The sequence below is a fragment of the Novosphingobium sp. genome (assembly GCF_030696665.1).
Taxonomy (GTDB): domain Bacteria; phylum Pseudomonadota; class Alphaproteobacteria; order Sphingomonadales; family Sphingomonadaceae; genus Novosphingobium.
Genome location: NZ_JAUYRV010000046.1, coordinates 398282 through 455952 on the forward strand (window position 1 = coordinate 398282; position 57671 = coordinate 455952).

Sequence of the window (57671 nt, forward strand, 5' to 3'; positions counted from 1 at the left end):
ATCCTATAACTGACGCACCTGTCACCAAACTACCCTATTGCAACGCGCAAACCAGCGCCCTATCGCTTAACCAAACGATTAAGATACAGGAACCGCCGATGCGCTTTGAAGGCACCAGCAATTACGTCGCTACCGATGATCTGAAGGTTGCGGTCAACGCCGCCGTCCTGCTCCGCCGCCCACTGCTGGTAAAGGGTGAACCCGGCACCGGCAAGACCGTGCTGGCACACGAAATCGCCAAGGCTGTTGGCGCACCGCTGATCGAATGGAACGTGAAATCCACCACCAAAGCGCAGCAGGGCCTCTACGAATACGACGCCGTCGCCCGCCTGCGCGATGGCCAGCTGGGCGATGAACGCGTTCACGACATCAGCAACTACAGCAAGAAGGGCAAGCTCTGGGAAGCCTTTACCGCCCCTCAGCTGCCCGTCCTGCTGATCGACGAGATCGACAAGGCCGACATCGAATTCCCCAACGACTTGTTGCAGGAACTCGATCGCATGAGCTTCGACGTCTACGAAACGCAGCAGCGCATAACTGCAGTAGAACGCCCCATCGTCGTCATCACCTCGAACAACGAGAAAGAGTTGCCCGACGCGTTCCTGCGCCGCTGCTTCTTCCACTACATCAAGTTCCCCGACCGTCAGACGATGCAGGCCATCATCGACGTCCACTTCCCCGGCATCCAGAAGACACTGGTGAGCAAGGCGATGGAAGTGTTCTACGAAATCCGCGAAGTTCCCGGCCTCAAGAAAAAGCCCAGCACATCGGAACTGCTCGATTGGCTGAAACTGCTGCTGAACGAAGACATGCCTCTGGATGTCCTCCAGAACCGCGATCCCACCAAGGCTATCCCCCCGCTCCACGGCGCGCTGCTCAAGAACGAACAGGACATCATGCTGTTCGAAAAGCTCGCCTTCATGGCGCGTAGACCGGGTAACTGAACCTAACCGTTCGCATCACAATCCCCCAACCCGCTCATGCTGAGCTTGTCGAAGCATCTGGCCCTGCAGTGGCGCCAGCACCCTTCGACAGGCTCAGAGTGAGCGGGAATGGTGAAGGTCAGCTCCGCCGCCCGAGTTGCTCCAGTTCCACCTGCTCGAACATCGCCTTCACCGCAGGCCGCGCGTTGATCTGCTCGATCCAGCGCATCAGATGCGGCGTGGCTTCCTTGTTCACCAGTTCCGCAAAGCCGAACTGCATGCCATTGGCGATGGCGAAGTTGCAGATGTCGGCCAAGGTGTATTGCCCCGGCACCAGCCACTCATGGTCAGCCAGATGGTCGTCCAGCTTGCGCACGGAATAGGCGATCTTGCGCATTTCCTCGTCGAGCATGTCCTGCGGAAAACCCTCACGCGCGCGGCGCCACTTTACCTGTTGCTCGACCACCGGAATGGCTTTCACCTTTTCCTCGAACTCGGCGTCGCTGTAGCCCTTCACCATGTTGCCAATGTAGCGGTGCCAGCCGATGGTTGAGACGCACCAGCAGAAATACTCGTCCACCCACTTGGTCCAAACGCGCATCTGCGCGCGGCCAAAGCTGTCTGCCGGGCGCAGCGAAACATCGGTCGGATACTCGTCCTCAAGGTATTCGCAGATCACCGTCGATTCGGTGATGACCTTTCCGTCATCGACAAGCGCCGGAACCTGTCCACGCGGATTGATCGCCTTGAACCAGGCGGTATGATGTTCAAACTTCGACGGATCGAGCCGGTTTTTCTCAACATCCAGCCCCTTTTCGAACACCGTCAACAGCGGCTTCATCGAATTGGCGGCGGGACCAAAGGTGTAGAGTTTGAGCATGTTGGTGTTATCCTCTCCGTATGGTCACACCATGCCAATTGTAAGTAACACTAACAATACTCAATCGCACACACCACGAAAGGACGCAGCAGAAATGCCCTATACCGGACAATGCGCCTGTGGCTCCGTCGCGCTCTCCATCGCGGGTGAACCGATCGCCACGCGCCAGTGCTGGTGCCGCCAATGCCAGCAGATTACGGCAGGAAGTCCCACCAACAACGCGATCTTCAAAGCAGAGGACGTGGTGATCACTGGCCCGTTGGCGCACAACACCTGGAAAGCAGCCAGCGGCAACACGCTGACGTTCAATTTCTGTCCGGCCTGCGGTAGCCAGGTGTTCGGCCAAAGCTCGGCCCGCATGCATCTCAAGACCGTGCGCTTCGGCGTGCTGAATGCCGACCACGGCCTCGCCCCGCAGGCGATTATCTGGACTGACGATGCACCTGCATGGGCGCATATCGATCCCACGCTCGAATCATGGCCGCAACAACCGCCAGCACCACCGCCGACGGATTGAACTAGCTGACCCTGAAACAGTCCTGTCCGGCGCGCTTGAGCGTCGTGCAATAAGCATGTGCGCCCGGCGCGCTCGCGCGCAAGCGATAGAACTGGCGCGCACCAACCACGGCTGGCACCACCGATTTGCGGAATCCGGCAAGCTCGGGATGCTGCGCTACCAGCCCCGCCCAGTGGGCCTCGGCCTCACCGGGACTGGTCGCGGCGGCAAGCTGGATCGTCTGCCCCGGCCCGGAAATGCGCGGCGCTGCCACTTGTGGCGGCACCGGATTGGCCAGCACTGGCGCAACCGGAATCCCCGCCAAAGCCGGAGTTGGAGGCAAGCCAGGCGCAACCGGGCGCGGCGTCTGTGTATTCAGCGCCAGCGTGATTGCGCTCTCATCAGACCGCACCGCTTCGTTGGTCACCACCACCGTCGTCGCGTCAGCCTTCGTCAGCGAAAACAGGGACTTAGCAAAGCTATATGGCAACCGGATGCACCCGTGCGAGGCGGGATAGCCCGGCAAGCGCCCGGCATGGATCGCAATACCGCGCCATGTCAGTCGTTGCATATATGGCATAGGCGCGTTGCTGTAGATGTTGGAACGGTGGTGGACCCGCTTCTGCAGGATCGGGAACACCCCTGCTGGCGTGCTGTGCCCGCGCTTGCCAGTGGAAACCGGTGATGAAGCCCACGGCACCCCATCCTTGAACACGAACATCCGCTGCGTCGGCTTGCTAATCACGATCAGGACGCCAGACTGCAGCACGTCGGAAACCTGCGGCGGCAGCTTCGGCGCTGCAGGCGCAGGCTGCACCGGCACTGAGGGCTGTGTTATGGCGCTCGCCGGACCAGCCACTTGCGCCTGCGCCTGCTCGCTATTCCCGAACGGAAGCCAACCCGGCACCACCGCGATCGCCCCCAGAAGCAGAACTACAGATGCGCCAATCGCGCCGGCAAACCGCTTCATGGTAAACAGCCCCTTAACCACGTTTGGCAACGTTAGCCCGCAGCGGCCTGCACTCAACCGATTCTTTGTCCGATTCACCCACAAAGGGCGCATCTACGGCCTTCCGGCAGGTCTTGCCGTCTCCGCTTTCAGCGCTTAATCACACGGTTAAGTCAAAGGAGCGGCCTCACGTGTTTTTCAATTTCATCGATGAACTGCGCGCCGCCGGGATTCCCGCCAGCTTCAAAGAGCATCTTGTGCTGCTTGAAGCGCTGGAAAAAGACGTGATCGAACAGACGCCTGAGGCCTTCTACTACCTCAGCCGCGCCACGTTTGTGAAAGACGAAGGCCTGCTCGACCGCTTCGACCAGGTGTTCAACAAGGTCTTCAAGGGCCTGCTGACCGATTATGGCCAGCGCCCGGTCGACATCCCGGAAGACTGGCTCAAAGCCGTCGCCGAAAAATTCCTGTCCGATGAAGAGATGGAAAAGATCAAGGCCCTCGGCAACTGGGACGAGATCATGGAGACGCTCAAGAAGCGTCTGGAAGAGCAGGAAAAACGCCATCAGGGCGGCAACAAGTGGATCGGCACGGGCGGCACCAGCCCGTTCGGCAATTCCGGCTACAATCCCGAAGGCGTGCGCATCGGCGGTGAAAGCAAGCATGGCCGCGCTATCAAGGTCTGGGAAAAACGCGAATTCGCCAATCTCGACAACACCAAGGAATTGGGCACGCGCAACATCAAGATCGCGCTGCGCCGGTTGCGCCGCTTTGCACGTGAGGGTGCGGCCGACGAACTCGATCTCGATGGCACGATTGAAGGCACCGCACGGCAAGGCTGGCTCGACATCAAGATGCGCCCGGAAAAGCGCAACGCCGTCAAACTCCTGCTGTTCCTCGATGTCGGCGGATCGATGGACCCGTTCATCAGGCTGGTTGAGGAACTGTTCAGCGCAGCCACCGCCGAATTCAAGAACATGGAGTTCTACTACTTCCACAACTGCCTGTATGAAGGCGTGTGGAAGGACAACAAACGCCGCTGGTCTGATCGCACCAAGACGTGGGACATCCTGCACAAATTCGGCCATGATTACAAAGTGATCTTCGTCGGCGATGCGGCGATGAGTCCTTATGAAATCAGCCACCCGGGCGGCAGCGTTGAACATTTCAACGAAGAAGCAGGTGCGGTGTGGATGCACCGCGTGGCGCAGACTTACCCCGCCACCGTCTGGCTCAATCCTGTGCCGGAAAAACAATGGAGCTATTCACAATCCACCAAGATGCTCAAGGATCTGATCGGCGGCTCAATGTATCCGCTCACCCTTGAAGGCCTTGATGGCGCGATGCGAGAACTGACCCGCAAAAAGCACTGAGACGGAATTTCGGCGTAAAACCGGATCAAAATGACACCTCGCGGATTTACGCCACTTACTGCGCCTCTAAAAGGTGCGAAGGACGCCGGGCATCCGGCTTTGCGCCTATGGGGGAATAATGATCGACAGACAGCGGGTAGAGAACGGTGGCTTGATCCTGCTCCTCGCTCTTGTCACCATCGGCTTGGCCATGGTGGTATCGGAATTCGCCAGCGCGCTTTTGTGGGCGGCGTTGGCGGCAATTCTGTTCCAGCCATTGTTCCACCGCTTGCACGAACGCTGGCCCGGTCGGCGCAATCTTGCTGCCGCGATGACGCTGTTGACCATTACCGTTGCGGTCATCATCCCGGCTATGGTGATCGGCAGTCTGGTGGTCGATCAGGCCAGCGGCGTCTATCTGCAGATGCGCAGCGGCGAGATCAATTTTGCGTTGTACTTCCAGCAGGTTCACGATGCCCTGCCAGAACGGCTGCAGAGCCTGCTGGGCAAGGCGGGATTTGGCACTTTCGAAAGGGCACAAATCCGGATTTCGGAAGCGCTCGGCAACAGTGCGAGTATGTTGACACAGCGTGCGCTGGCAATCGGCGCGAATGCTGCGGCCTTTCTGCTCGCATTCGGCGTAGCGCTCTACGTCACGTTTTTCCTTGTTCGGGATGGCGAGGAACTCGGAGCCAAAATCGTCGCTGCTCTGCCTCTGGAACCATCGGTGGCCCAAAGACTCGCTACGGTGTTTGCAACCGTGGTCCGCGCCACCCTTAAGGGTTCAGGCCTTGTTGCCCTGGCGCAAGGTGCGCTGGGTGCCATCACCTTTTCCATCGTCGGCCTTCCCGCAGCGCTCCTGTGGGGTATGTTGATGGCGATTGCCGCGCTTTTGCCGGCAATCGGTCCCGCCATCATCTGGGGACCAGTCGCCGTCTATCTCTTCGCTACCGGTGCGATATGGCAAGGCGCAGTGGTGATCGCGTCAGGGGTCTTTGTCATCGGCCTGTCGGACAATATCCTGCGCCCGATGCTGGTCGGCCGCGATGCCGGAATTCCCGATTGGCTGGTGCTGGTCACCACGCTTGGCGGGATCGAACTGATGGGCCTTAGCGGCATCGTCGTCGGCCCCCTTGCCGGGGCGCTGTTCATCGCCAGTTGGCAGATCCTTACTGAACAGCGAAAAGCAGACAAAGCGCTGTCCTACCCACACCCCGAAGCGTAGCGTCCGACCCACTCGTTGAACCGTCAAACACTATGGAATGGCGCAAAAAACTGCCCTCAACCTAAACGAATTCAGTAGAGCAGGAACTGCCGCCGCTCTTCCGCCCAAGCCGATTCGTCCAACGCTGCAACCACTTCCAGATCGCCAGGCCGGGAGGCGCGATCATCTACCCACTCGCGCAATGCTGGCCCGCCGTTGATCACATCGATCGCCAGCTTGTCGAACACATATTCATACGGAAAATCCCGCCACAACGGATAATCGGGGTACAAACGCCGGATCGCCTTGAACGCAAGGGCCTGCAACCGCCACGGACGGAATGCATGGTGATTATAAAACGCACCCTCAGCGTGGATCATCAATCCGCTGCACAAAGTCTTGGCGTGTTTGTGGAATGTCGGCTCGAACCAGCATTCGCGGATCGCGCAGCCTTCCATCCACTGCGGCGCGAAGGCACGCATCTCTGCCAGCACCGCCTTTGCGTCCACGTCCGGCGCGCCGAACAGCACTTCCAGAGGCCGCGTGGTGCCGCGCCCTTCTGAAACCGTCGCGCCCTCGATCATCACTGTGCCCGCATAGGCCCGCGCCATGTTGAGGCTGGCCGCGTTGGGCGAAGGGTTGATCCAGACGCGGCTCTCCGGCCAGCCGAAACCCGGTCCCTGTTCCGGCGTCCAGCCCTCCATCGTGATCACGCGATAGTCCACGTCGAGCTTGAAATGCTCCACAAACCACGCGCCCATCTCACCCAGCGTCATCCCGTGCCGCATCGGCATCGGCCCAGCGCCCACAAAGCTTTCCCACCCCGGCAGCAGCGTGGTGCCTTCTACCGGACGGCCCGCCGGATTGGGCCGGTCCAGAACCCACACCGCCTTGCCGGTGCCATTCGCCGCCTCAAGCAGATAGAGCAGCGTGGTGACGAAGGTATAGATGCGGCAGCCCAGATCCTGCAGATCAAACAGGAACACATCGGCCGTGCTCATCATCTGCCCGCTCGGACGGCGCACCTCGCCATAGAGGCTGAACACCGGGATGCCATAGACGGGATCAAGCTCGTCCGCCGTCTCGACCATGTTGTCCTGCTTGTCGCCCTTCAGCCCATGCTGCGGGCCGAAAGCCGAGGTCACTCGCAAGCCGGACGCCATAAGCGCGTCGAGCGAATGCACCAGGCCCCCCGTCACCGAAGCGGGATGCGCAACGAGCGCGACGCGCTTGCCTTCGAGTGGCTTTCGCAGGGCGGGGTCGGCAAGCAGCCGGTCGATACCGAATTTCATGTCGCGCTCGGTGCCGCAAGCCGGGCGGAGAAGCAAGATGCATCATGGAAGTCGGGCCGATCCGCACGGTGCGCCATCGCCCAATAGGACTTCACGCCGCCCTCCTCCTCGATCACAGCGGTCAATCCGTAGGCAAACGGCAGCGCGGGTAACCCAGGGGCGGGCAGCGCCACGTCAAAGATCAGTACCGATTGCCCCCGGCGCGGCGTGCAGACCGGCGCACGCGGCGCAGTCCGCTCTGCCATGCCATCGCGGTAGCCAGAGAAATCATACGCAGCCCAGCTTTGCGAGGGTGAGAAGTTGAACTCTGCATAACCCTCGCCACCCTCAGGCTTCACAAACATCTCGAAACACGTCGTCTGCCACAGACCATCGGCCCGGCGCTTGCCCGCAAACGGCGGCAGCACCAGTACTTGCGCGCCTTCCACGCGCCAGCGCAGCGTCATCCAATGCTCGTCCAGCCCTATGATCCGCGCTTCGATCTTGCTCACGGCCTTGGGTGGATTGGCCGGATGGGGCAAAAGCTCAAACGTTCCCAATTGCGCAACTCCGTGCTAGGCGCGCCATCCCGATAGTGAGTGGCCGAGATGACCGAATATACTTCTTCCCTGCTGCGCCTGCTTTCCGAGCGAGGCTACATCCACCAGATGACCGACGCGAGCGCGCTCGATGCGTTGGCGGCAAAGCAGGTCGTGCCCGGCTATATCGGCTTCGATCCCACCGCGCCATCGCTGCACGTGGGTTCGATGGTGCAGATCATGCTGCTGCGCCGCCTGCAGCAGGCGGGGCACAAGCCGATCGTCGTCATGGGCGGCGGCACCGGCAAGATTGGCGATCCCAGCTTCAAGGACGAGGCGCGCAAGCTGCTGACCAACGATCTGATCGCGCAGAACGTGGCTTCGATCAAGACCGTGTTCGAACGCTTCCTGACCTTCGGCGATGGCCCGACCGACGCGATCATGGTCGACAATTCCGAATGGCTCGACAAGCTCGAATACATTCCGTTCCTGCGGGAGATCGGCCAGCACTTCTCGGTCAATCGCATGCTCAGCTTCGATTCGGTCAAGCAGCGGCTTGACCGCGAACAGTCGCTGTCATTCCTCGAATTCAACTACATGATCCTTCAGGCCTACGATTTCCGCGAACTTTCGCAGCGCTATGATTGCCGCCTGCAGATGGGTGGATCCGACCAGTGGGGCAATATCGTAAACGGCATCGAACTGACCCGCCGCATGGATGGCAAGGAAGTGTTCGGCGTGACCACCCCGCTGCTCACCACTGCCGATGGCGCGAAGATGGGCAAGACCATGAACGGCGCGGTCTGGCTTAATGAAGACGCCCTGCCCGCCTGGGATGTCTGGCAATACTGGCGCAACGCCGATGACCGCGACGTGGGCAAGTTCCTGCGCCTGTTCACCGATCTGCCGCTGGACGAAATCGCACGGCTGGAAGCGCTGGAAGGCAGCGAGATCAACTCGGCCAAGATTGTGCTGGCCAATGAAGTCACCCGGCTGGTGCGCGGTGACGACGCGGCCAAGGCGGCGGAAGCAACCGCAGCGGCGACGTTTGCGGGCGGCGGGCTGGGTCAAGACCTGCCTACCTTCGACGTGAGCGCGGACGATATCTCCATTGTCGATGCACTGGTCGGACTTGGTTTCGCGGCCAGCCGTGGCGAGGCCAAACGGCTGGTGACAGGGGGCGGCGCGCGCGTCGATGGCGTGGCAGTGACCGACGAATCGCACCGTATCAGTTTGGCAGACAAAGACATTCGTGTTTCGTCGGGAAAGAAGAAGCACGGCATAGTTCGCCGCGCCTGAATTGCGCGGAAAACAGGGTTTCCGCATCCCTAACGGCAAGAGCCTGCCGCCTCCGGCAAGCTTTTGCCGGAGGCTTTACGAATTGTTCGCCAATTCGGGCCTATATCCTTCGACATAGTCCCGGAAGGGTCACTCATGCGCGAAGGAGGAACGATGCGCGGCGGAGCACAGCTTTCAGTCACCGACCTGCGTCGTTCGACTCGCCACCCGGTAAACCTGCCGGTAATTGGCGAACATCGAACGCGCGGCGACATCATGCTGCATCTGGCAAACATCTCGACAACGGGATTTCTTGCCACCGAAGTCGAAGATCTAGGTCGTGGTGAAAGGCTGACCGTGCGTTTGCCCGTCGTCGGCCGAATTGAGGCATTCGTGGTTTGGGTCGAAGGCGGACGCGCTGGATTCCAGTTCGAACGGATCGTTCGAATGGACGATTTCACCAAGATGATCCGGGCGTTGCAGCCCAACGTCAAAGGACGCTGACCCCACTGCGGGGCGCGCAACTTTTGCTTTCTTGGCAAGCGCTGGCCCCGGTGGCATGGCGCATGTCGTGAGTACGACCCAACCCGCATCGCCAATACCGACCTCCCCGCTCGACATACCCGATTACCGCAAGTTCTGGATCGCGCGGTTTTTCTCGGTCGTGGCAACGTCGGGCATGGTCGTAATTCTGGGCTACCAGCTATACGACATAGCGCGCGGGCAATATGGCATGTCTATTGCGCAGGCCGCGTTTCAGTTGGGCCTGCTCGGTCTTGCACAGTTCCTGCCGCTGTTTCTGCTCACGCCGGTTGCTGGCGTGGTTGCGGACCGGTTTGACAGGCGCAACGTGGCGGCCCTTGCCATGTGCATCGACCTCGTCGTCGCGCTGACTCTGGCTGTGGCAACCGGCAGCGGCGCGCTTACTTTGCCACTGCTGTTTGGGCTTGCTGCGCTGCACGGCACCGCGCGCGTTTTCATCGGTCCCGCGCTGTCATCCATTGCGCCGAACGTCGTGCCTGCTGCACTGATGCCCAAAGCGGTAGCGATCAACTCGATGGCGTGGCAAATCGGGTCGGTAGCAGGCCCGGCCATCGCCGGCCTGCTGTTTGCCGGACACCCGACACTGCCTTACTGGACCTCAACGGTGCTGCTGGCGCTGGGAGCCGCCTGCACCTTCAGCATTCGTCGCATCCCGCCGCCCGATGGCAACCGCGATGTCCACCCCGTGCGCCAGATCCGCGATGGGCTTTCCTTCGTATGGAATGACCGCTTCCTGCTGGGCTGCGTCACACTTGATCTGTTTGCCGTGCTGCTTGGCGGAGCGACTGCGTTGCTGCCGGTGTTCGCGCGCGACATCCTGTTGATCGATGGTCAGCCGGTGGGCGCAAATGGCCTTGGGATCATGCGTGCCATGCCAGGGCTTGGCGCTGCCCTTGTCGCCTTCGTGCTTTCACGGCGTCCGATTACCAACAATGTCGGCAACAAGATGCTGCTGGGCGTTGTCGTGTTTGGCTTGTTTACCATCGGCTTCGGGATTTCGACCAACTTCTACCTGTCGCTGCTGATGCTTGTGGGCATTGGCGCGGGCGATATGGTTTCGGTGTTTATCCGCAGCACCCTTGTCCAACTGCACACGCCCGATGCAGTGCGCGGGCGTGTCTCGTCGATCTCGGGCCTTGCCATATCGGCATCGAACGAACTGGGCGAAATGCAATCGGGCGTCGCAGCGGCACTGCTCGGTGTCGTAGGCGCAGCGGTGTTCGGCGGCGTCGGCGCGATTGCGGTTACAGCCGCATGGTTTTTCCTGTTTCCGGAACTGAAGAACGCGCGAACCTTTGCAGCACGGTACAGATAGTCCTAAACATTCCCGTCTACCCAGCAGGAGCAAGCGACATGAGAGCGGATTCGATCCTCGCCACCATCGGCAACACCCCGCACATTCGCCTGTCCCGCCTGTTCCCCGATCACGAGGTATGGGTGAAGAGCGAGCGCGGCAATCCCGGCGGCTCGATCAAGGACAGAATCGGCCTCGCCATGATCGAGGCTGCCGAAGCCGACGGCAGCCTGCTGCCCGGCGGCACGATCATCGAGCCGACATCGGGCAACACCGGCATCGGGCTTGCGATGGTCGCGGCGGTAAAGGGCTACAAGCTTGTGCTCGTCATGCCTGAATCTATGTCGCTTGAACGGCGGCGGCTGATGCTGGCCTATGGCGCATCGTTCGATCTGACCCCGCGTGAAAAAGGCATGAAGGGCGCGATTGAGCGCGCAAAGGAACTCGTTGAACAGACCCCCGGCGCGTGGATGCCGCAGCAGTTTGACAACCCCGCCAACGTGGCCGTCCACGTGCGCACAACCGCGCAGGAAATCCTCGCGGACTTCGGAAGCGACCCGATTGACGTGCTGATCACCGGCGTCGGCACCGGCGGGCACCTGACGGGCTGCGCGGAAGAACTGAAAAAGCACTGGCCCTCGATGAAGGCCTATGCGGTGGAGCCTACGCTTTCGCCGGTGATCTCGGGCGGGCAGCCTGCCCCACACCCGATCCAGGGCATCGGCGCAGGCTTCATTCCCGGCAACCTCCACACCCAGTCCATCGATGGTGCGATCACGGTAGACCCGGCTGACGCAAAGGAAATGGCGCGCCAGTGTGCCGCAAAGGAAGGGATGCTCGTGGGCATTTCCTCCGGCGCGACGCTGGCTGCGATTGCGCAAAAACTGGAGACCCTGCCCGCTGGGAGCCGCGTGTTGGGCTTCAACTACGATACCGGCGAACGGTATCTGTCCGTGCCAGATTTCCTGCCGGAGTAAGCGCTGTGGAGATGGAACAGGTCGATTACGAAGATGGGGGCGTCGCCCTCACAGGATTTCTTGCAAAGCCCGAGGGCACGCCACGCGCCGCCGTGCTGGTCCTGCCGACCATTGCAAATTGCAACGCGCCGATGGTCCGCCGCGCGCAGATGCTGGCGCAAGCAGGCTATCTGGTGCTGGTGGCTGATTTCTATGGCGTGCAGGTGCGCGATTTTGACCATGCTCGTGAACTGGCAGGCCCTTTGCGCGCCAGTGCGCAGGGATACCGCCAGCGTTTGCACGCCGGGCTTGGGGCGCTGACCGGACTGCCGGAAGCGCAGGGACTGCCAGTGGCCGCGGTGGGCTATTGCATGGGCGGGCAGGCTGCGCTGGAATTGGCGCGTGACGGGGCCGACCTTGTTCTTGCCGCCAGCTTCCACGGGCTGCTCGATACACAAGCTCCCGCTGAACCGGGCGCAGTCAAAGCGCGCATTCTGGTCTGCCACGGCGATGCCGACCCGCTGGTGCCGCGCGAACAGGTCTTGGGCTTCTGGCAGGAGATGGACGCCGCCGGGGCCAATTGGCATTTCCACGCCTACAGCGGCGTGAAGCACGGCTTCACAGAACCCGGCAGCGATGCGCGCGGCATGGCGGCCATCGGCTATGACGCCAGTGCTGACCGGGAAAGCTGGGGTGCGCTGATAGACCTGCTGGACGAAATTCTGGCGTGACCCGGGGAGGCTCCACAGCCTCCCCACATCCATCAATCAGGCGATCGCAAGCTGCTCTGGCGTCAGCGCCATGATCGTCTCGCATCCCGCTTCCACTTCGCGACGCAGCGCGCCCACTTCGGTGGTGGAACGAGTGGCCCAATGGCGGGCGCAAGTCAGCTTGGCCTCGTAAAACGCCTTGTCGTCAGCGCCATTGGCGATGGCAGCAGAAGCAACCTTGGCCATGCGCAGCCACATCAGGCCGAGCGACACGATCCCGGTCAGCGTCATGTAGGCATAAGCGCCAGCGCCGAGATTGTTCGGGTTGGCCATCGCATTCTGCATGAACCACATCGTCGCAGCCTTCATTTCGCCGGTCGCCTTCGATAGGCGTTCGGCAACAAGCTTGACTGTCTCGTCTGGGCTTTCTTCGGCGCATTCGGCATCGATCAGTGCGAACAGCGCCTGCACCGCGCGACCGCCGTTGAGGGCAAGCTTGCGCCCGGCAAGGTCCATCGCCTGCACGCCATTGGTGCCTTCATAGATCATGGCGATGCGGGCATCGCGCACGAACTGCTCCATGCCGTTTTCCGCGATATAGCCGTGGCCACCCCAGATCTGCTGCATGTCGGTGGCGACCTTGTAGCCCATGTCAGTCCCGTAACCCTTGATCACTGGGGTCAGCAGGCTGATCAGGTCATCGGCCATCTGGCGTTCTTCGGCTGTTGCCGCCTTGTGCGACAGGTCCACCTGCAACGCCCCCCACAGGCACAGTGCGCGCATGCCTTCGATGAAGGTCTTGGCGTCCATCAACATGCGGCGCACATCAGGGTGGACGATGATTGGATCGGCCTTTTGCGAAGGATCGGCAGGCCCGGTCAGCGCGCGTCCCTGGCGGCGATCAAGCGCGTAGGCAAGGCCGTTCTGATAAGCGACTTCGGCCTGCGCCAGCCCTTGCATCCCCACGCCAAGGCGCGCCGCGTTCATCATGATGAACATTGCGGCAAGGCCCTTGTTTTCCTCGCCAACCAGCCAACCCTTCGCGCCGTCGTAGTTCATCACGCAAGTGGCATTGCCGTGAATGCCCATCTTCTCTTCGATCGAGCCGACGGTCACGCCGTTGCGCTCTCCAAGCGAGCCGTCGTCATTCACGATGAACTTGGGCACGATGAACAGGGAAATGCCTTTGCTCGATTCCGGCGCGCCCGGAGTCTTGGCAAGGACAAGATGGATGATGTTCTCGGTCAGGTCTTGATCGCCCGCAGAAATGAAGATCTTGGTGCCGGTGATGGCATAGGAGCCATCCAACTGCGGCTCTGCGCGCGTGCGGATCATGCCAAGGTCAGTGCCGCAATGCGGCTCGGTCAGGTTCATCGTGCCGAGCCACTCGCCGCTGACCATCTTGGGCAAATACATCGCCTGCTGCTCGGGCGATCCCTTCGCAATGATCGCCGAGATCGCGCCGTTGGCAAGGCCGGGGTACATCGCAAAGGCCTGATTGGCGGTGGCGAGATACTTCTCCATGATGAAGCCCATCACATGCGGAAGACCCTGCCCACCAAACGCTTCGGGCGCAGAAAGGGTGCCCCAACCGCCTTCGACATACTGCCGATAGGCGTCCTTGAAGCCGGTGGGCGTGGTCACACTGCCATCGGGATGGCGCGTGCAACCTTCCTTGTCGCCCGAAAGGTTGAGCGGCGCGATGACTTCGGACACGAAGCGCCCCGCTTCTTCAATGATGGCGTCGGTCATGTCCTGCGTTGCGCTTTCAAAGCCGGGCAGGTTGCCATAGCTTTCAAGGCGGATCAGTTCATTGACGACAAAACGGGTGTCGCGGGTGGGCGCATTGTAAATCGGCATGTGGTCCTGTCCCTTTAAGCGTCCGGATTGCGGCCTTCAGACCGCTCCTTGGCGATGACGAGATCGACGAAGCTGGTCAGCTCCTCGATCGTTGCAGCAAGGTCCGCCTGCTGGCGGCGCATGCTTTCAATGCGTTCGCGACATTTGGCGAGCGTGACGCGGCGCTGCTCGGCGCGGCCATCGCCCATGTCGTACAGGTCGATCATGTCGCGGATTTCGGCCAAGCTGAAACCCACGTTCTTGGCGCGCATGATCCACGCCAGCCGCGCCCGGTCCCGCCTTGAATAGATGCGCGAAAGGCCGATGCGTTCAGGCGCGATCAGCCCTTCGTCCTCATAGAAACGCAGCGCGCGGGCCGTTACGCCAAACTCGTTCGAGAGATCGGATATGGTGAACTGGTCCCGCTTCAGCGCGTCTGGCTGATCAAGGTGGCCAGTGTGGCCGGACTCGGGCGTTCCGGAATCCGGCTGCCGGGCTTGGGCATGAATCGCGGTGGCGGCTTGTTGTGACATGCCACCAAACCTAACTAACCTTTACGTAAGCGTCAATCCGCGATCCGCTCCAGCGCACCCTCGTCGGTAATGCGCCGGTAAAAGCACGAAGGCGCCAAGGTGTGGCACGCAGGCCCCGCTGCCTCGACACGCAGTTCCAGCGCATCCTGATCGCAGTCGACGCGAATTTCGACGATCTTGAGCACATGGCCCGAGCTTTCGCCCTTCATCCAGAGCCGTCCGCGCGAACGCGAATAGAAATACGCAAAGCCAGTTTCGAGCGTCTTGCCCAACGCCTCGGCATTCATGTGCGCCAGCATCAGCAAAGCGCCGGTGGCGTGTTCAACCGCCACGGCAGTGATCAGGCCGTGCGAATCAAATTTGGGCATGAACGCGGTGCCCTGCTCGCGGCGGGCGCTGTCTTCGGAAGCAGACAAGAGGGGCGGCCTTTCTGTCGGATATGCCGGGGCGACGCTATGTGGCGGATTTGTTGCACGATAACCACACAAAGTGGCGAAATCTACCGCCTGCACACAATATGCTTTCGCCGCAGGCCTTAATGGGGAATGAAGCCTTTGCGGTTTGAGGGAACCGTGAACTGAACGGCCACCCGCCAAAACCGGGCAGGCAGTGCAAGAAGCGCCAATGTTCAGGGACATATGATGAGGGACCGGTTGGTCGCCTTTGCAGCAGGCTCCATAGAGCCGCGCAGGGCGGTCACCGGACGATGAGGGAACAAGGCGGGACGGTCAGGGGGCCGTCGGTATCGCGGATTACGCGAACGCCCGCAGAAATTCGTCACGAGGACGCCCGGAATCGAAAGATTCCGGGCGTTTCCTGTTTCAGGCGGGCAACCCCACGCTTTCACGCAGGGAATCAAGCGCCTCGTCCAGCACACGCGCGAAACAGGCGATGCGGACTTGTGTCGCTCCGGCCTTGCGCAGCGCGGTGATGCAAGCGTTGGTCGTCGCGCCGCTGGTCATCACATCATCCACCAGCAGAACGTTCGCGCCTTTGAGCCGAGCCTGCCGCCCGGCATGCGCCGCGATTGCGCCCGACAGGATCCGCGCCCGCGCCTTTCGCCCCAGTCCACCCAGCGAGGGCGTGGGCCGATGGCGGACCAGTCCGTCGACCACCAGCGTCTGCCCGGTCGCCCGCGCAATCTCCCGGGCCAGCAGCGCCGACTGGTTGAACCCACGCCGCATCAAACGCCAGCGGTGCAGCGGCACCGGCACCACCAGCCACTCCCCTTCGAGCACCGGCAATCGCGTCAGCATCATCCGCGCCATCATCGGCGCAAGCCCGATCCGCCGCCCGTGCTTGAATGCAAGCACCAGCGCGCGCGACGGTTCGTTGTATAGCGTGGCGGCGGCGATCCCGGCATGCTTCGGCGGGTCGGCCATGCACGGCGCGCAGATCAGTTCGGCATCTGCACCGTATCGCTCCCCCATCGGCCGCTGACACAGCGTACAGCACGTGCCCGATGGCACCGCCAGCTTGTCCCAGCAGCCAAGGCATAGCCCGCCATGCGCCGCCACCGGATCACCGCAGAGCGGGCAACGCGGCGGGAACACGAAATCGATCACAGGCGTGAGGGCCGATGCCAGCTTCATGCGACAATCCTTGCACAACGCACCCCCTTGGCAATCCCCGCGAAGATGGGCACTGCCCTGAAATGGCCACTTCACCCCCCACTATTTTCGCGCCAAAACGGCGGGAAGCCCTGCGCCGCCGCATGGCGCGTCTGCAACAGCAGCCAGACGCCGCACGCTATATGATCGATGACATGGCCGACGACGTGCTCGACCGCCTCTCGTTCCTGCGCCACGAACCGAAAAGCGCACTCATCATCGGGGATTGGACCGGCACGCTCGCCACCGCACTCACCGCCAAAGGCTGCTCGGTCGAAACCCGCGATCCGGTCTTGGGTGAGGCGCTGCTGGACGAAGAAGCGCCCTACCCGTTCGCCGATGGCTTCGATTTCATCGCCACCCTCGGCACGCTCGACACGGTGAACGACCTGCCCGGTGCGCTGGTCCACTTGCGCCGCGCGCTGGCCGATGGCGGACTGATGATCGCGAGCTTCATGGCCGCCGGATCGCTACCCGCCCTGCGCGCGATCATGCTTGAGGCCGATGCCGACCGCCCCTCCCCGCGCATCCACCCGCAAGTGGACGTCCGCGCCGGCGGGCAATTGCTTCAGCGGTGCGGCTTTGCTGATCCGGTGATCGACAGCCATCATCTGGACGTGCGCTTCCGCTCGCTCGATGGGCTGGTGGCGGATTTGCGGCAGCAAGGCCTCGGCAATTGCCTGGCCCGGCCCGGAGCGCCGCTGAGCAAAACCGCGCTGTCTCGGGCGCGCGAAGCCTTCGCCGCCCGCGCCGAGGCGGATGGAAAGGTCACCGAACGCTTCGAAGTGCTGACCCTCAGCGGCTGGGCAAAACCCCTGCGCCCACCAAAGTTCTAAAGCGGAACGGTAGAGCACAAAACCCAATTGGAATGTTTCTCCGGGGAAACACACCAAATGGGTTATGGCTTGAACCCTGCTCCCCCGCGCAGGCGGGGGCCTCAGGCCTTTTACGCGAGTGTTCTGTAACACCACCGAGGCCCCCGCCTTCGCGGGGGCGCCAGACTGCGAAAGTTGCTTTGCTCCCCCGCGCAGGCGGGGGCCTCAGGCCGTTAACGCGAACGTTCCGTAACGCGCACGAGCCCCCCCCCCCCTTTGCGGGGGTGCAACAGTGCCTGGAAACGCGCCTTGAATGTCAGCCCAACGCCGCCTGCGCCGCCGCCAGCCTTGCAATCGGCACGCGATACGGACTGGCTGAGACATAATCCAACCCCGTCTTTTCGCAGAACGCGATGGATGCCGGATCGCCGCCATGCTCGCCACAGATGCCCAGCTTCAGGTCGGGCCGCGTCTTGCGTCCGCGCTCTGCGGCCAGTTCGACCAGCTGCCCCACGCCTTCGATATCTAGAGAAACGAACGGATCGCGCGGGTAGATGCCCTGATCGACATAGGGATTGAGGAAGCGCGCCGCATCGTCGCGGCTAACACCCAGCGTGGTCTGCGTCAGGTCGTTGGTGCCGAACGAGAAGAACTTGGCCTCCTCGGCAATCTCGCCCGCCATCAGCGCAGCGCGCGGCAGTTCGATCATCGTGCCGACCATGTATTCCAGCGTGCGGCCCTTTTCGGCAAAGACCTCCAGCGCCACGCGGTCCACCAGCGCGCGCAGGATTTCCAGTTCCTTGCGCGTGGCGACCAGCGGGATCATCACTTCGGGGATCGGCGCATCGCCGCTCTTTTCAGCCACGTCGCACGCAGCTTCAAAGATCGCACGTGCCTGCATTTCGTAGATCTCGGGGAACGTGATGCCCAAACGGCAGCCGCGATGGCCCAGCATCGGGTTGAATTCGTGCAGTTCCCCCGCGCGGCGCTTCAGATGCTCGACGCCCAGCCCGGTCACTTCGGCAAGGTCGGCAAATTCGGCATCGGCATGCGGCAGGAATTCGTGCAGCGGCGGATCGAGCAGGCGGATCGTGACCGGCAACCCCGCCATGACCTCGAAGATCGACTGGAAATCGCTGCGCTGTTCGGGCAGCAGCTTGGCGAGAGCCTTGCGGCGGCCCGCCTCGTCTTCGGCCAGGATCATCTGGCGCACGGCGCTGATGCGGCCGGCTTCAAAGAACATATGCTCGGTACGGCACAGGCCGATGCCTTCAGCCCCGAACTGACGCGCCACCTGACAATCGAGCGGCGTTTCAGCGTTGGCGCGCACTTTCATGCGGCGATGTTTGTCGGCCCAGACCATCAGCGTGCCGAAATCGCCGACCAGTTCCGGTTCCACCGTGGCGACCTTGCCCGCCATCACATCGCCGTTCGATCCATCGAGGGTGATCACATCGCCCTCTTTGATGTCTCGCCCACCGATCTTGGCGGTCCGGCTGACCATATCGATCGACACCGCCGAAGCGCCCGAAACGCACGGACGGCCCATGCCGCGCGCGACCACCGCCGCGTGTGACGTCATGCCGCCGCGCGCCGTCAGGATACCCTGCGCCGCGTGCATTCCGTGGATGTCCTCCGGCGAAGTTTCCACCCGCACAAGGATCACCGCTTCACCGCGCTCCGCGCGCGCCTGCGCCGTATCGGAATCGAACACGACGATGCCCGAAGCCGCACCGGGCGATGCCGGAAGCCCCTTGGTCAGCACGTCACGCACAGCCTTGGGATCGAGCGTGGGATGCAGCAACTGGTCGAGCGCCATCGGATCGATCCGGCGGATCGCGGTGGCTTCGTCGATCAGGCCTTCGCCCACCATGTCCACCGCCATCTTCAGCGCGGCCTTGGCGGTGCGCTTGCCCGAACGGGTCTGCAGCATCCACAGCTTGCCCTGCTCGACGGTGAATTCGATGTCCTGCATGTCCGCATAGTGCTTTTCGAGCAGGTCGAACACAGCGGCCAGCTCGGCATAGGCACCAGGCATCGCCTCTTCCATCGAAAGAGGTTTGGCATTCGCCCGCTCGCGCGCGGCCAGCGTCAGATACTGCGGCGTGCGGATACCGGCGACGACGTCCTCGCCCTGCGCATTGACCAACCATTCGCCGTAGTAGGCGCGCTCACCCGTCGCCGGATCGCGCGTGAAGGCAACGCCGGTGGCCGAAGTTTCGCCCATGTTGCCAAAGACCATCGCCTGCACGTTCACAGCGGTGCCCCAATCGGCGGGAATGTCGTTCAGTTTGCGATAGACCTTGGCGCGGTCCGATTCCCATGAATCGAACACGGCACCGATGGCGCCCCACAACTGTTCGTGCACGTCCTGCGGGAACGGACGGCCAAGCTGCTCTTCCACGATAGCCTTGTATTCGCCGACCAGCGCCTGCCAATGTTCGGCACCCAGCTCAACATCGTTGTAGAAGCCGTTGTCTTCCTTGACGATTTCCAGCGCGTCTTCGAACCGGTGATGGTCCAGCCCCAGCACCACGTCGGAATACATCTGCACAAAGCGGCGATAGCTGTCCCAGGCAAAGCGCGGATCGCCCGATCCGGCGGCAAGGCCTTCGACCGTCTGATCATTCAGGCCAAGGTTCAGCACCGTGTCCATCATGCCCGGCATCGAAACACGCGCGCCCGAACGCACCGAGACGAGCAGCGGGTTCGCCGGATCGCCAAACGCGCGGCCGGTGGCCTTTTCCACGTGCGCCACGCCATCCGCCACGCCTGCGCGCAGCGCATTGTCAAACGTCTTGCCGCTGGCATTGTAGGCCGTGCAGACTTCGGTGCTGATGGTGAAGCCCGGAGGCACCGGCAGGCCGATTCCGGCCATTTCGGCAAGGTTCGAACCCTTGCCACCGGCGATGGTCTTGTCCTTCGCGCGCGGATCAGTCGAAACGGCACCGCCGCCGAAGTGGAATACGTATGCGCTCATGCCGCCAACGATGCTCCCTGCGTAAATCTGTTCTTGCCGGTCCGGGCCGGATTCGGCCTTTCGCGATTTTCGGCCCATTAGCCCTCTATGCGCGAAAAGTCCGCAACTTTGTGCACTGCAGCACGGAAACGGTCAAGCAAGGCGAGACGACTTGCCCGTTTGTTAGCGTCTGCATCATTCACCGTCACGCCGTCAAAAAAGGCATCGATCGGCCCGCGCAAGCTGGCCAGCGCCGCCATTGCCGAGGTAAAGTCCTCGGCGGCGATGGCGCTGTCGGCCTGAGGCTCCGCAGCATTCAGCGCATCGACGAGCGCCTGTTCGGCAGGTTCGGCCTGATAGGCAGGCGCGCCCGCCGCGCTGAACATCTGGTCGGCAATGCCTTCAAACGCCGGATCATCGACCATGACCATCGGGTCTTCCTCCCCATCGGTGGGGATCAGGTCGGAGGCGGTGAAGCCTTCCTTCTTGAGGATATTCGCGGCGCGCTTGTAGCCTGCGAGCAGGTTGGTGCCGTCCTCGGTAGTGACGAAAGCCTGCAATGCATGGACGCGGGCGAGCAGGCGGACGAGATCGTCCTCCCCGCCGAGCGCGAATACAGCGTCGATCAGGTCGTGGCGGACGCCTGCTTCGCGTTGCTGGACTTTCAGGCGGTCTGCGAAGAAGGCTGGCAACGTTACGTCCACATCCTTCTGGAACTCGTCTAGCCAGTCTTTCGCAGCGATAAAATCCGACTCCGTCATACCACGATATGCGCGCTCATCGATGAAGCGAAGGATGCTCCTTCCGATAACGTCGAGAAGCTCAAAGCGGAGAGAGTTTTCAAGCACTACTCTGATAAAACCAAGCGCCGCGCGTCGCAAAGCAAAAGGATCGCGTGACCCCGTGGGTCCTTGCTTTATCGCGAAGAAGCCAACCAACGTATCCAACTTATCCGCCAGCGCCACCGCCACCGTCACCGGCGCAGTCGGCACGTCATCGCCCTGCCCGACCGGCTTGTAGTGATCGCGGATGGCGTCGGCCACGGCATCTGGCAGGCCTTCGGCGCGAGCGTAGTAGCCGCCCATCAGGCCCTGAAGTTCGGGGAATTCGCCGACCATTTCGGTGACGAGATCGGCCTTGCACAGACGCGCGGCGAGTTCGGCCTGGTCTGCCAGCTCCGCCTGCGTCCCCGCGAAGGCGGGGACCTCGTGAGGTTGTGCGCTGCTGCCTGAGGCCCCCGCCTTCGCGGGGGAGCCGGTTGCCCCGACGATCCCCTCTTCAACCAGCCACCGCGCCAGCTTGGCCACACGCTCGACCTTGTCGGCCACGGTGCCCAGCTTCTCGTGGAAGGTAATCCGCCCCAGCTTTTCGGCATGAACCGACAGCGGCTTCTTCTTGTCCTGCTCCCAGAAAAACCGCGCGTCTGAAAGGCGTGCGGCGAGCACCTTGCGGTTTCCATCGACAATCGCCACCCCGCCGTCCTTCGCCTCGATATTGGCGGTGCAGACGAAGGCGTTGGCGAGCCGCCCATCCTCCCCGGCACGGGGAGGGGGACCGCCCGCAGGGTGGTGGAGGGGGCTGTCGGTCGGGCGCTGCGTAACCGGAGAGCCCCCTCCACCATGCTGCGCATGGTCCCCCTCCCCATTCTGGGGAGGATAATTGCACACGAAATACTTCTGGTTCACGCGCGCCGTCAGCTGGATGACCTCAGGCGGCACATCCAGAAACGCCTCGTCAAAGCGGCCCAGCAGCGGCACCGGCCATTCGGTCAGGCCGGCGTTCTCGATCACCAGCCCCTCGTCCTCGACCAGCACCAGCCCTGCCGCTTCCGCCGCTGCCTTGGCCTTCTCGCGCACCAGCGTCTCGCGCTCAACATGGTCCACGATCACATGGCAGGCGCGCAGCTTTTCAGCGTAGTCGCTCGCCCCGCCAATCGTGATCTCGCCATCATGGTGGAACCGATGCCCGCGCGTGGCATAGCCCGACGTCACGCCGCCAATCTCGCACTCGACCAGATCTTCGCCAAGGATCGCCACGATGCCGGAAAGCGGGCGCACCCAGCGCAAGGATTCGGTGGAGAGCGAAGCCGCGCCCCAGCGCTGGCTCTTGGGCCAGGGGAAAGCGCGGATGATCGCGGGGATCGCTTCGGCCAGCACGTCCTTCGTCGCCCGGCCCGGCTTTTCGGTTACGGCAAACCAAACGCCATCGCGTTCGGTCAGTTGGTCCTTGGTCAGCCCGGTCTTGCGCAGGAAACCTTCAAGCGCCTGTTCGGGCGCAGAGGTCTTCGGCCCCTTGGTCTCTTCAGACACGGCCTCGGTCGCCAGCGGCAGGTCACGCGCGATCAGCGCAAGGCGGCGCGGGGTGGACCAAACGGTCACCTCGCCCGCTTTCAGCCCGGCAGCGTCGAGCGCCTTGCGGAACAGCTTTTCCAGATCGGCGCGGGCGCCTGCCTGCATGCGGGCCGGAATTTCCTCGCTGCGCAGTTCGAGAAGGAAATCGGTCAATTGCTCCACTCCGGGTACTTGGCCGCCCACTGATCGGCGTTCTTTTCCATGTGCGCCTCACAAGACCCGCGCGCCAGATCGCGCACCCGGCCCATGTAGCTGGCGCGTTCCTGCACGCTGATCACGCCGCGCGCCTGCAACAGGTTGAACAGGTGGCTGGCTTCGATCGCCTGCTCATAGGCGGCAATCGGCACACCCGCTTCGAGCGACCGCACGCATTCGGCCTCGGCCCGGCGGAAGCCTTCGAACAGGCTGTCGGTATCGGCCACCTCGAAGTTCCACTTCGACATCTGCTTCTCGTTTTCGAGAAACACCTCTCCATAGGTCACGCCGTGACTGTTGAACGCGAGGTCATAGACGTTGTCCACGCCCTGAATGTACATCGCCAGACGCTCCAACCCATACGTCAGTTCGCCCGCCACCGGCTTGCAATCGAAGCCGCCCATCTGCTGGAAATAGGTGAACTGGGTGACTTCCATCCCATCGCACCACACTTCCCAGCCAAGGCCCCACGCGCCCAGCGTCGGTGATTCCCAGTCATCCTCGACAAAGCGGATGTCATGCACCAGCGGATCAATGCCGATTACGCCGAGCGATTGCAGATACAGCTCCTGCAGGTTCTCTGGCGAAGGCTTCAGGATCACCTGATATTGATAATAGTGCTGCAACCGGTTCGGATTCTCGCCATAGCGACCGTCGGTCGGCCTGCGGCAGGGCTGCACGAACGCCGCATTCCACGGCTCCGGCCCCAGCGCGCGCAGCGTTGTGGCGGGGTGGAACGTGCCCGCGCCCATGCGCATGTCATAAGGCTGAAGGATCAGGCAGCCCTGCTCGCTCCAAAAGCTGTGAAGGCGCAGGATCATGTCCTGCAGGCTGAGAGGCTGTTGCGTGGGTTCGGCCATAATGCCGGGGCTTTGGCCGATAGGGCGCGCCAAATCAACCGGCATCACCGCCAGTGGCTCCACACGCGAGCAACATTTCCTTCATTCCCTGGCAAGACGTTTGCGGGCAAAAGGCAGCGCATGACAAAAGCCTTCCGCACCCTCACCGCCGCCATCACCCTTGCCGCCTGCGCCTTCACCACGCCAGCAATGGCGCAGACACAGCTCAAGCCAGCGCTGTGGAAAGTCGCGGACGAGGACACCACGATCTATCTGTTCGGCACGGTCCACGCCCTGCCCAAGGGGCTGGTCTGGCTCGATGGCCCCATCGCCGCAGCGCTGGATGAATCGTCCGAACTGCTCACCGAAATCCCCGATGTGTCCGATGCGGAGCAGCAGAAAGCCGTCATGGCCATCGGTCTACTCAAAGGCGAAACGCTGCGCTCCATGATGAGCGACACTGACCGCACCAGCTTCGAAGCCCTGCTGGCCCGCCTCAAAATTCCGCCCGAAACCTTCGATCCGCTTGAGCCGTGGCTGGCAGGTATCACGTTGGCGGTCATCCCTTATGCGATGGCCGGTTATGGCGAGGAACAGGGCGTCGAAACCGTGTTGCGCAAGGCTGCGATGGCAAAGGGAAAGAAGCTCGGCGGGCTGGAGACGGTCGACTACCAGCTTGGGCTGTTTGACCAATTGCCACGTGAATCCCAGCTCAAGTTCCTCGGCGCAGCGGTCAACGATTTCGACAAGAGCGCCGGACTGATCAACGCCATGACCGATGAATGGGGTTCGGGCGATCCCGATGGCCTTGGCCAGATGCTCAACGCGCAGATGGACGATCCGGACCTTGCCGAAACCCTGCTCTTCCAGCGCAACCGGAACTGGGCGACATGGGTGCGCCAGCGCCTGCAGCAGCCGGGGACAGTGTTCGTGGCAGTGGGCGCAGGCCACCTTGCCGGGCCGAACAGCGTTCAGGATGCCCTGAAGGCCCAAGGCGTGGAAACGGCGCGCGTGCAATGACGCTGCTCCGCCGCCTGATCTTTGCCGTGGTTCCCGCCCTGCTGCTCGGCATGGCCTTCACATGGTTCAGCCGCGAAAAACCCGCCGAGGAGATTGCCACGCCTGCAGGCTCAGGGCGCGTCGCGCTGTGGCAGATCACCGACAAGGGTGGCACCGTGCGCGGCTATCTGTTCGGCACAGTCCACGCGCTCCCGCCCAAAACACAATGGCTGCGCCCCGCGATCACCGATGCGCTGACCAAATCGGACCGCCTCGTCCTCGAAATCGCCGAACCCATTGACCAGACCACTGCCGGGGAAGCGCTGGCCGAACTCGCCGGAACCGAAGGCCTGCCCCCGCCGTCGGAGCGCATCGGCCCCAAACTGCGCGGCGATCTGATCAAGGTCTACAAGAAGCTCGGCCTGACCGACGCCGATTTTGCCGATACCGAAAGCTGGGCGGTGGCGCTGCAACTGGCCGCGATTGCCGGGCAAAAGGCCGGGTCCGATCCCGAAAGCGGATCAGAACCAGCCCTGCGCCGGCTTGCCGAGGGCAAACCCGTGGCTGGATTCGAAACGCTGCAGAGCCAGTTTGCAGTGTTCGATGCCCTGCCGCCGCAGGAACAGAAAGTCCTGTTGCAGGAAGTCACCATCGAGGCCGCCAGCAATGGCGACGAGGAAGCCCAGATGATCGCCATGTGGCTGCGTGGCGATGACCTTGGCATAGCGCGTGAAGCCAACGAAGGCTTCCTGGCTGATCCCGGCCTGCACACCGCGCTGCTGACCAACCGCAACCGCATGTGGGCAGATCAGCTTGATGCCATGCTGAAAGGCGGCGCCAAGCCTTTCGTGGCCGTTGGCGCGGCGCATCTTGCAGGGTCAGACAGCCTGCAACGCCTGATGATGGCCAGAGGGTGGCAGATCAAGCGCGTGCCTTGATGAGAACTTAATCCGCCGGATTGTGCTTCCGCAAAAACCCTTCCAACGCCCCCAGCAAAGCCTCACGGTCCGCCGTGCGCGAGAATGAGTGATCAGCCTGCGGCAGGGACACCAGTTCCACGTCCTTGCCCGCATCCTTCATCCGGTTGAACATGCTCTGCGACTGGGCGTGATCGACCGTCAGATCCTTCTTTCCGTGGACCAGGAGCATCGGTGCCTTGATCCGATCAATGAAGTTTATCGGCGATACAGCCTGAAAATCCGGCGTCATCGCCGTCCACTGTTCCTTGTAGCGCTTGCTATACAGCGCTCCGCCAAAGTCGTTCACTTCGCGCCGCAAATTGGCCACGCCCGCGATGGACACCGAACAGCGCCACAAGGCCGCGTCGCGCGATGCGCCCCACATCGCCACGTATCCGCCATAGCTTGCGCCCACGATGCAGGCGCGCTTGCCATCGGCCATGCCCCGCTTCACCGCCCAGTCCAACGCATCGTTGACATCGTCCTGCATGGCAAAGCCCAACTGGCCCTCGCCCTTTTTCAGGAATGCTTCGCCATAGCCGGTCGATCCCCGAAAATTGGGCTGAATCACCAGATAGCCCCGGCTTGCGATGAACTGCGCCCAGTAGTCCCAGTCCAGCGTATCATGTGCCCACGGTCCGCCATGCGGCATGACCACCACCGGAAGGGCCTTTACCTCGCGTCCGGGCGGCGTGGTGACGATTGCCTCGATCTCCAGCCCATCTCTCGCTTTGTAGGTTAACGCTTCAACCTTCCCTGCCGGTTTGCCATTCGTTTCGCTGTTGAGATTGGCAAACAGGCGCAGGCTGCCATCTGCCTGATCGAAATAGTAGAGCCGCCCCGCCTCGTTCGCCTTGTCCACGCGGACCAGCATGCGCTGGCGATCTGTGGAGAGGCTGACAATCCGCGCACGGCGGCCATTCAGGCTCTTTTCAAACGCCTTCTGCAACTCGTCCAGACTTGGATCGAGCCAGTGCAGGGGTTCACTGCTGCGCCCGCCAAGATAGACGCCAAGCACTTCATTGCCCGCATCGTCATAACGCACGCCGTCAATTTCAATGCCCTCGGCCGCTTCATAAACCGACTGCAGCGTGGCACCGCTGGCAAGATCGATTTCCAGCAGCGCGTCGCGCTTGCCCTTTCCATCGGACTTTTCACCGGATTTGGCATCGCCTTCGGCACCGATCGTGCGGATTACCAGCGCTTTTCCTTCGGCCGCACGGATCAGGTAAGGAACTTCCAGATCTTCAAACGCTGCGCGCCCCAAGCGGTCGAACGAAGCTCCCTTTTTCGGCCGATGCAACAACGTCCGCGTCCCGCGCTCGCGGTCTATCGAAATCGCCATGCGCACCACGCCTGCCGGGTCCGCGATCCAGTCCATCACATCGGTGCGGCCTGCAAGATCAGTCGTCTTGCGGCCGGTCGTCACATCGACTGAATAGACCGCGGGCCAGAAATCCTTGCCCAAATATATCGAATTTTGCCCCGCAATCAGCATTTTGGTAGAACCGTCAGTTGGCACCCACAAGATGTCCGAAGCGTCCTGCCCTCCAATATCCCACAACAGCTTGGTGAACTTGCCGTTTGCCCGATTGAACGCCACCACGCGCGACACGTAGGCCCGCTCACCCGCACCAAAAGGCCTGATCGCACGCAGGCGTATCACCACGTTCTCATTGCCAACCCAGCCCAGGCTGCTGATTTCTGTGTCATCAGGAAGGACGGCCTGTCTCATGCTGCCGGGTTCAAATGGCGAGACGATGACCACCCGTTGCGAACCGCCAATCGCAAACATCCCGGCGATCCACAGCCCGTCGGGAGAAAGCTTTGCACCCTCAACAAACGGCAACTGGGCATAGGCGGCGACCGAGGGCGGACCACTGCCTGCCTGTGATGTGGCCGCTACAGGCGCGTCAGGCGCGGCGTTCGCCTGCGCAGTTGCGATGGTTTGCGATGCAGCAAGGCAAACGCCCGCAGCCAGTAACACTTTCAACGATTTCCGCACGATGCCCCCGTCTTTGCGCCCGATCCAGGTGCTAGAATCCTGAAACACACCAGACAAGTGAGGCAACACACCTTTTGCAGCCCGCGCGCATTTGCGCTGTCCTACACACTCCGAATTCGACAATCTTGCCGGATGTCTGCGCCGCTGTTCCATTTCACACCCCGCTCCCCCGCGAAGGCGGGGGCCTCAGGCCGCATATCGCACCCGCCGCAGGCCACACCGAACCCCGCCCCGCCATTTTTCCTCAGGACTGTGTAAACCCCGTAAACCTGTTCAGCCCCGCCGCCGCAGACCTGAACAGAAACACCCTCTACCATTGGGCAGGCTTCACCCTCTTGCCCCTCGCGCTGCAATCGCTAAGGACGACTCACATAGGTATTCACGAACTTCGCGGCACAGGAAACCAAGATGGCGAACTTCTCGCTTCCGAAGAACTCCAAGATCACCGGCAAGGCGCGCCACCACGCTGCCGCCACCTCGGGCAAAGTCCGCAAGTTCAAGGTCTACCGCTACGATCCCGATAGCGGCGAAAACCCGCGTTACGACACGTTCGACATTGATCTCGACCAGTGCGGCCCGATGGTGCTCGATGCGCTGATCAAGATGAAGGGGGAGCAAGACCCCACCCTCACCTTCCGCCGCTCCTGCCGTGAAGGCATCTGCGGTTCGTGCGCGATGAACATGAACGGTCGCAACGGCCTTGCCTGCACCACCGCGATAGAAGATTTGACGGGCGAAGTGCGCATCACGCCGCTGCCGCATATGGAAGTGATCAAGGATCTCGTCCCTGATTTCACGCACTTCTACGCCCAGTATTCGTCGATCCGCCCCTGGCTGCAAACCGTAACGCCCACGCCTTCGGGCAAGGAACGCCTGCAATCGCCCGAACAGCGTGAAAAGCTGGACGGCCTCTACGAATGCATCCTGTGCGCCTGCTGCAGCACGTCTTGCCCAAGCTACTGGTGGAATTCGGACAAGTTCCTCGGCCCCGCCATTCTGCTTCAGGCCTATCGCTGGCTGGCCGACAGCCGCGACGAGATGACGGGTGAGCGGCTTGACGAGCTGGAAGATCCTTTCCGCCTCTATCGTTGCCACACCATCAAGAACTGCGCCAACGTGTGCCCCAAGGGCCTCTCGCCCGCACGCGCGATCGCCGAAATCAAGAAGATGCAGGCCGAGCGTCTCGTCTAAATAGTGACTGGCCAAGCTTTCCAATATGAACCGGCCGAGGATCATCCCGGCTGGTTCACCTGGAACCTCACCGACGAGACCCGGTTCAACGCCCAGACGATGGGCCGGATGCTCACGCGGATTGAGGAGCGCGCCGATGGCGTGCGCGTGGCGCGGCTGCGGATGTTTCCCGAACGCCGCCACTCCAACCTGCTCGAAGCCGTCCACGGCGGCGTCACTCTCGCCCTCATCGACATCAGCCTGTTTTCCGCGATGCGTACCCTGCTGTCGGGCGATGCAGCGGGATCGGTCACGCTCGACCTTTCAACCCAGTTCATCGGCGCGGGCCGCCTTGGCGAACCGCTGGACGCCGTCGTCGAAGTGCTGCGCGAAACAGGTCGGCTCGTTTTCCTGCGCGGCTTGGTTCAGCAGGGCGATGACACCATCGCAGCCTTCAACGGCACCATACGCAAGCCGACAAAGCGATGACCTCGGTTCTCCAGCGTTACAACGAACTGGTCGCGGCTGGCGAACTGCGCCCCGATCCCGAACAGGCCACAGCCGCCGCGCGGCTTGATGTGTTGCAGCAAGAACTGGAAGCGCCGCCGCCCTCACCCGGCCTGTTCGGCAAGTTGTTCGGCGCCAAACCACCCGCTTCCCCACGCGGCGTGTATATGTGGGGCGGCGTTGGGCGCGGCAAGTCGATGTTGATGGACCTGCTCCACGATAACCTGACCATCGCCGCAAAACGCCGCGCGCATTTCCACGAATTCATGCTCGACGTCCACGCCCGCCTGCGCGAGGAACGCAAAAAGGAAAGCGGCGACCCGATCCTTCCGGTTGCCGCCGCCATCGCTGCCGAAACGCGGGTGCTCTGCTTTGACGAAATGGTCGTCAACAACAGCGCCGATGCAATGATAATGAGCCGGATGTTCACCGCGCTGATGGTCGAAGGCGGCGTCACCGTCGTCACCACATCAAACCGCGCGCCGTCCGATCTCTACAAGAACGGGCTGAACCGCGAACACTTTCTGCCCTTCATCGCGCTGGTGCAAAGTCGGCTGGATGTGCTGACACTCAATGGCCCGACTGACTACCGCCTGCAGCGCATGCAAGGCGTGGGCACCTGGCATGTGCCGGTTGGCCCTGAATCGACCGAGAAAGTGCGCGAAGCGTTCTTCCGCCTGACGGACTACCCGCCCGAAGACAGCGCACACGTGCCGGCCTGCGAACTCGATGTTGGCGGTGGCCGCCTGCTCCACGTGCCCAAAAGCCTGAAGGGCGTGGGCGTGTTCAGCTTCAAGAAGCTGTGCGGCGAGGCGCGCGGCGCAGCGGATTATCTTGCCGTTGCGCGGCACTTTCACACCGTCATCATCGTCGCAATTCCCCGGCTTGGCGCGGACCTGCGCAACGAAACGTCACGCTTCATCACGCTCATCGACGCGCTTTACGAACACAAGGTAAAGCTGATCGCCACCGCGAATGCCGAACCGTCAGACCTGTATGACTGGAGCGGCAAAGGTGACGATGAAGGGCGCTTCATGTTCGACCGTACCGTCAGCCGGTTAATGGAAATGCAAAGCCAGGATTATCTGGCGCTGGGCCACGGCGAGGACTGACAGGGGTAAAAACCTTGTCGCAGCCTTTGATCAAGTCCCCGCAAACGCGCGTTTCGCAAAAATCGCGTTAACCAAAGATGGATGTCCAACCAACAAACGATTCGCGCCGCCTATCCCTTTCGGAGATGGGCAGCGCGTAATGTAGTGCATATGCAAAACGCTGAATTCCCTAAGGAATTCAGCGTTTAGACATCAGGTGAAGATCCAGCGAAGGATTTCGATCACTGCGTTGAGAGCTGCAAACATTCGTGCCTCCATTCACGTTTGGAGACACATAGTTAACACCGACCTAACTGGTTAACAACTTCTAAAGGACGCCCTTTCGCCGCTGTCCCATTTTGAGAAGCCCCTGATAGAGTTCGGCGAAAGGTTGTGGACGACCCAGGTAGTACCCCTGCCCGATGTCACAACCCAGTCTTGCCAAAGCGCGATATGTTGCCTCATCCTCAATCCCTTCGGCCACAACAGTCTGACCCAAAGCATGCGCCAGATCGATGGTGGAACGGATGATTTCACGCTCTCGCTGGTGAGTCAGAAGCCGTGACACGAATCGGCGATCAAGCTTCAACTCGTCGCTGGGAAGGTCCGCCAGATAGGCCAGACTTGCCTCCCCTGTGCCGAAATCGTCGATCGACAAGCGAAAGCCCATCGCGCGGAGTTGTGATAGATTCTGCACGGCAGCGGGGCGGTTTCGCACACTCGACGTTTCGGTAACCTCAATCGTCAGCAAATGCGGATCGATGTTCCGCCGCCGGATGATTTCTACGAGATTGGATACCAGCGAAGGCTTGTCGACCATTTGGGCCGACAGATTGATGCTCATTTGGAAATTCTGGTCGATCTCGGCCAAGGCCAAGGCTGCCGTAATCGCCTCATCCACCACCCAATAGGTGATAGCGTCGATTCGTCCCGCGCGTTCGGCCTGGAGGATAAAGGCATCGGGCGCGATTGGGCCGCGTGTGGGGTGGCTCCAGCGAATCAGCGCCTCGGCACCGCACGCGCGCCCTTCGCGCATGTCCCACTGGCTCTGGAATGCCAGCCAGATCTCACCATTGCGCAAACCTTCGTCGATCCTTGCGTGGAGCGAAAGTTCCCACGGCGCTTCGGCCAAGCGCTCAGCTTCGAACAGCTCCACCGAACGGCCGCTTGCCAGCGCATCGTTGGCGCTGGCAACAGCCGAGTTCACACGGGTAGGCGCATCAATGCCCTCATTGCGGTCAAGGCCGAAGTGAATATTCGTATCGAAGGTATAGCTGCCAATCTGTAATGGTGCCGAGAACAGCGCCCTCAACCCTTCCAGATGGTTCAACTGCATCTCCAGGGGGCGGGCCTCTTCGGTCCAGGCAAAATGGCCGCCCTCGCCGTTGTACACTCTGTCGATCCCTGACCCCACGGACAGCCGCCGCGCGATCTGTCGCGCGCATTCGCCGTGAAGATCCTTGGGCAGCGTTGCGAGAATTTCCTCGTAGCGCGCGATTACGGCAACCACGACATCGCAACCGACCTGCAGAGGCTGCGCACTCAACGCCAACAGATTGGGCAACCCTGATGCGCTGGTATGCTGCACCCGCCGCATGCGCTTCTGCCAGAGCCGCGCACCACCATAGATCGCAGCAGACAACACAGCACCACCTATGCTGATAGTGATGCCGACGATCTGCAGCAGTACTGGCAGAAAGATTATGGACCCGATGGCTGTGACGTAGAGCGCAAGTTTGCGGCGCTTGTGCAACGCGCGGCTGCCAAAATATGTCAGCGTCCAGAACACCAACAGCAGGAGCGGTAGATCGGCCAAGGACAGCGCAAACGGCTTTCGCAACGCGTCCGCGCCCGCCAGATCAAGCGCCAGCGGATGAACACGACCCCGACCGAAATACCCAATCGGCGATACCGTGCCGGTGGAATTGACGATCACAGTGCGTCCGGTCAGTAATCCTGGTGGATAATCGCCAGTGAGAAACTTTCCGGCGTTAAGGTGCGGGATGCTATCGACATCAAGCAGATTATCAGGCGCGAACATCCCCTGCTTCACTGCAGGTGCATGCGCCAGAGCTACCGGAAACGTGGGGTATACGGTCTTGCCGATGCGGATGCCATAATCCGAAGCAACGCCGAACTCGATAAAGTTGGCGTGCCAGGCCGACAGCACAACCGGCGCGCCGCCAATTTTGTCGGGTGTTGGAATGTCGAAATCGCCTGCGGTAAACGGGCGTTCCAGACTGCCGATCTGCTTGCTTCGCACGACAAATGCGACATCGGGTTGCAGCCGATGAATGGCTTGAGTCAAAGCCCTGTCGCCTTCAACGTCCTCGCCAAATTTCACCGGACTATCGACGAAGACGCGCTGCGGCATCTGGCTGGCAACTTTTTCCAGCACGCCTGCAAGTTTGCGGGTGTCAATGTTGGACTTGTCGGTTCCGCTCACACCCCCGTCAAAAGACAGCACGATCGTGCTTTGCGGCGCGGCATGGCCGCCGATCTTGAAGCGGACGTTCCAGAAGCCGTGGTCGATGGGAGACAGCAGATCGCTGGCAAAGCCCAGCAACGCCGGGATCAGCAGCGCGAGATACAGCGGGGAGCGCAGTTTCTTCAGCATGGACCCACGGTCGTTGTTTCCACACCGAACTAGTCCGAAATGGTGAAGATCACCTTACCGTCCGCACAGAAATTAAGCGGAGGTCAACCAATCCGATCGAATGATTTCCGCAACATAAGCAGCTGCCAGATCAAACGGCTGTGGTCAGCCCGCCCGGCAATGTGGTCTTCGGCCAATGTCTCAATCCGTGCAGAATCGAACCAACCGGTCACTGCCAGCGCGCCGCTGGAGGCCAGTCCACGCGCTTGCGCGGCAAGTGGCCCGCGCAACCATTGCGCGATCGGGGTGACGAACCCCATTTTCGGGCGGAACAGCACGTCCTCGGGGAGATAACGGCGCATCGTCTGCTTGATCAGCCATTTACCTGTAGCGCCACGCACGCGCATAGACTCAGGCAAACGTGCACCAAACTCCACCAGGCGATGGTCCAGCAGCGGCTCGCGCGCCTCAAGGCTCACGGCCATGCTGGTGCGGTCCACCTTGGTCAGGATGTCGCCGGGCATGTAGAACTTCAGGTCGGCATACTGCGCACGGTCGAGGCCGGAACGCGCCGGAGCATTGCGCATCAGGTCGATCAGCGGCTGTTCGGCCCGATAATCCCCACGCAAACGCTTGAAATCTACGCTGTAGAGCGTTTCGCGCAATTCGGGCGAAGTTGCCGCCAGTGCACGAGCATACCCCTCCTCGCCCGATGCAGCCAGGCTGAGCAGTGTGGTCTTGGCCCGCAGCGGTCGTGGCGCCCAGTCCGCCTTCGGCCAGATCCGCCCCAGCCCACCAAACAGTGGCTGGCGCAACGCGGCGGGCATGAAACGCCGTGCCTGTTCCTCGCGGTGATGGAACGTTTGACGGCGATACCCGGCAAAGGCCTCGTCCGCGCCATCGCCCGAAAGCGCAACGGTCACATGCTCGCGCGCCAGTTCGCACACGCGGAACGTTGGCAGCGCCGAGGCATCGGCAAAAGGCTCGTCAAACATGCCCGCAAGCTGATCCACCAACGTGAAATCCTGCGCAGAAACCGTTCGTTTCCAATGCTGTGTATGGTACTGCTCAGCAATTCTGTCAGCATAGGCCGTCTCGTCGAGCGCCGAAACGTCAAAGCCGATTGAGCAGGTCTTGACGGGGGTCGTGCTCGCCTCTGACATCAGCGCGACGACGCTGGAACTGTCCACCCCGCCCGAAAGGAATGCGCCCAACGGCACATCAGCCAGCATGCGTGATGTAACGGCTTCGCGCATGTGGTGAAGGAGATGCGCACCAAGATCGTCGGCATTGCCCTTCGCCCTGTCAGCAAACGAGATGTCCCACCACTGCACTGGCGCAGGCGGCGGGGCATCAGGGCGAAGCAACTGGTAATGCCCTGCGGGAAGCTTCTCCACGCCCTTCAGGATCGAACGGTGATCGGGCACGTAACCCCACGCGAGGTAGTCCTCCACCGCCAGCGGATCGATTTCACGCCGCAACGAACGATGGGCCAGCAAGGCCTTGAGCTCAGACCCGAAAATCACCGCGCCATCGGAAAGGCGCGCGGTGAACAGCGGCTTCACGCCAAACCGGTCACGCACCAGCAGGGTCGTGCGCTGCCGCAAGTCGTATAGCGCGAAGGCAAACATGCCGTGGAGGCGTGGCAGGCAATCAAGACCCCAGTGCCGCCACGCCTGAAGGATCACCTCGGTATCACCATCGGTGCGGAATGTTGCACCCAGCGCCTGAAGTTCGGCGCGCAAGTCCCTGAAATTGTAGATTTCGCCATTGAAGACGATCACTGCGTCGCCTTCTGCCGCCATCATCGGTTGCGGCGATCCGGCCAAGTCTATGATCGACAGACGGCGGTGACCGAGGCCTACCCCTGGGGCGGTCCACACGCCCTCGCCGTCCGGCCCGCGATGTGCAATTGCATCGCACATGCGGCGGACGCGGTCAGGATCGACGGGCTTGAGGCCCTCGGTGTGAACTATTCCAGCTATTCCGCACATGGCCCGGCCCTAGCGCCCGGAGCCTGCGCGGTCCATCCACGCCTCAAGCGGCCCTGCCGCAGCGAGAAACGCGCGCATCGACTGTTCGGCAGAGGGTTGGCCCGGCATTTCGTCCTCAGCGGAAAGGATCAGCGCAGCGGTGACGTTCTCGCGAAGCAGCAGCCGATCAAAGATGTTCCGCATTTTCAAACGACTGTTGCTGCCAGTTAGCAGATCACCTGAATAATAGAAGGTTTCTGCAAGGCGATGCACCGGGCCGGCTGTCTGGATACGGTCGGCATGGCCCCCGGCCAGTGGCGCGGGAGAGCGTTCCCATGACCAGCCCGTGTCCGGCGCCAGCACGCCTTGGCCAAACCCGCCTGCCTCGCGGCCTTCGTTCTGCGCAGAATAGAGCGCGTAGGATATGTCGACGGTATGGCCCGCAGCGTCGCGGAAGCGTCCAAGCAGCACGTGCGATGCCCCGGAATGACGCGGACGCCACGCGGCGCGGGGGGTATAGTCCACTTGCTGCCAGCCCGGAACTGCGGGGAAAGCGACGCTTGGCGGCACTTGCGCCTCAAGCCGGTTGGCCCACGCACCCCAGCCGATGCACAGCGCTGCGAGCGCCGCCATCACGCCAAGCGCGCGGCCCTGCGCGACGCGGAAGGCCGCAAGGCGCGCCAGCCGTGGATTGGCCGCAATCGCTCCGGCGTCGACCATCCGGTCCTCGATCGCGCGGTCAAAGAACTTCCACGCAACGCCCATCACCAGCACCATGACCACAGCGAAGAATATCCAGCCGTAGAAGATGTGATCGAAGCCCACCGCAAATTCGATACCCTGGCTTTGCGCTATGTAGATCGTGCCCCATGCGCGCACGCCATTGGCAAGGATCGGCATGACCACGCTGAGGCCCATGAAGGCAATGCGGCGCGGCCACGAACGGAAGCAGACATTGGCGACAAGCGCGCCATAGGCAATCATGGCGATCAGGAATTTGACGCCCGAACAGGCCTCAGCCACTTCGAAATAGCCGCCCGGCGTGGTGATGAACACGCCCTCGATATGCGCAGGGACATTTGAAATATCGAGCAATGCCATCGTGATGGCGGCAGTGATCGTCTGCAGTGTGGGGATCAGTTCGTCACCCGCTGGCACCAGGAACAGCATGTAAGCCAGCGGGAACAGCAGTGCTGCCGATGCGCGTGGGCCGAGCAGTGTCAGCACGCTTGCCTGCGCCATCAACACTGTCCCGAGTTGGGTGGCCAGTGACAGGCCAGCGAAATCGCCCAGCAGCCAGAGGAATCCTGCCGCCCCAAACAGCACCAGCCCCGGCCACCAACCCTGCGGCGCGATCTTGATAACCTCGCGCCAGCGCAAGGAAATCAGCCAGGCGAGGATGAACGGGATCAGCAGCACGTGGTTGTAGGTAGAGCTGTCCCACCACTGCAGGAACATCGCTTTCCAGTCCGACGCGAACAGCACCACGTTGGCCAGCCACGCCAGCGCCAACAGCCCAAGCGCACGCCGCCACTCCGCCGGAAGCGCTGCCCAGGCCCGCCCGATGGGGGCATCAAGGGCGAGGTTACGCGGCAACACGCGGTGCCTCCGGCCCGGTCAGGCCCAGCAGGCCGGCCAGCGGCGCAAGCACGCCTGCCCAGCCGCATTTCTCCAGCACGAAGGCGCGCGCAGACTGGCCGATGGTCGCGGCGCGCACCTTGTCGTGCAGCAAACTGAGCGCCTGCTTTGCCAGCGCATCGGCCCCGGCGGCAACGACGATCTCGTGCCCGTCACGCGCCGGAATGCCGGTGGCGGCCTCCGGCGTGGCAAGCACCGGGCGGGCCATCGCCATCGCCTCGAGCACCTTGTTCTGCACGCCGCGCGCGATGGTGAGCGGGGCGACAATGAGGTCCGCCCCGGCGATCCACGGGCGCACGTCGATCACCGCGCCGGTCACATGCGTGCCGTTCACGCCTTCAAGCGAACGCACGGCGAGGGTCGGCGCACGGCCCACTACGTTGAACCGCGCCTGCGGGAAAACGCTGCGGATCTGCGGCATCACCTGCCGCGCGAACATCTCGACCGCCGCGACGTTGGGAGGATAGTCCATCTGCCCGGTGAACGTCAGATGCGGCCCCTCGCCCACCATTTCCGGCGCGGCGGGCATGCCTTCGGGATCGAAGAATTCCGTATCAATGCCGTTGCCAAGCGCAATTACCTGCGGTTCGACACCCGGCGTCATCCGCTCGCGGAACAGCGCAGCTTCCTCGTTCGTAACCAACAGGCTGGCATGAACGCGGCGCGCCACATCGCTTTCAAATCGCGAGAGCAACCGCGCCTCACGCGCATACATCTGGCTTACCGGAAAGCGCGCCTGCGCAGCATAGGCTTCGAATTTGGCCGAATCGACATCGACAAAATCCATCACCACCCGGCCTGCAAAGCCATCGGGAATGTACTGCGCCATCTGCCCGGAGAAGACATAGATCGCCCCAATCGGACGCTCGGCCAGAACGCGCGCAACATAGGCAGCTATCGCCTTGTCGGCAAAGGCCGTCAGGCTGACAGGTTTGCCCGTGGCCAGCGCCTCAACACCCGCCAGCTTCAGCGAACGCGCCCGTCGGACAAGGCAATGGCTCTTTGCCACGGCGGCGAGGTCAGGCTCGTGGCCCATGTCGCCCTCATCGTCGGCAAAGCAGGCGACGTGGATCGGCGCGAGCGCGGCGATATGGCGCAGAACGTGGCACGAGCGGATCTTGTCTCCTCGGTCCGGCGGAAACGGGATGCGGTGGGCAAGGAACAGCACCTCGCTCATGCAAGGCCCTGTGCGATAAACGGCCCAACGCGGTTGGCGACCGCCAGCGGCAGCTTCTGCCACAACCTGATCTTGGCCTGATAGCGGGGGCTGAGCGGGTTGACGTCACGCGGGGCCTGTCCGTCGGCGGTCCAGTGGGCGTAGGTCAGCGGCTCGGGCAAAAGGCCCCAGTTGCGCTTGAAGTGGTAGGCCCCGGTATCGACTTTCGAGCGACCGAAATCAAAGCGATCGCAGCCCTTCGCGCGCGCATGGTTCATCAGCGCATAATACATCACATCGTTCGCGCGCATGGTCCGTGCGGCAAATACGCCGCCGCCCCAATAGGGCATGACAGCGCCAAGATGATAAAGGCTCAGCACAGAGGCCAGCGGCTGACCCTCATGAAGCACCGTCAAAATGTCGGCATCCTCGCCGAAGGCATCCATCACCGCATCAAACAGGCGCTTGGGGAAGACCGGCGTGCCCAGATTCCGCACCGATTCAGCATAGACCGCATAGTGCGTCGCGCGGTCCTCCGCGCTCCGCCCCGTCCGCACCTCCATCGCATGCCCCAACCCGCGGCGCACTTCGGCACGCTGCTTGCGCGGGATCGTCAGCAATTGGGCTTCATCATCGGCGGCAAGCGGCATGACGAACCCGGCGTGGCTGTCGGTCTTTACATGCCAGCCCTGTGCTTCGGGCAAGGGCCCGCCGCGCAGTTCAAGACTGGGGCAGTGCAACCGCACCGCCAGTTCCTGCGCCGCAGCGAACAGCGCCGCATCGCCCTCACCCACCACACCACCGCCGACGCCAAAGCCGGTCGAAACCAGCGCGCGTCCGAACAGCGGGGAATGGACTTCGTGCAAGGGCAGCACAGCACGGATCGCGCCATCCTGTTCGGAGAGCAGGATGTGCGCCTTGTGCCCGGTGGATTGCTCCACGGCATCGAGCCATTCGAGCCGGTGGAACGCGGTCGTATCGGGATGATCGGCCAGAAAGCGCGCAATTGCGCCCCGGTCACCCACATCGGCCAAGCGCGCAACGGCGCTGGATGGGAAGAACGGCGCGTTCATGCGGCGCACTTCAATGGCGTGCGCGCTGCTTCGATGGCGGCGACTTCATCCATGCGACCCCATCGGAAATCGTGGACCAAACGCGAAAGTTTGGCCGCCATTACATCAAGGTTGGTATAGTGCCGCAGCCGCGATTTGAGCGGCGCAACCTCTGGTCGGGGCTGGTCCGGGTCAATCTCCCACGGGTGGAAATAGAACACCGCCGGTCGGCCATCGCGCAAGTTCACCTGCCGGATCGCCCAGCGCGACACGGCATAGGGCAACAGGCGAAAGAACCCGCCGCCGCCCGCAGCCATGCGACGCCCTGCCACTTCCGCCGTGGTCACCGGTATCTCGATCAGGTCCGCGCCTTCAACCGGACGGAACGTAAAGCGCGGAGCCTCGCGCCAGCCGTAGTGATCATGCACGATCGGTGCGACCGACGAGGAATAGACATATCCATGTTCCGCCAGCACTTCGTGTGCCCATGGCGTGCGGGCATCGATGGAAAAGCTGGGCGCGCGATAGCCGATCACGCGCTGCCCGGTCGTGTCTTCCAGCACCTTGCGCGCGCGCTCGATATCCGCAGCAAAGCCCTCACGTCCCAGTGTAAACACGCGCGCATGGTCCCAGCCGTGGCTGGCGATTTCATGGCCCGCATCCGCAATCTGCCGCATCATCTGTGGATAGCGCTGCGCAATCCAGCCGAGCGTGAAGAACGTGCCTTTCACCCCTGCAGCATCGAACAGCGCAAGGATTTCGGCACAGTTGCGTTCGACCCGGCAGGTCAACCCGTCCCAGTCCTTGCGGTCGATCACGGTTTCGAACGCGCCGACCTGGAACCAGTCCTCAACGTCGACCGAAAGGCCGTTCAGCACCGGCGACGGCGCGGTCATTGCTGTTGTCCCCACAAATGACCGCTCAGGCAGCGGCGCGGTGGAAGTCTTCGGCTTCAATCCACTCGATCAGCATGGTCAGCGTGTGACGGATCGCCAGTTCCTGCTCGGCGGTGCGCGTCTCAAGGCTGGCAATGCGGCGCTGCACTTCATCGAAGGCGGCGAGGATCTGTTCGTCTCCGGCACGGCTTTCAAGCGCGGCAATGCGGCGGTGCGCTTCTTCCAGAGCTGCGACCACTTCCTCGTTGATGTCGGTTTCACCGCCCACCGGACGCGCTTCAAGTGCCGCGATACGGCGATTGGCCTCGTCCAGTTGCGCCAGAACCTGCGCTTGCTGCGCAAAGTCGGGAACCACCGGCTCCACCGGTGCACCGCGCATGTCGGCCAACTCGATGATGGCCTGCTGCAATTCTGCAATCTGCTCATCGCGCTCAGCCAGAGCCGCGCGCCATGCACTGTCGTCAATGACCGGAGCCGATGCAGGTACCGCCGCAAACGTCTGCGGTGCAGGCGCTTCAGGCATCTCGACAACCGGGGCTTCGGCGGCGGGAACCGGCGTAACCGCAGGCTTGGCGCTGCCGAACCCACCATCGCCGGTGAGGTCGTTGAGGACCGCTTGCAGCAGGGCTGCATCAATGTGGTCGCGCTTTTCGACCGCGCCCATGAGCAGCAGGCGGTTGATGATCTGGTTCACCCGGCGCGGCACGCCACCGCTGGCCTTGGCAAGATCGGCATAGACGCGGGCGTCAAATTGCGGACGCCCCTGCCAGCCGACAAGCGCCAGGCGATGTTCGACATAGGCACCGACTTCGGCAGGCTCCATCGCATCAAGATGGTGCGAGGCGATTACGCGCTGGCGCAGTTGCTCCAGCTCGCTTGAGGTTTGTAGCAACGAGCGGAATTCGGGTTGGCCCAGCAGCAGAATCTGCAGCAGCGGGTGCGCGCCCAACTGGAAGTTGGACAGCATGCGCAGCTCTTCCAGCGCCTCGACCGAAAGGTTCTGCGATTCGTCCACCACCAGCAGGCAGCGACGGCCTTCGCGCGCCTCATGGTGCAGGAACGCTTCGATCTGTGCGAGCGCGGTGGCCTTGTCATGCCCAGCCACTTCGATGCCGAAAGCGCGTGCGGCCACATGGATCAGTTCTTCGCCATCCAGCGCCGAAGTGACGATCTGCGCCGCCGTCAACCGCGCGCGGTCGACCGACGCCATCAGGTGCGCTGCCAGTGTGGACTTGCCCGCGCCCACCTCGCCGGTGATGACGATGAAGCCCTCGCCCTGCGCCAGACCGTAACCCAGATAGGACAGCGCCTTGCGGTGCGTCCCGCTCTCGAAATAGAAGCGCGGGTCCGGCGTCAGCTGGAACGGGCGACCACTCAGGCCATAGAATTCATCGTACATCAGCCGTCTCCAGGCATCAGAAGCTGTAGCGCAGGCCAACAAGGCCGGATGCAATTGTCTGATCTTCAAGCAGAGTTTGGTTAAAACTATCTATACCGACTGCTGCGGAAGCTGCTAAGCGATCTGTCAGGTTGCGGAAATATGAGGCATTTGCGCCCACCGCCGTGGTGTTTCCAGTGCCCGTCGTTCCCGGCTCAAACCATGCAGAATAGGCCGAGATGGTAAAGCTGGACCGGCGATCGATCGGGCCGTTCAGCCCGGCATTCACATAGTAGCTCTCATCCAGCACACCGTTTGCTGCACCCAGCACCGAGTCTTCGCGCGCGATGAAGCTGCGGCGGATGTAACCCGCGCCGATCCCGGCGGTCATGCGGCCAATCTGGCGCGAATAGGTGCCGTTGATGCTGCGCGCACGGAACACTGCCGACGAGACGGACGACAGCGCGTTGTTCACGCAACCGCCCGCTTGCGATCCATTGGCGCAGCCGCCGATCTGCCCGTTGAAGGGATTTCGCGTCACTTCAAAGTCAGTCGGCAGATCGCGCAGGGCACGCGTCACCTGCCCGCCAAAGCCGGAGATGTTGTCAGAAGCAGCAATGGTCAGTTGGCTGCGCGCATCGGGCACGTAGGAGAAGCTGCCGTAATAGGTCGTGCTGTCATAGCGGCGGCCTACAAACGCGCTGAGCGCAGTACGACGGCTGGGCCGCCACATCACACCTGCGTCCCATGTCAGGCCATCGGTTTCATAAGCGATCTGCCGCGGTTGCGATTTGTCGGTAACAAAACGGCCATCGTCGCCCACCAAAGCAACGCCATTGCCATCGCGCACGGCATCGCGTGACGAGATTTCGACGTCCTCGTAGCCAATCGCGCCCACTAAGGCGAGCGACATGGTCACCGGCAAGGTCACCTGCACACCGCCACGCACATCACGCACACGCTGGTCGAGGTTCGAGATGTCTTCCTGGAAGTACGAGCCAGAAGCCGTTACCCCCACCGGCAGTACCGTGCCCGGTGCAACGCCTGCCGAGATCTGGGCCGACTGCACCACAGAATCATCGAAGATGTCGTTGAGCGGCTGCCCAGCGGAACCCTGCAGCACATTCTCCTGCTCCAGCCGGTTATACCCGACCAGATAGGACGCCGACACCGCAACGTCGCCAACATTGGTCGACAGCGCAGGCCCGGCATAGAGCGAGTAGATCTGGCTCACCGCATCATTGGTAGCCAAGGCATTGAGCGCCGATGCACCGCCCAAACCAACGTTGCTCCGCGTCGCCAAAGCGCCCGCTTCCACCGAAAGCGTGCGCGGGATCAGATCGTGGCGCACGCGGGCCAGGCCCGAAAGCGTATCACCATCGGCCACCCGGTCTGATTGCGAGATACGGCGTTCATATCGCACCGAAATCGCACCTTCGGTCCGCCGCCCACGCAGGCTAACGTCCACGCCCGCCGCCAGCGAGCTGTAGGTCAGCACGTCGTCGCCGGGGGAAAGCTCCCACAGCACGTTCTGCACCGCCTCGATATAGGGCCGCACCGTGGTGCGCGCGCCCGCGCCGCCGCCGCTGCGTGAGGACGAAGCGCTGGATGAAGGCGCATCGCCCCCGTCCATTCCTTCATAGCCAAGCGACTGCGCATGCACAGGCGCTGCGGCAAAAGCCGTTGCGGCCAGCAGAAGCAGGCGGAGGGGAAGAGCCGGTCTGGTCATTCCTTGTATCCGTAATAAGTGCCAAATCGGCGGCCCGTGGTTGAAAAGCGGGTGCCGTTGAGCAGGAGTTTGATGTCTTCGCATGCCCCCAGCAGGCCCACCGCATCGCGCAGCGCGGCCTCGCCGGTCACATCGGCGCGCACTACGACGACCGTCTGGCCGACATGGTTGGCAAGCACCGTGGCAGGCGAAGCGGCCAGCACGGGGGGCGAATCGAAAATAACGATGCGGCTGGGCGAATGCGCCGTCAGCCGGTCGAGCACAGCATTGGTGCGGGCAGAGGCAAGGTATTCGGTATCAGATCCCGTCGCGTTGCCTGCAGGCAGCACGTAAAGCCCGGCAATGTCGGTGCCGATCACGCAATCTTCCACCGGCAGCGAAGGATCGGCCAGCGCGTCCATCAGCCCCTTGCCGCCCGGCAAGCCCAGCGTGGACAGCACCGATGGCTTGGCGAAATCGGCATCGACCAGCAGGACTTCGTTGTCCTTTTCCGCAGCAATCGAAATCGCCAGATTCACCGCGCAAAACGTCTTGCCCTCACCGGGATGGGCCGAGGCGATGAGAATGCGTTCGCCATGCCGCGTGCCCTGTCCGCCCCGCGATTCAGCCGCCACGCGCAGAAGCTGCCGCTTGATGATGCGGAATTCCTCAAGCGTGCTCGTCACCGCGCTCTCCGGCTCGATGATGCACTGCTCGCGCAAATGTTCGCGGTCGATCTTGTGATAAGCCCCGGTAAAGCGGTTCACTTCCACGATGGTTTCAGGCGGTGGCGGCGCAAATGGTGCAGGCGCTGCAACCGGAGCGGGAGCCACTGGCGCAGCAGGAACCGCAACTGCGACTGGCTTGGGCGCGGACGGCTTCGGCGCTGGCGGCAGATCAGGCACCACGGGACGCGTCAACGTGCGGAAATCAAAACTACCCGAGGCACGCTCGATCAGCGAGGGGCCTGAAGCGCTCCTCAACTCGGGGGGCAACGGGATCTTGCTCTGGTCGGTCATCGTTCGATCCTCCTCAGGCCACCATGCCGCGCTTCAGCATTTCCACGCCGAGCAGGACGAACAGGACAACGAACAGGCCAGCCAGGCCCCCTGCAAACCACTTGAGCCGCTTCGCCCGTTCAGCCCGCGCCAGACGGGTTACTGCTTCGGACACGCCGCCCAGCACAGGCAGGCCGGTGGAACGTTCAAGCTGGCCCGTGGTCGAATAGGCAGACTTCAACTGCGCCAGCGCAAAGGCCCCAGCCCCGCCCGCGCCGATCCCCACAACCAGCACCAGCATCAGCAGGATCGGGCGATCAGGCGCAGAAGGACCGGTCGGCATCGTCGGCGGATCGATCACTTCAAACTTCACCGCGTCGCGCTCAGTCTCAACCTGTCCGCGCAAGCGCAGCTGTTCGCGGTCACGCAGCAACTTGTCGTACTGCTCTTTGTAGACGTCATAATCGCGGCTGATGCGCGCAGCTTCGGCAGCCACGGTCGGCTCGCTGAACTGCTGTGCGGAAAGCTGCGCGATCTCTGCCTGAAGTGATCCCTTGCGCGATTGTAGCGCCACAATGCTCGCCTCACGATCGGCCTTGATCGAAATGAGCGACGAATAGGCCGGATTGAGCGTGCCCCCGCCACCGCCCTCACCCGCAGCCGCCTTTTGCAGGCCGGCAATCTGCCCCTTCACGGCAATCACATCGGGATGGCTGTCGGTCAGCCCGCGCGCGCGCATCGACCCAAGATCAGACTGCGCCTGCGACAGCGCGCCTTTGGCTCCGCCCGCCGGGCCTGCCACCGCAATGGTCTGCGGCGTGCCTGAAAGCTGCCCGTTGATGGAAGCCAGCGCGCTTTGTGCCGCCAGCAGGTTCGATTCAACATCGCGCAACTGCCCGCGTGCGGCTTCCAGCTTGGTCGAAATCGAGCCGATGCCGGGAATGAACCCGACGTTCTTGGCCTCGAATTCCGTCCGCTTCAGTTCAGCGGCTTCCAGATCCTTTTTGCGGGTGGCCAGCTGCTGGTCCATGAAGGCCAGCGTATCGGTCATCTCGCCGCGCCCGCCCGCAAGGTTCTCCTCGCGGAAAATGTCGATCATCTTCTGGACGACGTCCTGCGCCAGCTTGGCGTTCTCGCCATCGTTGCGACCGCCGCCGCCTGCATATCCGGTGATCTCGAACAGGTTGTCCTGCTGGCTGACGACTTTCACGTTCTTGCCCAGCCCGGCCACTGCGGCCTGCATCTGCTTGTCGTCGGTCACCTTGTCGCCCAGCCGGGTCGCGCGGATCACCTTTTCCAGGTTCACAGAACTCGTCAGCGTCTGGCGCACGCGCTCGATGTCGCGCTTGCGGTCTCCGCCAATGCCGATCTGGTCGGCCAGCACATCGTCGATCTGCACAAAGATGCGGGCTTTGGATTCATAGCTGTTGGGCACCATCGCCACCACCAGCCAACCGGCCATGCACACCGCCCAGGCAATCGCCAGCGCAATCCAGCGCCGGGTCCAGATGCCGTGGAGCGCGATGCGCACTTCTTCATAGATGCTGGTCATGGCCGCCGTGTTCCCCGCCCGCCGCTCAGAACATCGACTCAGGAATGATGATCACATCGCCCGGCATCAGCAGGACGTTGGCCTTGGTATCGCCCTTGCGCAGGAGATCCCCGATGCGCACGGCATATTCCTTCTGATTGCCCGATTGCTTGTCAAAACGCACCAACCGCGCCTTGTTGGCGGCAGCATATTCGGACAGCCCGCCCACCGCGATCATCGCATCAAGCAGCGTCATGTTCGCGCGGAACGGGATCGATGCGGGCTTTTCGGTTGCCCCCACAATCCGCACCTGCTGGCTGAACGTACCGGCAAACTTGTTGACGATAACCGAAACGATCGGCTCCTGAATGTACTGCGAAAGCTGGAGCTTGATGTCTTCGGACAGCATCGAGGGCGTCTTGCCCACCGCTGGCATGTCGGTGATCAGCGGCGTGGTGATGCGCCCGTCGGGGCGGACCTGCACCGAAGCGCCAAGTTCCGGGTTGCGCCACACAAAGATCGTCAGCTCGTCCAGCGGGCCAATCACATATTCCTCGCCCGGCCCTTCCTGAAGCGCCACGAAAGACGCTGGCGGCAGTTGCGCCCCGCCACCCACGCCGCCGCACCCTGTAAGGGCAAGGCTGAGCATCGCCGTTCCGGCAAGCATGCGGGTTATGCGGGCATTCAGAGGCATGGGTCATCCTTCTTGCTGCGGCTTTCCCTTACCCCTGCGTTCAGGCGCACGGATCGCAGGGACCGCAATTCACGCTCGGCTATCGCCAAAAAGGGTGAAGATTGCGTTAGCCTTGATTGCTGTGAAGGATGACGCCAAGGCTACTTTCGCCCCTGTCCCGAAGCGGGACTGCCTTGGATGTAATGGTTAACGGTGGGAACCTATCCCACTGTCATGCAAAGATTTTCAGATCAGAACTTCGCGCGCCGGGCCTTGCCCAAGGAACGCGGCGGGGCTGGCGCTGGCCCCATAAGCCCCGGCGCAGAAAATTGCGACCAGATCGCCCACGTCAGCCTTGGGAAACCCGCCCTTGTCGGCCAGCCGGTCAAGCGGGGTGCAAAGACAGCCGACGATACTGGCCTCTTCCGCCACCTCAGCGCCAAAACGCGTGGCGATGGCGCTGGGATAGTTGCGGCGCACCACCGTGCCGAAGTTTCCGGACGCGGCAAGCTGGTGATGCAGTCCGCCATCGGTGACGAGATAGACCTCGCCGTGGCTAACCTTGCGGTCCACTACAGTGGCCAGATAAACCCCCGATTCGCCAACGAGATAGCGGCCTAGCTCAATGCAGAACGCCGTCTCTTTCAGCGCATCGGGCAAATCGGCAAAGCGCTCGGCCAGCGCCTCCCCTACGGCGGCGATGTCTACCGGTTCGTCACCGGGGAAATAGGGAATGCCAAAGCCACCCCCCAGATTGCACTTTGGCAGCGCTGCGCCAATCTCGTCCGCCAGCCGCGCGGCGAGCGTCAACGTTTGCCGCTGCGTCTCGATAATCGCGTCGGCGGAGAGCGCCTGACTTCCTGCGAAGATATGAAACCCCCGCCAATCCGCACCGGCTTCGATCAACTTGCGGCCCAGCGCGGGCACACGCTCTTCATCGATGCCGAACGGTTTGGCCCCGCCACCCATCTTCATGCCCGATCCCTTCAGATCGAACTCCGGGTTCACGCGGATGGCCAGCTTCGGCGTCACGCCCAGCCGCTCAGCAATCGCCAAAGCGCGGTTGGCCTCGCCCTCGGATTCAAGGTTCAGCGTCACCCCCGCCGTAATCGCCGCTTCCAGTTCAGCATCGCGCTTTCCCGGCCCGGCAAAGCTGACACGGGCCGGATCGATTCCCGCGCCCTGCACGATCGCCAGTTCCCCGCCCGAGGCGATGTCGAACCCGTCGACCAGATTCAGCATGTGCTTCAGAAGTGGTGCGTAAGGATTTGCTTTGACGGCATAATGTATCGCCAACTGCTCCGGCATTGCAGCCCGAAGCGCCGCGACCCGAGCGGACAGCATATCGCGCGAATAGACGAACAATGGCGTGCCGCCCGCCTCGGCGACCAGATCGGTCACCTTGCGTCCGGCAATGGCCAGCACACCGTCGATAGCGTCAAATCCGGGCGGAATGGGGCCAAGCGGTTTCATGGCGTCATGTCCTCGGCCAGTTCGGCAGCCAGCGCAACCCGGTCCAATTTGCCATTCGGGCTGACCGGCATGGCATCGCGCCAATGAACATGGCGCGGCACCATGAAATTGGGCAGCGCCCGCGTAAGTGCCGGAACAAGCGCATCTTTCTCAGCATCCGGCGCAGCCCGCGCGACCAAGTGGATCGCCTGCCCCAGTTGCGGATCGGGCAGACCCAGCGCCACCGCCTCGGCCACGATCCCCGTTGCCACCGCCGCTTCTTCCACTTCCTGCGGGCTGACGCGGTTGCCGCTGGTCTTGATCATCGCATCGCGCCGCCCGACGAAATGCAGCAATCCCGCCGCGTCCCGCTTCACTCTGTCGCCCGACCACACGGCCATGCCCCCCAGCTTTGAAAACGCAGGCGCTGGCTTGAACCGCTCAGCCGTGCGCTGCGCATCCTGCCAGTACCCTTGCGCCACCAGTGGCCCGGTATGGACCAGTTCGCCCTCTTCCTCCGCCGCAGCTTCCGCACCCAAATCATTGACGACAAGCACTTCTGCGAACGGAATGGCCTTGCCCATCGAGGTCGGGTGCGCGTCCACCAGCGCGGGGTCAAGGAAGGTAGACCGAAACGCCTCGGTCAATCCGTACATCGGGTAAAGATCAGCCTCTGGAAACTTCGTGCGCAGCGCGCGAACCAGCGACAGTGTGAGCGCCCCGCCGCTGTTGGTCATGCGCTTCAGGCTCGCCGCAGCGTCCTCCGGCCAATCGAGTTCCGCCAGTTGCAGCCACAGCGGCGGCACGGCGGCAATGGTCGTAACCCCATGTTTCGCCACCGCTTTCACCACATCACGCGGCGTCAGGTAATCGAGCGGCACCACGCTGCCACCTGCATACCAGGTCGAAAGCAACTGGTTCTGACCGTAATCGAACGCCAGCGGCAGCACCGCAAGCACGCGATCTGTCGGCACAATTTTCAGGTAATGCGCCACGCTGACGGCACCGAGCCAGAGGTTCGCCTGCGAAAGCATGACGCCCTTGGGCCGCCCGGTCGATCCGCTGGTGTAGAGGATCGCGGCAAGGCTATCGGGCGTCGCATCCGATGGCGGCAGTTCTCCGCCCTGCTCATCGACTTCACCCCAAACCAGCGGTTCCTCGAACACCGCACACGCAGTATCGCCCGGCTCAAGCGTATCCAGCCGGGTCTTGTTGGCGATCAGCAGTGCTGCCCCAGAATCGCCAAGGATATGCGCCACTTGCGCACGCTTGAGCAGCGGATTGACCGGCACATGCACCAGCCCGGCGCGCACTGCGGCCAGCGGCATCAGGCACGAAAGTTCGGTCTTGGGCAGCCACGTCGCCACCCGCGCGCCCGCTTCGCCCACCTGCGATTTCAGCCACTTCGCAAGGCTTCCTACACGCGCGTTTAACTCTTCATGGCTAAGAGTGCGGTCGCGCAGCACCAGCGCAGGCGCGGTGCGTGCCCCGCGCAGAGCAAGGTGATCGAGCGGAAAGACAGTGGGATCGGGGCTTTCGGGCACGCAGGTCTCGGCACAGGAATTGGTATCGTTTTGCAGGTCTATCACGCCAGTCTTAAGGAAGCGCAAGCGGATGCGGGCGTTCTTGCCGTGCAAGGCCCGTCTCCCTTCGAGCGGCTCGACTGGCTCGCCCTGCTTTCCGAAATGTGCCTCGCCCCCGCAAAACCGCGCGTAAGCGTTGCCTCCAACGGTGCGCGGGTGGCCGCGCTCCCTTGGATGGAAGCGCATGGCGGGGCCGAGGCGCTGGCGAACTGGTACAACTTTATTGCGCGTCCGCTGGGTGATGCGGCGCTTCTTTCAGAGATCACGCGAAGTCTGCCTATGGGCCGCGCGTCCTTTGCGCCGATGCCGGAAGATGATGCACGCGCGCTGGCCGATGCGCTGCGCCGCACAGGTTGGGTCGTGATTTCAGAGCCTTGCGACTCTAACCACATCTTGCCTGTGAAGAACCGCAGCTTCGCGCAATACTGGGCCACCCGCCCCGGCGCGCTGCGCGAAACGGTGCGGCGAAAGGGACGCAAGGGCGAAGTGGGCTTGCGCATCGTCACCGAATTCTCGCCCGCCGATTGGGACGCTTACGAGGCGGTCTACAAGCTCAGTTGGAAGCCCGGCGAAGGGTCTCCCGATTTCCTGCGGCGGTGGGCGGAAATGGACGGTGCGGCGGGGCGTTTGCGGCTGGGGATTGCCGAGATTGGCGGGCAACCGGTGGCCGCGCAGTTCTGGACCGTAGAGGGCGGCACCGCCTTCATTCACAAGCTGGCGCATGATGAGCGCTTTCGCAAGCAATCGCCCGGCACGCTGCTGAGCAAGGCGATGTTCGAGCATGTCATTGATCGCGATGGCGTTTCTCTGGTGGATTTCGGGACCGGCGACGATCCCTACAAGCGCGACTGGATGGAAGACGTGCGCACCCGCTGGCGTGTACGGGCGTGGCGCAAGGGTGCTGTGCGGCACTGGCCCGCCATGATCCGCGCTGTGGGGAGGCACAAGCTGCAACCCCTTGTTTCCCCGAACCGCGATGGTTAAGGCCGGTTTTCTGAACGACACCTAGATGCACCTAACTGCACCTAGACGCACTTGAACGGCACCGGGATACGATGAGCGACACTGAGAGCGACACCGACAGCACCCTCCGCGCGATCCTTTCCGACGTGCTTGGACTCTCCCCGGACCGGGTCGCCGCGTTCGACGCTGCAACCGGCCTGTTCGGCGATCTGCCCGAACTGGATTCGATGGCTGTCGCAGGGCTGCTGACCGAAATCGAAGACCGGCTCGACGTAGTGATCGAGGACGACGAGGTGGATGGCGAGTTGCTGGAAAGCTATGGCAATCTCCTCGCGTTCCTCGAAGGCAAAGTCGCCGAGAAGGCCTGAATGTGATTGCATCCTGGCCCTGCCCCGGCCCGCATGGGCAGAGCGAGGAGTACGCTTTCGCCTTTGATCGCGGGCGCATGGTGCGGCTGCTGATCGTGCCTGCCCTGTTCGACGAAGCCAACCGCACGCGGCGGATGCTGGTCGATACGATGCGCCTGCTGGATGAAGCGGGCGTGGACAGTTTTCTGCCCGATCTGCCCGGCTGCAACGAGAGTTTACAGGACTTTTCCGCCCAAAGCCTGCACGCATGGCAACGCGCGATGACGCAGGCGGCGCGCCACTTTGGCGCGACGGATGTGCTGGCGGTGCGCGGTGGCGCGCTGGTGTTTCCGCATACTCTGCCGGGGCTGGTTCTGGAACCGGCCAAGGGCGGTTCGATCCTGCGGCAACTGCTGCGCGCCCGCGTGATTTCAGCGCGCGAGGCGGGGCGGCAGGAGGACAGCGCGGCGTTGCTGGAGGCTGGGCGCAGCGAGGGGCTGGAACTGGCGGGCTGGCATTGTGGGGCATCGCTGATCGCCGGGCTTGAGAGCGCGACGGCGCAGATTGAAGGCCAACGCATTGTTTCACAAAGTGAACTGGGCGGCGGCGGACTTTGGCTGCGGGCCGAACCAGCCGCCGCGCCCGAGCAATCGGCCGCGCTGGCGCAGATCGTGCTGGCGGAGATCGCCACATGACGCGGCGGCAGGTGACGTTCCTGTGCGAGGGGGCGCGGCTGTTCGGCACGCTCGATATCGGGCAGGCGAGCGGGGCGACCGGACTGCTGATCGTATCGGGCGGGAATGAACTGCGCGCCGGGGCGTGGTGTGGGCAGGCGCAGCTTGCCGCCAAGCTTTCACGCGAGGGCTTTCCGGTGTTCCGCTATGACCGGCGCGGGGTGGGTGACAGTGAGGGCGAGAACCCGACCTTCCGCCATTCCGGGGCTGATATTGCGGCGGCTGTTGCGGCATTCAAGGCTGCCGCACCTCACGTTTCGCGCGTGGTGGCTTTTGGCAATTGCGATGCGGCGGCGGCCCTGATGCTGTTTGCGCCCGAGCTGCCGCTGGCTGGACTGGTGCTGGCCAATCCGTGGACGATCGATGGTGAGGAAGCCCCGCAGGCTATGCCAGCTTCGGCGATCCGCAGCCGTTATCTCGCCAAGCTGACCAATCCGCGCGAGATCTGGCGGTTGCTGACCGGCGGGGTCAATCTTGGCAAGCTGTTCAAGGGGTTGCGTAGTGCTGCGGCAGTAGCGCCCGCTGCGCCTTCAGGGCTGGTGGCAGAAATGGAGGCGGGTCTAGCGGCGTTTGGTGGGCCGGTTTCCATCCTGCTGGCAAGCGGCGACCGGACGGCGCAGATGTTTGCCGAAGTGTGGGATCGCGCCGATCCGCGTGTGCAGCGGATCGATAGCGGATCGCACAGCTTTTCCGACGAGGCCGCGCGGACGTGGTTGCAGGCGCGTTTGGTGGAGGCGCTGCACGTTTGATGTTGGGGTGATGGGGTGACATGCCCTCCCCCAACCCCTCCCGCTTGCGGGAGGGGAGATTCAATAGCGCCCCTCCCGCAGGCAGGAGGGGAGTCTGCAGCTTACGCTTCGACTGTCTGAGTGGCCTTGTAATCCAAGTCCGCAAGGAAGCGTTCGGCGTCCAGCGCGGCCATGCAGCCGGTGCCTGCTGCAGTCACGGCCTGACGATAGGTGTGGTCCATCACGTCACCGCAAGCAAAGACGCCCGGAATGGCGGTCTTGGGGGTGCCGGGTTCCACCACGATGTAGCCGCTGTCATCGAGTTCCAGCTTACCCTTGAACAGTTCGGTGGCGGGCGCGTGGCCGATGGCAACGAAGGCTCCGTCGGTCAGCGCGATCGATTGTTCACCAGTGACGGTATCGATCAGCTTCACGCCGGTCAGGCCCTTGCCGTCTTCGCTGACGAAGCTGTCGACCTTCTGATTCCAGAGCACCTTGATATTGGGATGCGCGTGGAGGCGGTCCTGCAGGATCTTTTCGGCGCGCAGGCTGTCACGACGGTGGATCAGGGTGACGTCGGTTGAGTGGTTGGTGAGGTAGAGCGCCTCTTCCACAGCCGTGTTGCCGCCGCCGATCACGACGACTTTCTTGCCGCGATAGAAGAACCCGTCACACGTGGCGCAGGCCGAAACGCCCTTGCCCGAGAGTTCCTGTTCGCCGGGAACGCCAAGCCATTTGGCCTGCGCACCGGTGGCGATGACCAGAACGTCGCCTTCATAGACATCGCCGCTGTCACCCGTGGCGCGGAAGGGCGAGCCGTCCATCGTCACATCAAGGATCGTGTCCCACATCATGCGCGTGCCGACGTGTTCGGCCTGGGCCTGCATTTCCTGCATCAGCCACGGCCCCTGGATCACATCGCGGAAGCCGGGGTAGTTTTCCACATCGGTGGTGATGGTCAGCTGCCCACCGGGCTGGAGGCCCTGCACCACGATCGGCTGCATGCCAGCGCGCGCGCCATAGATGGCGGCAGAAAGTCCGGCCGGGCCGGAGCCGATGATGAGCATGCGGGTCTTGTGCGTGGTCGCCATGCGAATGTCCTCCAATTGCCAAGCGAGATAGGCAGCGCGGGGGCGAAAAGCGAGTCCGGCAAAGGGGCTTTATCCGCAAGTATCGGACAGAATTTCTTGGGAGCACCCTGCGCGCATTTTGCCGACGCCGCGTTGCGCAAAAGGCTTTTGACAGCAGCGCCTACCCCACCCGACAAGCGCAGAGGAATTGCAGGGGGCAAAGGGCATGGATCGCAGGGACTTCATCAGGGGACTGGCCGCAACCACTGCCATATTCGCCTTGCCGGGGCGCGGTGGCGCAGTGGCACCGGTCAGCGATCCAGCGCTGGCGGCGTTCATCCGGGGCATGCCCAAGAGCGAATACCACGTGCATCTGGAAGGCACACTGGAAGCCGAAATGAAGTTCGCGCTGGCGAAGCGCAACGGCATGAACCTGCCCTTTGCCGATGTGGCGGCGATGAAGGCCAGCTATATCTATCACGATCTGCCGAGCTTCCTTGCCATCTACTATGACGGAATGAAGGTTCTGCAGAAGGAACCGGACTTCTATGACCTTGCCTATGCCTATCTGGCCAAGGCGGCATCACAGAACGTGATCTATGCCGAGATGTTCTTCGATCCGCAGGAGCACCTGAAACGCGGCGTGGCGATGGCCGACATGATTGGCGGGATCACGCGGGCACGCGGGGATGCCGAGGCCAAGCTGGGAATCCGTTCGCAATTGATCCTGTGCTTTGTGCGCGATCATTCAGCGCAAAGCGCGATGGCGGCGTTGGATGCCGCTCTGCCGTTCAAGGCCGATTTGGTGGGCGTGGGGCTGGACAGCGATGAGGCAGGCAATCCGCCCGAAAAGTTCCGCGAACACTTCGCCAAAGCGCGCGCGAACGGGTTGAAAGTGACCGCACATTGCGACGTGGACCAGACAGACACGTTGCGCAATATCCGCACCGTGCTGACCGATCTGAAGGTGGACCGGATCGACCACGGCGGCAACATCGTACAGTCTCCCGAACTGGTGGCGATTGCCAAGGCGCGCGGCATATATTTCACGGTCTGCCCAACCTTTTCGGGCACGCTGAGACGCACTGAAAAGGTGCCGGTGGACGTCGTGCGGGCAATGATGGACGCGGGACTGAAAGTCACGATCTCGTCCGACGACCCGGCCTATATGGGCAGCGAGTACGTGGACGACGTGCTGATCCGGGCAGTAGAGCGCAGCCAACTGACGCGCGCAGAATTGATCGCGATTGCACGCAACGGGTTTGAGGCGGCGTGGCTGCCGGAAACCGACCAGTCCGCGATGCTGGCGCGGCTTGATGCTTACGTGAAGGCCGCGTGACCTGCCTCAAGCCTCGACCAGGTTGCGCTCCATCGCTTGCAGCATTTCAGGGGTAACGCCCAGCACTTCGCGCGCATAGCGTTCCGTGTTGCCGTAGCTTTCGCGGATCGCAGCAAAGGCAGTTTCGAGGAACGGGGCTTCGACGCCCATCAGTACCCGGACGGCGGCATCGTCCATGCTGACGCCGAAGCCTTGGCGGACATGGCGTGCGCCCGCTTCGATGCGAGCTTCGGCGTTGCCGGCGGTGTTGGTGAGCAAATAGTCTGCCATGATGTCATCACCGTGGACGCCAAGCAGATCGTGAACCAAGGCAGCGGCCACACCAGTGCGGTCCTTTCCGGCGAGGCAGTGGAGCAGGCTGGGACCGTCGCGCTCGGCCAGCGCCTTCATGTACAGGCGATACGTGCCGACAAGGACCGGGCGGAAGGGAAGCGTCTGATAAAGGTTGCGCATGGCGCGGCGTGCGTCATCGGGAGTGCGGACATCGCGCGCGGCTTCCTCGTGCGCGGCGCGGCCTGCGGCGCTGGCGGTTTCGCCGGGATGGAACACGACATTTCCGGCAAATTCGGCATGGCGCAGGCAGGGGTTGGCGCGCCGCTCGCTGTCTCCGCGCAAGTCGATGACGGTGGCAATGTCCAAGGTGTGGATGCGGGCGAGGTCTTCGACGGTTGCATCGCTATGCTGGCCTGATCGCCACAGCATGCCCTTGCGCAAACGCCCGGCACGGGCAGCGTATCCGCCATAGTCCCGGAAATTGTGGATGCCCGCCATTTCGAGCACACGCGCTTCGGTTGTCGCTTCGGTCGTCGATGTCATGGGTTCGCCCCGTTTAGCTGCGATTGCTGATGCGCGGGCGAGCGAAATGGCGCAAGGGGTCAATCCAGTCGGATGGCCAGCGGCTCCAGCGCGCGGGCGACAACCACGGCGGCAGGCGTAGGCTTTGGCACCAGCGTGCCGCCAAGGCTGCGCACGGCCTCGTCCATCCGATCAAGGTCGCCGGTGTGCAGGACATAGGGAATGCCCATTCCCGCCAGAGTGCGGGCAACCTGTTCGCAGGTCTGGCCCTGCCCCAGCGAGACATCGAGGATTGCGGCGGAAATCGCGTTGTTCTGCACGATGGCCAGGGCCTCGACGAGATCAAGCGCAGTCAGCGGTTTGCAACCGGCGTCTTCGACCGCAAATTCGAGATCAAGCAGGATCAGCGGTTCGTCATCCAGCACGAGCACACGACACGGCTCGCCCGTGGAAGGAAGGATTCCGGTCATTCTGCGTGGTCTCTCAGGGGTATGTTCAGCTTCGCCTTCAGGCCATCGCTATCCCATTCTCTCACGATACCCCCCCTAGCCATGTTGAGCATCCGGTCGACGATACCGTCGCTGCCACTGCCCATAGCCGGGGCGCCGGGAAGGCTGCCATGCTCGGTCCAATCGATGCAGATGGCGGGGCCATCGGCCGCCCCGTTCCTGCGCCACGCGACGGAGATGTGGCCATCGTTGCTGCTGAGCGCGCCGTGCTTCAGCGCATTGACCGCCAGTTCATGGAGCGAAAGGCCTAGCACCGAGACCGAGGCGAAATCGGAGCGCAGCCCGTTGCCTTCGAAACGGATGCGGGTGCCATCGGGATCGTAGGGCGCGAGGACGGCGCGGATCGCCTGCCCGACTTCGACAGTGCCGCGGTGAGAATCATCCAGCGTGGTTTCATAAGCGCGGCCCAGCGCCTGAATACGCTCGTTGATCTCGCGCGCTTCGGTTTCAATCCCGCGCACGCGACCGGTGAAATTGACGATGCCGCCGATCACCGCGAACATGTTTTTCATGCGGTGGGAAAGTTCGCGCGCAAGATCGCGGGCGTGGCGCTCATCGGCGCGGGCGGCGCGTACATCGGATACGTCCCACTGGCTGCCGAGGATGTAGACCAGCTTTCCATCGGCATCGTAGATCGGGCCGAGGTGCAGCGCGTTCCAGAACGCGGTGCCGTCCTTGCGATAGTTCATCACTTCGACCACCAGCACGTCTTCTTCAGCAATCGCCTTGCGGATCCGGTCGAGCGTACCGCGATCACTTCGCGGACCCTGCAGGAAGCGGCAGTTGCGACCGACGATCTCATGATCATCATATCCGGTGAGTTGCCGAAACGCCTTGTTGGCAAAAACAATCGGCACATCTGACTGGTGCGGATCGCACAGGCATATCGCCATGCGGGTTTGGGCCATAGCCTGTTCGAACAGCACGCCGGACGCTCCTGCGAAGGTATCTTCAGGATGCTCTGCGCGGGCGCGCGCGGCGGTGGTATCAAACGCGGTGTGAGCCTGGTCATTCAGGCCAGTTTCAGGGACGCTGTTGGGAAAATTTCTGTTCATATCAATGGTGCCTGACCACCGAAATGCAGTTCCTAAAGCTTGGTTCCATGAAATGTGATTAAATTCACAGTGTCACTGCCGTTCGCGTGGAATGATGGCCAGCGTAAAGCGCGAAATGCAGACGAGCTTGCCAGCTTCATCCTCAATCCTGATGGACCAGACGTGCGTGGTGCGGCCTAAGGCTTCGGGCCGCGCGGTGGCATAGACCCAGCCTTCGCGCACGGGGCGCAAGTGGTTGGCGTTGATTTCCATGCCCACGCCGAGGAACTTTTCCGGGTCCACGACCATCGCGCCCGCCATTGATCCGAGCGTTTCGGCCAGCGCAACAGAAGCGCCACCGTGGAGCCTGCCGAATGGCTGATGCGTGCGGTGATCGACCGGCATGCGCGCGCGAATCCAGTCCGGCCCGCAATCGACGAACTCGATGCCGAGGTGCGCGGGCATGGACGAACTGCCAAGCTTCGTCAGCCGCTCCATCGACGGCATGACGCCATCCCACCAGATCATGCGGCAAAGCCCTCTGCCAGAAACCGTTGCGCGCAGCCTGCCAGAACGGCGGTGCCAAGCGGGAGGACGCTTTCATCCACCATCATGCGCGTGGAATGGATCGAGCAGCACGAGCGCCAGTCCGCGCCTTCGTGCGCGACGCCGAGGAAGAACATCGCGCCGGGGACTTTTTCCAGCACATAGGAGAAGTCCTCCGCGCCCATGATCGGCGCATCAAGGCGGTGGAATCCGCCATCGCCGCTGATGGCATGCACCACCTTCTCGCCCAGATCGACCGCGCGGGCATCGCAAACGGTGACCGGGAAGCCGGGGGTGATGGTGACCGTGGCGGTCATGCCGTGGGCCTGCGCGATATGCGTGGCGGCCTGATCCAGCACTTCGCGAAGGCGGGCGCGGTTGGTGGGGGAAAGCGTGCGCAAGGTGCCGCGCATCGCCACACTGTCGGCGATGACATTGTGCGCGGTGCCCGCCTCGATCTTTGCCACAGTGGCAACCACCGGATCGCTGACCGGGAACTTGCGCGTGACGAGGGCCTGCAACGCAGTGACGATCTCGCAGGCCACGGGCACCGGATCGAGCGCATCGTGCGGCATCGAGGCATGGCCACCGCGCCCTTCGACCAAGATGTCGAACTGGTCGGCTGAGGCGAGCAGTGCGCCCGCTTTGCCAGCGACCAGCCCGTGGGGGCTGTTGGGCATGATGTGAAGCGCAAAGGCAGCATCG

At 62.5% G+C, this 57671-nt stretch carries 51 protein-coding genes (1 of these 51 cut by a window edge); 20 read left to right on the forward strand and 31 right to left on the reverse strand.

Annotated elements, in window-relative coordinates; all coding sequences use genetic code 11:
- Positions 1-98 precede the first annotated feature (98 nt).
- Positions 99-944, forward strand: coding sequence for a MoxR family ATPase (locus Q8R81_RS14765; RefSeq protein ID WP_305619112.1), 846 nt, complete (start codon positions 99-101; stop codon positions 942-944).
- Positions 945-1062: 118 nt separating this feature from the next.
- On the opposite strand, the gene Q8R81_RS14770 is transcribed toward Q8R81_RS14765, so the two are convergent.
- Positions 1063-1803, reverse strand: a complete 741-nt coding sequence (locus tag Q8R81_RS14770; protein WP_305619114.1) for a glutathione S-transferase family protein — start codon at positions 1801-1803, stop codon at positions 1063-1065.
- A gap of 94 nt (positions 1804-1897) precedes the next feature.
- Here Q8R81_RS14770 and Q8R81_RS14775 point away from each other — a divergent pair, with 94 nt between their 5' ends.
- On the forward strand, positions 1898-2320 hold the full coding sequence (locus tag Q8R81_RS14775) for a GFA family protein (protein ID WP_305619116.1): 423 nt from the start codon (positions 1898-1900) through the stop codon (positions 2318-2320).
- A 1-nt stretch (position 2321) separates the two neighbouring features.
- On the opposite strand, the gene Q8R81_RS14780 is transcribed toward Q8R81_RS14775, so the two are convergent.
- Complete coding sequence (locus Q8R81_RS14780; RefSeq protein WP_305619117.1) at positions 2322-3269, reverse strand: L,D-transpeptidase family protein; 948 nt, start codon at positions 3267-3269, stop codon at positions 2322-2324.
- A gap of 170 nt (positions 3270-3439) precedes the next feature.
- On the opposite strand from Q8R81_RS14780, the gene Q8R81_RS14785 reads away from it, so the two are divergent.
- Entirely contained in the window at positions 3440-4621 is a 1182-nt protein-coding gene (locus Q8R81_RS14785) for a VWA domain-containing protein (RefSeq protein WP_305619118.1), read from the forward strand.
- Between the two features lie 118 nt (positions 4622-4739).
- On the forward strand, positions 4740-5825 hold the full coding sequence (locus Q8R81_RS14790) for an AI-2E family transporter (protein ID WP_305619120.1): 1086 nt from the start codon (positions 4740-4742) through the stop codon (positions 5823-5825).
- Positions 5826-5896: 71 nt separating this feature from the next.
- Here Q8R81_RS14790 and Q8R81_RS14795 read toward each other — a convergent pair whose 3' ends face one another.
- On the reverse strand, positions 5897-7096 hold the full coding sequence (locus Q8R81_RS14795; RefSeq protein WP_305619122.1) for a DUF1343 domain-containing protein: 1200 nt from the start codon (positions 7094-7096) through the stop codon (positions 5897-5899).
- Positions 7093-7587, reverse strand: coding sequence for a DOMON-like domain-containing protein (locus tag Q8R81_RS14800; RefSeq protein WP_371135378.1), 495 nt, complete (start codon positions 7585-7587; stop codon positions 7093-7095). The genes Q8R81_RS14795 and Q8R81_RS14800 overlap by 4 nt, the downstream gene beginning before the upstream one ends.
- 96 nt (positions 7588-7683) lie before the next feature.
- Here Q8R81_RS14800 and tyrS point away from each other — a divergent pair, with 96 nt between their 5' ends.
- The 5 genes from tyrS to Q8R81_RS14825 all read left to right on the forward strand — a co-directional run bounded on the left by tyrS (position 7684) and on the right by Q8R81_RS14825 (position 12416).
- Positions 7684-8913, forward strand: a complete 1230-nt coding sequence (gene tyrS, locus Q8R81_RS14805; RefSeq protein ID WP_305619126.1) for a tyrosine--tRNA ligase — start codon at positions 7684-7686, stop codon at positions 8911-8913.
- A gap of 153 nt (positions 8914-9066) precedes the next feature.
- The gene (locus Q8R81_RS14810) at positions 9067-9396 is read left to right on the forward strand and encodes a PilZ domain-containing protein (protein WP_305619128.1); all 330 of its coding nucleotides are present in this window, start codon (positions 9067-9069) and stop codon (positions 9394-9396) included.
- Between the two features lie 55 nt (positions 9397-9451).
- A complete protein-coding gene (locus tag Q8R81_RS14815) occupies positions 9452-10750 on the forward strand; it encodes an MFS transporter (RefSeq protein ID WP_305619420.1) in 1299 nt (432 codons plus the stop codon).
- 38 nt (positions 10751-10788) lie between these two features.
- Positions 10789-11706 carry a cysteine synthase A gene (cysK, locus tag Q8R81_RS14820; protein ID WP_305619130.1) on the forward strand — a complete coding sequence of 306 codons (918 nt, stop codon included), beginning with the start codon at positions 10789-10791 and terminating at the stop codon, positions 11704-11706.
- A gap of 11 nt (positions 11707-11717) precedes the next feature.
- Positions 11718-12416, forward strand: a complete 699-nt coding sequence (locus tag Q8R81_RS14825) for a dienelactone hydrolase family protein (RefSeq protein WP_305619132.1) — start codon at positions 11718-11720, stop codon at positions 12414-12416.
- Positions 12417-12452: 36 nt separating this feature from the next.
- Here the strand turns inward: Q8R81_RS14825 and Q8R81_RS14830 are convergent, their stop codons facing one another.
- The 4 genes from Q8R81_RS14830 to Q8R81_RS14845 all read right to left on the reverse strand — a co-directional run bounded on the left by Q8R81_RS14830 (position 12453) and on the right by Q8R81_RS14845 (position 16359).
- Complete coding sequence (locus Q8R81_RS14830; RefSeq protein ID WP_305619134.1) at positions 12453-14255, reverse strand: acyl-CoA dehydrogenase C-terminal domain-containing protein; 1803 nt, start codon at positions 14253-14255, stop codon at positions 12453-12455.
- Positions 14256-14269: 14 nt separating this feature from the next.
- On the reverse strand, positions 14270-14767 hold the full coding sequence (locus Q8R81_RS14835; protein WP_305619136.1) for a MerR family DNA-binding transcriptional regulator: 498 nt from the start codon (positions 14765-14767) through the stop codon (positions 14270-14272).
- 32 nt (positions 14768-14799) lie between these two features.
- Entirely contained in the window at positions 14800-15183 is a 384-nt protein-coding gene (gene hisI, locus Q8R81_RS14840) for a phosphoribosyl-AMP cyclohydrolase (protein WP_305619138.1), read from the reverse strand.
- A 405-nt stretch (positions 15184-15588) separates the two neighbouring features.
- Entirely contained in the window at positions 15589-16359 is a 771-nt protein-coding gene (locus tag Q8R81_RS14845) for a ComF family protein (protein ID WP_305619140.1), read from the reverse strand.
- A gap of 62 nt (positions 16360-16421) precedes the next feature.
- Between Q8R81_RS14845 and Q8R81_RS14850 the strand changes: the two genes are divergently transcribed.
- Complete coding sequence (locus Q8R81_RS14850) at positions 16422-17213, forward strand: methyltransferase domain-containing protein (RefSeq protein WP_305619142.1); 792 nt, start codon at positions 16422-16424, stop codon at positions 17211-17213.
- A 295-nt stretch (positions 17214-17508) separates the two neighbouring features.
- On the opposite strand, the gene ppdK is transcribed toward Q8R81_RS14850, so the two are convergent.
- The 3 genes from ppdK to Q8R81_RS14865 all read right to left on the reverse strand — a co-directional run bounded on the left by ppdK (position 17509) and on the right by Q8R81_RS14865 (position 23557).
- A complete protein-coding gene (gene ppdK, locus Q8R81_RS14855) occupies positions 17509-20172 on the reverse strand; it encodes a pyruvate, phosphate dikinase (RefSeq protein WP_305619144.1) in 2664 nt (887 codons plus the stop codon).
- A gap of 77 nt (positions 20173-20249) precedes the next feature.
- Positions 20250-22655, reverse strand: coding sequence for a glycine--tRNA ligase subunit beta (gene glyS / locus Q8R81_RS14860; RefSeq protein ID WP_305619146.1), 2406 nt, complete (start codon positions 22653-22655; stop codon positions 20250-20252).
- Positions 22652-23557, reverse strand: a complete 906-nt coding sequence (locus Q8R81_RS14865; protein WP_305619421.1) for a glycine--tRNA ligase subunit alpha — start codon at positions 23555-23557, stop codon at positions 22652-22654. Before Q8R81_RS14865 ends, glyS begins: the two co-directional genes overlap by 4 nt.
- A 120-nt stretch (positions 23558-23677) precedes the next feature.
- Between Q8R81_RS14865 and Q8R81_RS14870 the strand changes: the two genes are divergently transcribed.
- Positions 23678-24556 carry a TraB/GumN family protein gene (locus Q8R81_RS14870; RefSeq protein ID WP_305619148.1) on the forward strand — a complete coding sequence of 293 codons (879 nt, stop codon included), beginning with the start codon at positions 23678-23680 and terminating at the stop codon, positions 24554-24556.
- A complete protein-coding gene (locus tag Q8R81_RS14875) occupies positions 24553-25473 on the forward strand; it encodes a TraB/GumN family protein (RefSeq protein WP_305619150.1) in 921 nt (306 codons plus the stop codon). The genes Q8R81_RS14870 and Q8R81_RS14875 overlap by 4 nt, the downstream gene beginning before the upstream one ends.
- A gap of 7 nt (positions 25474-25480) precedes the next feature.
- Here the strand turns inward: Q8R81_RS14875 and Q8R81_RS14880 are convergent, their stop codons facing one another.
- Positions 25481-27499, reverse strand: a complete 2019-nt coding sequence (locus tag Q8R81_RS14880; protein WP_305619152.1) for a S9 family peptidase — start codon at positions 27497-27499, stop codon at positions 25481-25483.
- A gap of 408 nt (positions 27500-27907) precedes the next feature.
- Here Q8R81_RS14880 and Q8R81_RS14885 point away from each other — a divergent pair, with 408 nt between their 5' ends.
- From Q8R81_RS14885 to zapE, 3 genes are read left to right on the forward strand one after another with little or no spacing between them, the layout of a single operon-like run.
- Complete coding sequence (locus tag Q8R81_RS14885) at positions 27908-28690, forward strand: succinate dehydrogenase iron-sulfur subunit (protein WP_305619154.1); 783 nt, start codon at positions 27908-27910, stop codon at positions 28688-28690.
- The gene (locus Q8R81_RS14890; protein ID WP_371135388.1) at positions 28691-29158 is read left to right on the forward strand and encodes a PaaI family thioesterase; all 468 of its coding nucleotides are present in this window, start codon (positions 28691-28693) and stop codon (positions 29156-29158) included.
- Positions 29155-30288 carry a cell division protein ZapE gene (gene zapE / locus Q8R81_RS14895; protein WP_305619157.1) on the forward strand — a complete coding sequence of 378 codons (1134 nt, stop codon included), beginning with the start codon at positions 29155-29157 and terminating at the stop codon, positions 30286-30288. Before Q8R81_RS14890 ends, zapE begins: the two co-directional genes overlap by 4 nt.
- Positions 30289-30595: 307 nt before the next feature.
- Here zapE and Q8R81_RS14900 read toward each other — a convergent pair whose 3' ends face one another.
- From Q8R81_RS14900 to Q8R81_RS14960, 13 genes are all read right to left on the reverse strand, one after another.
- Positions 30596-32884 carry an EAL domain-containing protein gene (locus Q8R81_RS14900; protein ID WP_305619159.1) on the reverse strand — a complete coding sequence of 763 codons (2289 nt, stop codon included), beginning with the start codon at positions 32882-32884 and terminating at the stop codon, positions 30596-30598.
- 83 nt (positions 32885-32967) lie between these two features.
- Positions 32968-34857 (reverse strand): XrtA/PEP-CTERM system amidotransferase, encoded by a 1890-nt coding sequence (locus Q8R81_RS14905; protein ID WP_305619160.1) that lies wholly within the window; start codon positions 34855-34857, stop codon positions 32968-32970.
- A 9-nt stretch (positions 34858-34866) separates the two neighbouring features.
- Positions 34867-36435, reverse strand: a complete 1569-nt coding sequence (gene xrtA / locus Q8R81_RS14910) for an exosortase A (protein WP_305619162.1) — start codon at positions 36433-36435, stop codon at positions 34867-34869.
- Positions 36422-37651: a TIGR03087 family PEP-CTERM/XrtA system glycosyltransferase gene (locus Q8R81_RS14915; protein ID WP_305619163.1), complete on the reverse strand. Its 1230-nt coding sequence runs from the start codon at positions 37649-37651 to the stop codon at positions 36422-36424. The genes xrtA and Q8R81_RS14915 overlap by 14 nt, the downstream gene beginning before the upstream one ends.
- Positions 37648-38703, reverse strand: a complete 1056-nt coding sequence (locus Q8R81_RS14920; RefSeq protein ID WP_305619165.1) for a FemAB family XrtA/PEP-CTERM system-associated protein — start codon at positions 38701-38703, stop codon at positions 37648-37650. The genes Q8R81_RS14915 and Q8R81_RS14920 overlap by 4 nt, the downstream gene beginning before the upstream one ends.
- On the reverse strand, positions 38700-39578 hold the full coding sequence (locus Q8R81_RS14925) for an XrtA system polysaccharide deacetylase (RefSeq protein ID WP_305619167.1): 879 nt from the start codon (positions 39576-39578) through the stop codon (positions 38700-38702). Before Q8R81_RS14925 ends, Q8R81_RS14920 begins: the two co-directional genes overlap by 4 nt.
- A 25-nt stretch (positions 39579-39603) precedes the next feature.
- Positions 39604-40977, reverse strand: a complete 1374-nt coding sequence (locus Q8R81_RS14930) for an XrtA/PEP-CTERM system-associated ATPase (RefSeq protein WP_305619169.1) — start codon at positions 40975-40977, stop codon at positions 39604-39606.
- A 16-nt stretch (positions 40978-40993) separates the two neighbouring features.
- Positions 40994-42685, reverse strand: coding sequence for a preprotein translocase subunit YajC (locus Q8R81_RS14935; protein WP_305619171.1), 1692 nt, complete (start codon positions 42683-42685; stop codon positions 40994-40996).
- Positions 42682-43683 (reverse strand): AAA family ATPase, encoded by a 1002-nt coding sequence (locus Q8R81_RS14940; protein ID WP_305619172.1) that lies wholly within the window; start codon positions 43681-43683, stop codon positions 42682-42684. Before Q8R81_RS14940 ends, Q8R81_RS14935 begins: the two co-directional genes overlap by 4 nt.
- A 13-nt stretch (positions 43684-43696) precedes the next feature.
- Positions 43697-45214 (reverse strand): XrtA system polysaccharide chain length determinant, encoded by a 1518-nt coding sequence (locus Q8R81_RS14945; RefSeq protein WP_305619174.1) that lies wholly within the window; start codon positions 45212-45214, stop codon positions 43697-43699.
- Between the two features lie 25 nt (positions 45215-45239).
- Positions 45240-45860 (reverse strand): XrtA/PEP-CTERM system exopolysaccharide export protein, encoded by a 621-nt coding sequence (locus Q8R81_RS14950; RefSeq protein WP_371135389.1) that lies wholly within the window; start codon positions 45858-45860, stop codon positions 45240-45242.
- Positions 45861-46112: 252 nt separating this feature from the next.
- The gene (locus Q8R81_RS14955; protein WP_305619178.1) at positions 46113-47339 is read right to left on the reverse strand and encodes a pyridoxal-dependent decarboxylase, exosortase A system-associated; all 1227 of its coding nucleotides are present in this window, start codon (positions 47337-47339) and stop codon (positions 46113-46115) included.
- Positions 47336-48862 carry an acyl-CoA ligase (AMP-forming), exosortase A system-associated gene (locus tag Q8R81_RS14960; RefSeq protein WP_305619422.1) on the reverse strand — a complete coding sequence of 509 codons (1527 nt, stop codon included), beginning with the start codon at positions 48860-48862 and terminating at the stop codon, positions 47336-47338. The genes Q8R81_RS14955 and Q8R81_RS14960 overlap by 4 nt, the downstream gene beginning before the upstream one ends.
- A gap of 87 nt (positions 48863-48949) precedes the next feature.
- Between Q8R81_RS14960 and Q8R81_RS14965 the strand changes: the two genes are divergently transcribed.
- The 4 genes from Q8R81_RS14965 to Q8R81_RS14980 all read left to right on the forward strand — a co-directional run bounded on the left by Q8R81_RS14965 (position 48950) and on the right by Q8R81_RS14980 (position 51694).
- Positions 48950-49885 (forward strand): GNAT family N-acetyltransferase, encoded by a 936-nt coding sequence (locus Q8R81_RS14965; RefSeq protein ID WP_305619181.1) that lies wholly within the window; start codon positions 48950-48952, stop codon positions 49883-49885.
- A gap of 71 nt (positions 49886-49956) precedes the next feature.
- Complete coding sequence (locus Q8R81_RS14970; protein WP_305619183.1) at positions 49957-50232, forward strand: acyl carrier protein; 276 nt, start codon at positions 49957-49959, stop codon at positions 50230-50232.
- Between the two features lie 2 nt (positions 50233-50234).
- A complete protein-coding gene (locus tag Q8R81_RS14975) occupies positions 50235-50906 on the forward strand; it encodes a hypothetical protein (RefSeq protein WP_305619185.1) in 672 nt (223 codons plus the stop codon).
- On the forward strand, positions 50903-51694 hold the full coding sequence (locus Q8R81_RS14980; RefSeq protein WP_305619187.1) for a hydrolase 1, exosortase A system-associated: 792 nt from the start codon (positions 50903-50905) through the stop codon (positions 51692-51694). The genes Q8R81_RS14975 and Q8R81_RS14980 overlap by 4 nt, the downstream gene beginning before the upstream one ends.
- A 101-nt stretch (positions 51695-51795) precedes the next feature.
- Here Q8R81_RS14980 and trxB read toward each other — a convergent pair whose 3' ends face one another.
- Complete coding sequence (trxB, locus tag Q8R81_RS14985; RefSeq protein WP_305619189.1) at positions 51796-52764, reverse strand: thioredoxin-disulfide reductase; 969 nt, start codon at positions 52762-52764, stop codon at positions 51796-51798.
- A gap of 205 nt (positions 52765-52969) precedes the next feature.
- Between trxB and add the strand changes: the two genes are divergently transcribed.
- A complete protein-coding gene (gene add / locus Q8R81_RS14990) occupies positions 52970-54082 on the forward strand; it encodes an adenosine deaminase (protein ID WP_305619191.1) in 1113 nt (370 codons plus the stop codon).
- A gap of 6 nt (positions 54083-54088) precedes the next feature.
- Here add and Q8R81_RS14995 read toward each other — a convergent pair whose 3' ends face one another.
- From Q8R81_RS14995 to Q8R81_RS15015, 5 genes are all read right to left on the reverse strand, one after another.
- On the reverse strand, positions 54089-54898 hold the full coding sequence (locus Q8R81_RS14995) for a tyrosine-protein phosphatase (RefSeq protein WP_305619193.1): 810 nt from the start codon (positions 54896-54898) through the stop codon (positions 54089-54091).
- A 59-nt stretch (positions 54899-54957) separates the two neighbouring features.
- Entirely contained in the window at positions 54958-55347 is a 390-nt protein-coding gene (locus Q8R81_RS15000; protein ID WP_305619195.1) for a response regulator, read from the reverse strand.
- Positions 55344-56441, reverse strand: a complete 1098-nt coding sequence (locus Q8R81_RS15005) for a PAS domain-containing protein (protein WP_305619197.1) — start codon at positions 56439-56441, stop codon at positions 55344-55346. The genes Q8R81_RS15000 and Q8R81_RS15005 overlap by 4 nt, the downstream gene beginning before the upstream one ends.
- Positions 56442-56513: 72 nt before the next feature.
- Positions 56514-56948 carry a hotdog fold thioesterase gene (locus Q8R81_RS15010; protein WP_305619199.1) on the reverse strand — a complete coding sequence of 145 codons (435 nt, stop codon included), beginning with the start codon at positions 56946-56948 and terminating at the stop codon, positions 56514-56516.
- Positions 56945-57671: the 3' portion of a M20 family metallopeptidase gene (locus Q8R81_RS15015; protein ID WP_305619201.1), read on the reverse strand. 476 nt of this gene lie beyond the right edge of the window; the window shows 727 of its 1203 coding nt (coding positions 477-1203); its start codon lies off the right edge, out of view; its stop codon occupies positions 56945-56947. The genes Q8R81_RS15010 and Q8R81_RS15015 overlap by 4 nt, the downstream gene beginning before the upstream one ends.

Coding starts and splice junctions, on each gene's coding strand:
- Q8R81_RS14765 (WP_305619112.1), top strand. CDS start 99: ATGCGCTTTGAAGGCACCAGCAATTACGTCGCTACCGATGATCTGAAG.
- Q8R81_RS14770 (WP_305619114.1), bottom strand. CDS start 1,803: ATGCTCAAACTCTACACCTTTGGTCCCGCCGCCAATTCGATGAAGCCG.
- Q8R81_RS14775 (WP_305619116.1), top strand. CDS start 1,898: ATGCCCTATACCGGACAATGCGCCTGTGGCTCCGTCGCGCTCTCCATC.
- Q8R81_RS14780 (WP_305619117.1), bottom strand. CDS start 3,269: ATGAAGCGGTTTGCCGGCGCGATTGGCGCATCTGTAGTTCTGCTTCTG.
- Q8R81_RS14790 (WP_305619120.1), top strand. CDS start 4,740: ATGATCGACAGACAGCGGGTAGAGAACGGTGGCTTGATCCTGCTCCTC.
- Q8R81_RS14795 (WP_305619122.1), bottom strand. CDS start 7,096: ATGAAATTCGGTATCGACCGGCTGCTTGCCGACCCCGCCCTGCGAAAG.
- tyrS (WP_305619126.1), top strand. CDS start 7,684: ATGACCGAATATACTTCTTCCCTGCTGCGCCTGCTTTCCGAGCGAGGC.
- Q8R81_RS14810 (WP_305619128.1), top strand. CDS start 9,067: ATGCGCGGCGGAGCACAGCTTTCAGTCACCGACCTGCGTCGTTCGACT.
- Q8R81_RS14815 (WP_305619420.1), top strand. CDS start 9,452: ATGGCGCATGTCGTGAGTACGACCCAACCCGCATCGCCAATACCGACC.
- cysK (WP_305619130.1), top strand. CDS start 10,789: ATGAGAGCGGATTCGATCCTCGCCACCATCGGCAACACCCCGCACATT.
- Q8R81_RS14825 (WP_305619132.1), top strand. CDS start 11,718: ATGGAACAGGTCGATTACGAAGATGGGGGCGTCGCCCTCACAGGATTT.
- Q8R81_RS14830 (WP_305619134.1), bottom strand. CDS start 14,255: ATGCCGATTTACAATGCGCCCACCCGCGACACCCGTTTTGTCGTCAAT.
- Q8R81_RS14835 (WP_305619136.1), bottom strand. CDS start 14,767: ATGTCACAACAAGCCGCCACCGCGATTCATGCCCAAGCCCGGCAGCCG.
- Q8R81_RS14845 (WP_305619140.1), bottom strand. CDS start 16,359: ATGAAGCTGGCATCGGCCCTCACGCCTGTGATCGATTTCGTGTTCCCG.
- Q8R81_RS14850 (WP_305619142.1), top strand. CDS start 16,422: ATGGCCACTTCACCCCCCACTATTTTCGCGCCAAAACGGCGGGAAGCC.
- ppdK (WP_305619144.1), bottom strand. CDS start 20,172: ATGAGCGCATACGTATTCCACTTCGGCGGCGGTGCCGTTTCGACTGAT.
- Q8R81_RS14865 (WP_305619421.1), bottom strand. CDS start 23,557: ATGGCCGAACCCACGCAACAGCCTCTCAGCCTGCAGGACATGATCCTG.
- Q8R81_RS14870 (WP_305619148.1), top strand. CDS start 23,678: ATGACAAAAGCCTTCCGCACCCTCACCGCCGCCATCACCCTTGCCGCC.
- Q8R81_RS14875 (WP_305619150.1), top strand. CDS start 24,553: ATGACGCTGCTCCGCCGCCTGATCTTTGCCGTGGTTCCCGCCCTGCTG.
- Q8R81_RS14885 (WP_305619154.1), top strand. CDS start 27,908: ATGGCGAACTTCTCGCTTCCGAAGAACTCCAAGATCACCGGCAAGGCG.
- zapE (WP_305619157.1), top strand. CDS start 29,155: ATGACCTCGGTTCTCCAGCGTTACAACGAACTGGTCGCGGCTGGCGAA.
- Q8R81_RS14900 (WP_305619159.1), bottom strand. CDS start 32,884: ATGCTGAAGAAACTGCGCTCCCCGCTGTATCTCGCGCTGCTGATCCCG.
- Q8R81_RS14905 (WP_305619160.1), bottom strand. CDS start 34,857: ATGTGCGGAATAGCTGGAATAGTTCACACCGAGGGCCTCAAGCCCGTC.
- Q8R81_RS14915 (WP_305619163.1), bottom strand. CDS start 37,651: ATGAGCGAGGTGCTGTTCCTTGCCCACCGCATCCCGTTTCCGCCGGAC.
- Q8R81_RS14920 (WP_305619165.1), bottom strand. CDS start 38,703: ATGAACGCGCCGTTCTTCCCATCCAGCGCCGTTGCGCGCTTGGCCGAT.
- Q8R81_RS14925 (WP_305619167.1), bottom strand. CDS start 39,578: ATGACCGCGCCGTCGCCGGTGCTGAACGGCCTTTCGGTCGACGTTGAG.
- Q8R81_RS14930 (WP_305619169.1), bottom strand. CDS start 40,977: ATGTACGATGAATTCTATGGCCTGAGTGGTCGCCCGTTCCAGCTGACG.
- Q8R81_RS14935 (WP_305619171.1), bottom strand. CDS start 42,685: ATGACCAGACCGGCTCTTCCCCTCCGCCTGCTTCTGCTGGCCGCAACG.
- Q8R81_RS14940 (WP_305619172.1), bottom strand. CDS start 43,683: ATGACCGACCAGAGCAAGATCCCGTTGCCCCCCGAGTTGAGGAGCGCT.
- Q8R81_RS14945 (WP_305619174.1), bottom strand. CDS start 45,214: ATGACCAGCATCTATGAAGAAGTGCGCATCGCGCTCCACGGCATCTGG.
- Q8R81_RS14950 (WP_371135389.1), bottom strand. CDS start 45,860: ATGCTTGCCGGAACGGCGATGCTCAGCCTTGCCCTTACAGGGTGCGGC.
- Q8R81_RS14955 (WP_305619178.1), bottom strand. CDS start 47,339: ATGAAACCGCTTGGCCCCATTCCGCCCGGATTTGACGCTATCGACGGT.
- Q8R81_RS14970 (WP_305619183.1), top strand. CDS start 49,957: ATGAGCGACACTGAGAGCGACACCGACAGCACCCTCCGCGCGATCCTT.
- Q8R81_RS14980 (WP_305619187.1), top strand. CDS start 50,903: ATGACGCGGCGGCAGGTGACGTTCCTGTGCGAGGGGGCGCGGCTGTTC.
- trxB (WP_305619189.1), bottom strand. CDS start 52,764: ATGGCGACCACGCACAAGACCCGCATGCTCATCATCGGCTCCGGCCCG.
- add (WP_305619191.1), top strand. CDS start 52,970: ATGGATCGCAGGGACTTCATCAGGGGACTGGCCGCAACCACTGCCATA.
- Q8R81_RS14995 (WP_305619193.1), bottom strand. CDS start 54,898: ATGACATCGACGACCGAAGCGACAACCGAAGCGCGTGTGCTCGAAATG.
- Q8R81_RS15000 (WP_305619195.1), bottom strand. CDS start 55,347: ATGACCGGAATCCTTCCTTCCACGGGCGAGCCGTGTCGTGTGCTCGTG.
- Q8R81_RS15005 (WP_305619197.1), bottom strand. CDS start 56,441: ATGAACAGAAATTTTCCCAACAGCGTCCCTGAAACTGGCCTGAATGAC.
- Q8R81_RS15010 (WP_305619199.1), bottom strand. CDS start 56,948: ATGATCTGGTGGGATGGCGTCATGCCGTCGATGGAGCGGCTGACGAAG.